At 65.7% G+C, this 52,657-nt stretch carries 58 protein-coding genes; 19 read left to right on the forward strand and 39 right to left on the reverse strand.

Going from position 1 to position 52,657, the window contains the following annotated elements:
- The 10 genes from VA599_RS21550 to VA599_RS21595 all read right to left on the reverse strand — a co-directional run.
- The coding region (locus VA599_RS21550; RefSeq protein WP_346790566.1) for a glucosaminidase domain-containing protein at nucleotides 1-1,687 on the reverse strand (1,687 nt) is incomplete at its 3' end.
- Between the two features lie 116 nt (nucleotides 1,688-1,803).
- The gene (locus tag VA599_RS21555) at nucleotides 1,804-2,178 is read right to left on the reverse strand and encodes a hypothetical protein (RefSeq protein ID WP_021475227.1); all 375 of its coding nucleotides are present in this window, start codon (nucleotides 2,176-2,178) and stop codon (nucleotides 1,804-1,806) included.
- 129 nt (nucleotides 2,179-2,307) lie between these two features.
- Nucleotides 2,308-3,732, reverse strand: a complete 1,425-nt coding sequence (locus tag VA599_RS21560; protein ID WP_346790568.1) for a phage tail sheath subtilisin-like domain-containing protein — start codon at nucleotides 3,730-3,732, stop codon at nucleotides 2,308-2,310.
- A 68-nt stretch (nucleotides 3,733-3,800) separates the two neighbouring features.
- Nucleotides 3,801-4,499, reverse strand: a complete 699-nt coding sequence (locus tag VA599_RS21565) for a DUF1834 family protein (protein WP_021475229.1) — start codon at nucleotides 4,497-4,499, stop codon at nucleotides 3,801-3,803.
- 74 nt (nucleotides 4,500-4,573) lie between these two features.
- Nucleotides 4,574-4,789 carry a hypothetical protein gene (locus VA599_RS21570; protein ID WP_021475230.1) on the reverse strand — a complete coding sequence of 72 codons (216 nt, stop codon included), beginning with the start codon at nucleotides 4,787-4,789 and terminating at the stop codon, nucleotides 4,574-4,576.
- A gap of 10 nt (nucleotides 4,790-4,799) precedes the next feature.
- Nucleotides 4,800-4,997: a TraR/DksA family transcriptional regulator gene (locus VA599_RS21575; protein ID WP_021475231.1), complete on the reverse strand. Its 198-nt coding sequence runs from the start codon at nucleotides 4,995-4,997 to the stop codon at nucleotides 4,800-4,802.
- Nucleotides 4,994-5,557, reverse strand: a complete 564-nt coding sequence (locus VA599_RS21580; protein ID WP_346790571.1) for a hypothetical protein — start codon at nucleotides 5,555-5,557, stop codon at nucleotides 4,994-4,996. Before VA599_RS21580 ends, VA599_RS21575 begins: the two co-directional genes overlap by 4 nt.
- Nucleotides 5,554-5,775 carry a hypothetical protein gene (locus tag VA599_RS21585; RefSeq protein WP_031295420.1) on the reverse strand — a complete coding sequence of 74 codons (222 nt, stop codon included), beginning with the start codon at nucleotides 5,773-5,775 and terminating at the stop codon, nucleotides 5,554-5,556. Before VA599_RS21585 ends, VA599_RS21580 begins: the two co-directional genes overlap by 4 nt.
- Before the next feature lie 2 nt (nucleotides 5,776-5,777).
- A complete protein-coding gene (locus tag VA599_RS21590) occupies nucleotides 5,778-6,182 on the reverse strand; it encodes a M15 family metallopeptidase (RefSeq protein ID WP_021475234.1) in 405 nt (134 codons plus the stop codon).
- 79 nt (nucleotides 6,183-6,261) lie between these two features.
- Nucleotides 6,262-6,681, reverse strand: a complete 420-nt coding sequence (locus tag VA599_RS21595; protein ID WP_021475235.1) for a Mor transcription activator family protein — start codon at nucleotides 6,679-6,681, stop codon at nucleotides 6,262-6,264.
- Nucleotides 6,682-7,020: 339 nt separating this feature from the next.
- Between VA599_RS21595 and VA599_RS21600 the strand changes: the two genes are divergently transcribed.
- Together VA599_RS21600 and gmhA are read left to right on the forward strand one after the other, a co-directional pair.
- On the forward strand, nucleotides 7,021-7,767 hold the full coding sequence (locus tag VA599_RS21600; RefSeq protein ID WP_021475236.1) for a S24 family peptidase: 747 nt from the start codon (nucleotides 7,021-7,023) through the stop codon (nucleotides 7,765-7,767).
- Nucleotides 7,768-7,921: 154 nt separating this feature from the next.
- The gene (gmhA, locus tag VA599_RS21605) at nucleotides 7,922-8,506 is read left to right on the forward strand and encodes a D-sedoheptulose 7-phosphate isomerase (RefSeq protein ID WP_081665778.1); all 585 of its coding nucleotides are present in this window, start codon (nucleotides 7,922-7,924) and stop codon (nucleotides 8,504-8,506) included.
- Between the two features lie 75 nt (nucleotides 8,507-8,581).
- On the opposite strand, the gene VA599_RS21610 is transcribed toward gmhA, so the two are convergent.
- The gene (locus VA599_RS21610; RefSeq protein ID WP_021475238.1) at nucleotides 8,582-9,514 is read right to left on the reverse strand and encodes an alpha/beta hydrolase; all 933 of its coding nucleotides are present in this window, start codon (nucleotides 9,512-9,514) and stop codon (nucleotides 8,582-8,584) included.
- 86 nt (nucleotides 9,515-9,600) lie between these two features.
- Entirely contained in the window at nucleotides 9,601-10,476 is an 876-nt protein-coding gene (locus VA599_RS21615) for an HD-GYP domain-containing protein (RefSeq protein WP_104945683.1), read from the reverse strand.
- 235 nt (nucleotides 10,477-10,711) lie between these two features.
- On the opposite strand from VA599_RS21615, the gene VA599_RS21620 reads away from it, so the two are divergent.
- The 3 genes from VA599_RS21620 to VA599_RS21630 all read left to right on the forward strand — a co-directional run bounded on the left by VA599_RS21620 (nucleotide 10,712) and on the right by VA599_RS21630 (nucleotide 14,746).
- Nucleotides 10,712-12,058, forward strand: a complete 1,347-nt coding sequence (locus tag VA599_RS21620) for an SGNH/GDSL hydrolase family protein (RefSeq protein ID WP_346790576.1) — start codon at nucleotides 10,712-10,714, stop codon at nucleotides 12,056-12,058.
- A 108-nt stretch (nucleotides 12,059-12,166) separates the two neighbouring features.
- Nucleotides 12,167-13,180: a class I SAM-dependent rRNA methyltransferase gene (locus VA599_RS21625; RefSeq protein WP_346790578.1), complete on the forward strand. Its 1,014-nt coding sequence runs from the start codon at nucleotides 12,167-12,169 to the stop codon at nucleotides 13,178-13,180.
- A 231-nt stretch (nucleotides 13,181-13,411) separates the two neighbouring features.
- Complete coding sequence (locus tag VA599_RS21630) at nucleotides 13,412-14,746, forward strand: SGNH/GDSL hydrolase family protein (protein ID WP_346790579.1); 1,335 nt, start codon at nucleotides 13,412-13,414, stop codon at nucleotides 14,744-14,746.
- Nucleotides 14,747-14,863: 117 nt separating this feature from the next.
- Here VA599_RS21630 and VA599_RS21635 read toward each other — a convergent pair whose 3' ends face one another.
- The gene (locus VA599_RS21635) at nucleotides 14,864-16,102 is read right to left on the reverse strand and encodes an anion transporter (protein ID WP_346790581.1); all 1,239 of its coding nucleotides are present in this window, start codon (nucleotides 16,100-16,102) and stop codon (nucleotides 14,864-14,866) included.
- Between the two features lie 123 nt (nucleotides 16,103-16,225).
- Nucleotides 16,226-17,017 carry an inositol monophosphatase family protein gene (locus VA599_RS21640; RefSeq protein WP_104945681.1) on the reverse strand — a complete coding sequence of 264 codons (792 nt, stop codon included), beginning with the start codon at nucleotides 17,015-17,017 and terminating at the stop codon, nucleotides 16,226-16,228.
- Nucleotides 17,018-17,111: 94 nt separating this feature from the next.
- Between VA599_RS21640 and VA599_RS21645 the strand changes: the two genes are divergently transcribed.
- Complete coding sequence (locus VA599_RS21645) at nucleotides 17,112-17,837, forward strand: 16S rRNA (uracil(1498)-N(3))-methyltransferase (protein ID WP_346790583.1); 726 nt, start codon at nucleotides 17,112-17,114, stop codon at nucleotides 17,835-17,837.
- A 100-nt stretch (nucleotides 17,838-17,937) separates the two neighbouring features.
- Here VA599_RS21645 and VA599_RS21650 read toward each other — a convergent pair whose 3' ends face one another.
- The gene (locus tag VA599_RS21650; RefSeq protein WP_104945679.1) at nucleotides 17,938-19,152 is read right to left on the reverse strand and encodes an HD-GYP domain-containing protein; all 1,215 of its coding nucleotides are present in this window, start codon (nucleotides 19,150-19,152) and stop codon (nucleotides 17,938-17,940) included.
- The gene (locus VA599_RS21655) at nucleotides 19,136-19,348 is read right to left on the reverse strand and encodes a hypothetical protein (RefSeq protein ID WP_346790586.1); all 213 of its coding nucleotides are present in this window, start codon (nucleotides 19,346-19,348) and stop codon (nucleotides 19,136-19,138) included. Before VA599_RS21655 ends, VA599_RS21650 begins: the two co-directional genes overlap by 17 nt.
- Before the next feature lie 207 nt (nucleotides 19,349-19,555).
- Between VA599_RS21655 and pyrB the strand changes: the two genes are divergently transcribed.
- The 3 genes from pyrB (at nucleotide 19,556) to VA599_RS21670 (ending at nucleotide 22,435) form a co-directional block, all read left to right on the forward strand.
- A complete protein-coding gene (pyrB, locus tag VA599_RS21660) occupies nucleotides 19,556-20,476 on the forward strand; it encodes an aspartate carbamoyltransferase (RefSeq protein WP_021477473.1) in 921 nt (306 codons plus the stop codon).
- Between the two features lie 24 nt (nucleotides 20,477-20,500).
- On the forward strand, nucleotides 20,501-20,959 hold the full coding sequence (gene pyrI / locus VA599_RS21665; protein ID WP_021477474.1) for an aspartate carbamoyltransferase regulatory subunit: 459 nt from the start codon (nucleotides 20,501-20,503) through the stop codon (nucleotides 20,957-20,959).
- Nucleotides 20,960-21,205: 246 nt separating this feature from the next.
- Nucleotides 21,206-22,435 carry a chloride channel protein gene (locus tag VA599_RS21670; RefSeq protein WP_346790588.1) on the forward strand — a complete coding sequence of 410 codons (1,230 nt, stop codon included), beginning with the start codon at nucleotides 21,206-21,208 and terminating at the stop codon, nucleotides 22,433-22,435.
- Here VA599_RS21670 and VA599_RS21675 read toward each other — a convergent pair.
- The 8 genes from VA599_RS21675 to VA599_RS21710 all read right to left on the reverse strand — a co-directional run bounded on the left by VA599_RS21675 (nucleotide 22,395) and on the right by VA599_RS21710 (nucleotide 28,330).
- Nucleotides 22,395-22,919: a GNAT family N-acetyltransferase gene (locus VA599_RS21675; protein WP_104945675.1), complete on the reverse strand. Its 525-nt coding sequence runs from the start codon at nucleotides 22,917-22,919 to the stop codon at nucleotides 22,395-22,397. The two genes, VA599_RS21670 and VA599_RS21675, sit on opposite strands and share 41 nt — an antisense overlap.
- Nucleotides 22,920-22,984: 65 nt before the next feature.
- Nucleotides 22,985-23,872 carry an NYN domain-containing protein gene (locus tag VA599_RS21680; protein WP_346790590.1) on the reverse strand — a complete coding sequence of 296 codons (888 nt, stop codon included), beginning with the start codon at nucleotides 23,870-23,872 and terminating at the stop codon, nucleotides 22,985-22,987.
- Between the two features lie 53 nt (nucleotides 23,873-23,925).
- Nucleotides 23,926-24,753 (reverse strand): substrate-binding periplasmic protein, encoded by an 828-nt coding sequence (locus VA599_RS21685; RefSeq protein WP_346790592.1) that lies wholly within the window; start codon nucleotides 24,751-24,753, stop codon nucleotides 23,926-23,928.
- Nucleotides 24,754-24,957: 204 nt separating this feature from the next.
- Nucleotides 24,958-25,500, reverse strand: coding sequence for a DUF2059 domain-containing protein (locus VA599_RS21690; RefSeq protein ID WP_021475677.1), 543 nt, complete (start codon nucleotides 25,498-25,500; stop codon nucleotides 24,958-24,960).
- Between the two features lie 78 nt (nucleotides 25,501-25,578).
- Nucleotides 25,579-26,520, reverse strand: coding sequence for a substrate-binding domain-containing protein (locus VA599_RS21695; RefSeq protein WP_104945672.1), 942 nt, complete (start codon nucleotides 26,518-26,520; stop codon nucleotides 25,579-25,581).
- A 40-nt stretch (nucleotides 26,521-26,560) separates the two neighbouring features.
- Nucleotides 26,561-27,151 (reverse strand): alpha/beta hydrolase, encoded by a 591-nt coding sequence (locus VA599_RS21700; RefSeq protein ID WP_021475675.1) that lies wholly within the window; start codon nucleotides 27,149-27,151, stop codon nucleotides 26,561-26,563.
- 107 nt (nucleotides 27,152-27,258) lie between these two features.
- On the reverse strand, nucleotides 27,259-27,756 hold the full coding sequence (locus tag VA599_RS21705) for a M48 metallopeptidase family protein (protein WP_346790594.1): 498 nt from the start codon (nucleotides 27,754-27,756) through the stop codon (nucleotides 27,259-27,261).
- Nucleotides 27,757-27,799: 43 nt separating this feature from the next.
- Entirely contained in the window at nucleotides 27,800-28,330 is a 531-nt protein-coding gene (locus VA599_RS21710) for a GNAT family N-acetyltransferase (protein WP_346790596.1), read from the reverse strand.
- 150 nt (nucleotides 28,331-28,480) lie between these two features.
- Between VA599_RS21710 and VA599_RS21715 the strand changes: the two genes are divergently transcribed.
- Nucleotides 28,481-28,717, forward strand: a complete 237-nt coding sequence (locus VA599_RS21715) for a hypothetical protein (RefSeq protein WP_152526822.1) — start codon at nucleotides 28,481-28,483, stop codon at nucleotides 28,715-28,717.
- Here VA599_RS21715 and VA599_RS21720 read toward each other — a convergent pair.
- Both VA599_RS21720 and VA599_RS21725 read right to left on the reverse strand, forming a co-directional pair.
- Nucleotides 28,681-29,217 carry a YaeQ family protein gene (locus VA599_RS21720; protein WP_021475672.1) on the reverse strand — a complete coding sequence of 179 codons (537 nt, stop codon included), beginning with the start codon at nucleotides 29,215-29,217 and terminating at the stop codon, nucleotides 28,681-28,683. The genes VA599_RS21715 and VA599_RS21720 overlap by 37 nt on opposite strands.
- 74 nt (nucleotides 29,218-29,291) lie before the next feature.
- Nucleotides 29,292-29,963 carry an MliC family protein gene (locus tag VA599_RS21725; protein WP_346790599.1) on the reverse strand — a complete coding sequence of 224 codons (672 nt, stop codon included), beginning with the start codon at nucleotides 29,961-29,963 and terminating at the stop codon, nucleotides 29,292-29,294.
- A gap of 236 nt (nucleotides 29,964-30,199) precedes the next feature.
- Between VA599_RS21725 and VA599_RS21730 the strand changes: the two genes are divergently transcribed.
- Together VA599_RS21730 and VA599_RS21735 are read left to right on the forward strand one after the other, a co-directional pair.
- On the forward strand, nucleotides 30,200-31,633 hold the full coding sequence (locus VA599_RS21730) for a DEAD/DEAH box helicase (protein ID WP_346790601.1): 1,434 nt from the start codon (nucleotides 30,200-30,202) through the stop codon (nucleotides 31,631-31,633).
- A gap of 134 nt (nucleotides 31,634-31,767) precedes the next feature.
- Complete coding sequence (locus tag VA599_RS21735) at nucleotides 31,768-32,559, forward strand: substrate-binding periplasmic protein (protein WP_021475669.1); 792 nt, start codon at nucleotides 31,768-31,770, stop codon at nucleotides 32,557-32,559.
- On the opposite strand, the gene VA599_RS21740 is transcribed toward VA599_RS21735, so the two are convergent.
- Nucleotides 32,547-33,116, reverse strand: coding sequence for a TetR/AcrR family transcriptional regulator (locus VA599_RS21740; RefSeq protein ID WP_346790603.1), 570 nt, complete (start codon nucleotides 33,114-33,116; stop codon nucleotides 32,547-32,549). The genes VA599_RS21735 and VA599_RS21740 overlap by 13 nt on opposite strands.
- A 114-nt stretch (nucleotides 33,117-33,230) precedes the next feature.
- Between VA599_RS21740 and VA599_RS21745 the strand changes: the two genes are divergently transcribed.
- A complete protein-coding gene (locus VA599_RS21745) occupies nucleotides 33,231-34,121 on the forward strand; it encodes a sensor domain-containing diguanylate cyclase (RefSeq protein WP_021475667.1) in 891 nt (296 codons plus the stop codon).
- 25 nt (nucleotides 34,122-34,146) lie between these two features.
- Here the strand turns inward: VA599_RS21745 and VA599_RS21750 are convergent, their stop codons facing one another.
- Entirely contained in the window at nucleotides 34,147-35,130 is a 984-nt protein-coding gene (locus VA599_RS21750) for an FUSC family protein (protein WP_346790604.1), read from the reverse strand.
- 99 nt (nucleotides 35,131-35,229) lie between these two features.
- On the opposite strand from VA599_RS21750, the gene VA599_RS21755 reads away from it, so the two are divergent.
- Entirely contained in the window at nucleotides 35,230-35,934 is a 705-nt protein-coding gene (locus VA599_RS21755) for a pseudouridine synthase (RefSeq protein WP_346790606.1), read from the forward strand.
- Between the two features lie 49 nt (nucleotides 35,935-35,983).
- Here VA599_RS21755 and VA599_RS21760 read toward each other — a convergent pair whose 3' ends face one another.
- A complete protein-coding gene (locus VA599_RS21760; protein ID WP_346790608.1) occupies nucleotides 35,984-36,805 on the reverse strand; it encodes an NAD(P)H-dependent oxidoreductase in 822 nt (273 codons plus the stop codon).
- 95 nt (nucleotides 36,806-36,900) lie between these two features.
- Between VA599_RS21760 and VA599_RS21765 the strand changes: the two genes are divergently transcribed.
- The gene (locus tag VA599_RS21765; protein WP_346790610.1) at nucleotides 36,901-37,806 is read left to right on the forward strand and encodes a LysR family transcriptional regulator; all 906 of its coding nucleotides are present in this window, start codon (nucleotides 36,901-36,903) and stop codon (nucleotides 37,804-37,806) included.
- Nucleotides 37,807-37,870: 64 nt separating this feature from the next.
- Here the strand turns inward: VA599_RS21765 and VA599_RS21770 are convergent, their stop codons facing one another.
- Nucleotides 37,871-39,712 carry a sigma-54-dependent Fis family transcriptional regulator gene (locus tag VA599_RS21770; RefSeq protein WP_346790612.1) on the reverse strand — a complete coding sequence of 614 codons (1,842 nt, stop codon included), beginning with the start codon at nucleotides 39,710-39,712 and terminating at the stop codon, nucleotides 37,871-37,873.
- Nucleotides 39,713-39,978: 266 nt separating this feature from the next.
- On the opposite strand from VA599_RS21770, the gene adh reads away from it, so the two are divergent.
- Complete coding sequence (gene adh / locus VA599_RS21775) at nucleotides 39,979-41,481, forward strand: aldehyde dehydrogenase (RefSeq protein WP_021475407.1); 1,503 nt, start codon at nucleotides 39,979-39,981, stop codon at nucleotides 41,479-41,481.
- 284 nt (nucleotides 41,482-41,765) lie between these two features.
- The gene (locus VA599_RS21780; RefSeq protein WP_346790614.1) at nucleotides 41,766-42,419 is read left to right on the forward strand and encodes a class I SAM-dependent methyltransferase; all 654 of its coding nucleotides are present in this window, start codon (nucleotides 41,766-41,768) and stop codon (nucleotides 42,417-42,419) included.
- A 72-nt stretch (nucleotides 42,420-42,491) separates the two neighbouring features.
- Here VA599_RS21780 and VA599_RS21785 read toward each other — a convergent pair whose 3' ends face one another.
- The 7 genes from VA599_RS21785 to VA599_RS21815 form a co-directional block, all read right to left on the reverse strand.
- Nucleotides 42,492-43,910 (reverse strand): methyl-accepting chemotaxis protein, encoded by a 1,419-nt coding sequence (locus VA599_RS21785; RefSeq protein WP_346790615.1) that lies wholly within the window; start codon nucleotides 43,908-43,910, stop codon nucleotides 42,492-42,494.
- Complete coding sequence (locus VA599_RS21790) at nucleotides 43,907-44,467, reverse strand: PAS domain-containing protein (RefSeq protein ID WP_021475410.1); 561 nt, start codon at nucleotides 44,465-44,467, stop codon at nucleotides 43,907-43,909. Before VA599_RS21790 ends, VA599_RS21785 begins: the two co-directional genes overlap by 4 nt.
- Before the next feature lie 191 nt (nucleotides 44,468-44,658).
- Nucleotides 44,659-46,587 (reverse strand): DUF3857 domain-containing transglutaminase family protein, encoded by a 1,929-nt coding sequence (locus VA599_RS21795; protein WP_346790616.1) that lies wholly within the window; start codon nucleotides 46,585-46,587, stop codon nucleotides 44,659-44,661.
- A gap of 113 nt (nucleotides 46,588-46,700) precedes the next feature.
- On the reverse strand, nucleotides 46,701-47,111 hold the full coding sequence (locus tag VA599_RS21800; protein ID WP_021475413.1) for an ExbD/TolR family protein: 411 nt from the start codon (nucleotides 47,109-47,111) through the stop codon (nucleotides 46,701-46,703).
- The gene (locus tag VA599_RS21805; RefSeq protein WP_346790617.1) at nucleotides 47,098-47,775 is read right to left on the reverse strand and encodes a MotA/TolQ/ExbB proton channel family protein; all 678 of its coding nucleotides are present in this window, start codon (nucleotides 47,773-47,775) and stop codon (nucleotides 47,098-47,100) included. Before VA599_RS21805 ends, VA599_RS21800 begins: the two co-directional genes overlap by 14 nt.
- On the reverse strand, nucleotides 47,772-48,170 hold the full coding sequence (locus VA599_RS21810; protein ID WP_346790618.1) for an energy transducer TonB: 399 nt from the start codon (nucleotides 48,168-48,170) through the stop codon (nucleotides 47,772-47,774). The genes VA599_RS21805 and VA599_RS21810 overlap by 4 nt, the downstream gene beginning before the upstream one ends.
- Nucleotides 48,167-48,871: an energy transducer TonB gene (locus tag VA599_RS21815; RefSeq protein WP_346790620.1), complete on the reverse strand. Its 705-nt coding sequence runs from the start codon at nucleotides 48,869-48,871 to the stop codon at nucleotides 48,167-48,169. Before VA599_RS21815 ends, VA599_RS21810 begins: the two co-directional genes overlap by 4 nt.
- Before the next feature lie 143 nt (nucleotides 48,872-49,014).
- On the opposite strand from VA599_RS21815, the gene hslV reads away from it, so the two are divergent.
- Together hslV and hslU are read left to right on the forward strand one after the other, a co-directional pair.
- Nucleotides 49,015-49,566: an ATP-dependent protease subunit HslV gene (gene hslV, locus VA599_RS21820; RefSeq protein WP_021475417.1), complete on the forward strand. Its 552-nt coding sequence runs from the start codon at nucleotides 49,015-49,017 to the stop codon at nucleotides 49,564-49,566.
- A gap of 44 nt (nucleotides 49,567-49,610) precedes the next feature.
- Entirely contained in the window at nucleotides 49,611-50,957 is a 1,347-nt protein-coding gene (gene hslU, locus VA599_RS21825) for an ATP-dependent protease ATPase subunit HslU (protein WP_104945656.1), read from the forward strand.
- 61 nt (nucleotides 50,958-51,018) lie between these two features.
- On the opposite strand, the gene VA599_RS21830 is transcribed toward hslU, so the two are convergent.
- Both VA599_RS21830 and VA599_RS21835 read right to left on the reverse strand, forming a co-directional pair.
- Nucleotides 51,019-52,335, reverse strand: coding sequence for an MFS transporter (locus VA599_RS21830; RefSeq protein WP_346790622.1), 1,317 nt, complete (start codon nucleotides 52,333-52,335; stop codon nucleotides 51,019-51,021).
- Between the two features lie 132 nt (nucleotides 52,336-52,467).
- Nucleotides 52,468-52,657 (reverse strand): hypothetical protein (locus VA599_RS21835; protein ID WP_346790624.1); only part of this gene is annotated, 190 nt, incomplete at its 5' end.

Consider the following 52,657-nt stretch of genomic DNA (forward strand, 5'->3'; position numbering starts at 1 on the left):
CCTGTTCGGCCGCTTTCTGTTTTACAGCCTCGGCGTCGGCGCGCTGCTTGGCTTTCGCCTGTTCGGCCGCTTTCTGTTTCACAGCTTCCGCGTCGGCGTGCTGCTTGGCTTTCGCCTGTTCGGCCGCTTTCTGTTTTACAGCCTCGGCGTCGGCGCGCTGCTTGGCTTTCGCCTGTTCGGCCGCTTTCTGTTTTGCAGCTTCGGCGTCGGCGCGCTGCTTGGCTTTCGCCTGTTCGGCCGCTTTCTGTTTCGCAGCTTCGGCGTCGGCGCGCTGCTTGGCTTTCGCCTGTTCGGCCGCTTTCTGCTTCGCAGCTTCGGCGTCGGCGTGTTGTTTGGCTTTCGCCTTTTCAGCCATAGCATTGGCATCTGCTTGTTTTTGGGAACTGGTTTGGCTCGTTTTTTTATTATGGGGAGTAGTCGGGGCTGCCTTGTTGGGTATGACCGTATTGGCTGCTTCCGATGCTTTCCCCTCAATTGCATTGACTTTCTCTTGATTGCCATTGTTTTTTAATCGTAAGGCACCTTTGAATCTTTTTTTCCATTCCCAGCTCTGCAAATAGGTCGAAGCAGGCCCTGTGCTAGTTTGAGAGCCAAAGAATTTCGCTTTTCCATCTTTGTCATAGCCTTCAAAAATAGCTACGTGCTGCCCACTCTTACCGCTGAACATCATTAGGTCACCAGGCTTCATTGCGCCTGGCTCAAGAGCTTTGTCTTTCGAAATAGGAGTAAAATTCTTTTTTGCGAGTTCGGTGACTGCGCTTCCGTTAAATAAGCTGCTAGTTGTGAATCCAGCCTGTGAAGGGAGTCCGGTAAGGGGGACTCCGCTTTCTTTCAATGCACGCCAAACAAGTGCAGAGCAGTCTACGCCTTTCAGCCCATCACCATCGGCATCTTCTTCCAATCGGGTTGTGTCGGTTTTACCATTGCTTGATTTGTTTTTGCTTCTGCTATCTGATCGGCCATACTCATATTTACCAGGCTTGAAGTGTGATTTTGCTGCTAAGATTATTTTCTCTCCAGGGGATGTTTTTTCTGCAGCAATCTCACTCTCTTTATTATTTGATTGCGTTTTTTCTTTTGGCCATATTTTATTAGTTATTTGGCTTGTTTCAGACTGAGCTATATTTGAAATTTCATCCAAAATACTTTTAGAGTTAATGGTTTTTTTTTCTTCAATTTTCCCTATTGATGTGGCCTCTAATTTTTTACCAGCTTCAATGCCTGCGCGCATTGTTGATCCAGAGTTCACACTATGAAGTAGGCTCTGATACTTCGGATCTGTTGCGTAGCCAGCTTTTGCTATTTCCTCAACTTCTTTTGAAAAATCACCTTTAACTCCTTCCTTAAATATCCCTTTGTACCTTTTATTTCCTTTAAGAAATTTTATTCTGTCATTTATTGAGTCTTCTATAGTGTCATAAACTCTGAATTTTTCATGCTTTATTACGGTTTTCCCATTTATTACTTCAGGAACATCATAATATCTTGTTTTGCCTTTCCACCCGTCAGCACCGCTTGCCTTTATGTTGAAGGCATTGTTTGATCCATCGAGAAATTTTTGTCCCCACCCTGTTTCAAGAGCTGCTTGAGTTAAAATCAATTCAAGAGACATTCCACTTTCTTCAGAAGCCTTTTTTGCCGGGCCATATATTTTTCTAATAAATTCCACTTTTTTAGGATCCGGCATAATCATTCTCCAATCTCAATATATTTTAGGTAATAAGGCTGAGAGGTGGTTAAACTCCCAGCCCTTTTAATTACCAAGCGTGGATGAGCACATTAAGTGCTAGTTACTACATAGTTTTATTCCACCACTTTCCGCAGCGACATCAGCTTGATATCGCGGCGCGCTTCGCTTTCCACGCCGTATTTCTCGCCGACTTCCAGCGTGAAGCAGTCCAGGTAGCTGGTGCGTTTGCCGCCCGGCGCCAGCGGGAATTCGGTCAGCTTGGCGCCTTCGATCGCTTCCCAGTCCAGGTCGCCGGTCAGCGGGATGGACACGGTGACCGCCAGGTCGTATTCGGAGATGCCGCGGGCGAAGCCCTTGGCGCGGCCGGTGGCGTTCATCGTCTTCACGATCTTGCGGCCGGTGCGGCTGCTGACGTTGAGGTCGATGACGTCGATTTCCTGGCCATTCACTTCCAGGACGATGGAGCCTGCGTATTCTTTCAAAGCCATGAGACTTTCCTTTTCGATTCGGGATGGGGCGGCCGGGCGGCGGCCCGGCCGGCTGGGGTGTTGAAGGAAGGGGGAGAGGCGAGGCGAGGCGGCCGAGCGCTGCGGGATCAGCCGCCTCGCCGCGCGCGCTTACAGCAGCAGGTCGATGCGGCCGGCGAACACGTGCAGGCCGTTGACTACGTCCACCGGGATCTTGGCGTCCAGGCGGTTGACGTCCTGCAGGTCGCGCTCGACGATCAGGCCGGCCTTGTTGGCTTCCACCTGCTCGATGATTTCCAGCTCTTCCAGCTTGTACAGCACGTCCAGCAGCTCGGAACGGACCTTGGACGGCGTGCGGTCGGACAGCTTCTCGCGCGGGAAGCGCAGCGCGATGCGCTCGCGGCAAGCCTTGCGCACGTAATCCAGGGTGCGGATGGTGGTGATATCCAGCAGCGACACGTCGTCCACGCCTTGCGCGTCCTTGGTGTAGGTGCTGATGGCGCGCACGATCTGCACGCGGTCGCCGGCGGCCACTTCCAGCGGGGTCACGCCGTTGTACAGCGCGTTTTCCTGCTCGGTGCGGCTGGTGCGGGAAGCCAGGTCCACCACGTCCAGGCCCTTCAGCTCCAGAGTGTTCAGCGGACGGGCCGGATCTTCCTCGCTGGCGATCACGGCGGCGTAGGCGGCGGCGATGTCGGCCGACAGCTTGGCCGAGCCGCGATACCAGGCGGTGGTGATGCGGCCGCTGTCCAGCTTGGCGGACAAGGCGGAGGCGTCGGCCAGCGCGCCGGTGGTGGCGATCACGCCGATGGCGCCGCGTTGCTCCAGCGGACCGGACACGAAGTCCAGATGGTTGCGCAGCGCGGTCAGCGCGGCGTCGCCGGTGAACGGGCTGGCGATGATCTGGTGGCCGCCGCTCACCACTGCGGACAGGACCGGAGCGAGGTCCGGATCGCCGGCGCCCCCTTTCATTGCAGCGATGACGACGCCGAGGCCGGCGATCTGCTCCTGCGCCTTCAGCGCGATGCCGTTGCCGATGCTGCCCTTGTGGCGGGCGGTGAGGGTCAGCACTTCCTTGGCGGCGGATGCGGTGACCGGCAGGTCGGTCAGCTTGGCGATGGCGGCTTGCGCATTGGCGGCGATCTTGGTCGGATCGTCGGTGGCGGCCACGGCCACGTCGACGCGGACCGCGCCGATGAACAGGCTCAGCACGCCGGCGGCGGCGGCCGGGCCGCTGAAGGTGAAGGAGCCGGAAGCGGCGGTGCCGGCGGCCGCGTCGTCAACGCCGATCACGGTCAACTGCAGGTAGGGGTTGGCGTTGATCGCGGCGCGCGCCATCAGGTGGGCGTTGGAGCCGCGGCCGAAGGCCTGGGCGGCCTGATCGTCGCTGAACACGTCCAGCGCGGCCAGCGCCGGCTGGGCGGCGGTGTCGGCCAGGCGTTGGCCGATCACCAGCACGCGCTGCGGATTGCCCGGCAGCGTGCGCACCGCCAGTTTGGTGTTGAACTCGAAGTATTTGCCCGGCTTGCGGATCGAGGCCGGAATCTGGTCGAAACTGATGTTGGCGCTAGCCATAAGGAAAGGCTCCTGGTGTGGCGGTTGGGGAGGTGCCGCGCCGGTTGGCGCGGCGAGGGGAAAGCGGTTTAGTTCTGAGACGGCGCGGGATTGGCGACCACATCCTGGGCCTTGACGCCTGCGGAGCCGGCCAGGTTGTAGTTGAGCTGGGTGCTCTGCCAGGTTTTGGCCGGGTCTTCCAAGCGGCCGCCGAAGGCGCGGAACAGCGCGTCCGGGTCGGCGTCGGTTTGCGGCGACGGCCAGTGGCCGTTGTCCAGCGCCTCGTCCAGCCAATAGGTGCTGAAGTCGCAGGCCACCAGGCTCCATGGCTGGCCGTCGCGCGGGGCCTGGCCCAGCGGGCGGACTTTTTCCGGCAGCAGCGGATTCACCGCCAGGCCGAAATCCTGCGAGGCCAGCAGGCGCCGCGCTGCGTAGACCAATTGCCAGACGCCGGCGCCGGCGTAGTTGGCGTCGGCTTGCAAGCGGTCGCCGACGATGACGGTGAACAGCGCGTTGGCTTTGTAGCGCAGGCGCTGGCTGGCCTGCGGCTGGCTGGAGGTGATGCCGCCGGCGACGGTCCACAGCGCCGGCAGCCTGGCCAGCGCCTGCGGATTGATGGTGGGGCTGGACTGGCCGGGGGTGAGTCGGCTGGCGTAATCGCCGTGGGCCAGCTGCAGGCCGCACAGGGCGGTTTCGTCCAGGTCCGCCGCCACTTCGCGCACCATCCGGCCCATGCCTTGGCGCAGGCGGTCGGCGATGGCGGTTTGCACGGAAATCAGCATGGACATGGTCATTCCTTGGAACGATGGTGAGGATGGGGAGAGTGTGACGCCGGGCGGCGTCGGGGCTTAGCTGAGGGGTGTCAGTGCACTAGGCGCTTGAGCAGTTCGCCGGCCAGGGTGACCAGCAGCGCGGACAGGGCGCCGGATACCGCGCCGCTCTTGGCGGCCTGGATTTCGACGTCGCGCAGACGGCCGTCCAGCTCTTCCAGTTTCTTGTCCTGTTTGGCGAGGTGGGCGACGATCATGTCAAGCTTGCCTTCTATGCGGCCCAGGGCCAGCAGGTTGTCGTGTTCCACGTGAAACCTCTCACTTCTCGGCCAGTTGCTGGCATAGCACGCAGCGGGTGCAGCTGGGGATGGCCGCGCGGCGGGCGCCGGGAATCGGATCGCCGCAGTCCTCGCAGTGGCTGAGGCCGCTTTGGCGCCATTGCTCGAAGTGGCGGGCGAGCGCCTGCTCGCGGAATTCGGTTTCCAGCTCGCTGGCCCGGTCGAAGAAGTCGGTCATGGTGTGGGTTCCTGTTGAGAGTAGAGTTGTTTCAGGGCGACAAGGCGTTGCTCCAGTTGCTGGCACCAGGCGCCGTAGTCGGCGGCGTGGGCGAGGAGATCGGGCGCCGGTAGCCCGGCATCGGCGCCGGCGGTTTGGGCGGCAGCTCCAGCAGGTAAGGGCTGGGAGCCGGGCAGCTCGTCGGGATAGCCGAGGAGCTGGCGGTAGAGGCGCAGGCTGTCAGGGCCAAGGCCAGTAAAGCGGGGACCATCGTTGCGGGTGGCATCGTCTATCCTTTGCGCGTGTCGCCGTTGCTGCGCTTGCAGCGCCTGCTGTTGTTCCAGCAGCCGGCTTTCCAGTTGATCGATGCGTTGGCGCCATTGCCGCTGCAATTCCATGGCCGCGGCCTGGCGTTGTTGTTGCGTGCGGCTGTCCGCCGATTGCATCTCGGCGACGGTGGCCTGCAGCTTGGTTTGCCAGTACTGGCGGCTCTGGCTGTGGCCCAGCGCGTAACCGCCGGCGGCGGCGAGCAGCGGCAGCAGCAGGCCGGAGCCCAGGCGCAGGAAGGAGGCGGGGATCATGTCCGGCTCCGGTCGCGATAGGCGGCGATCAGCCGCAGCGTGGCCGAGTAGCCGCCGACTACGCCCATATAGATCAGCCAGATGTCGGCGGTCAGCGAACCGCGCCAGCCATTGACCAGAAACATGATGGTGGCCGCGGCGCAGGCGATATTGGCCCACAGCCGGCTGTGGCTGAGGCGGCGGCTGCGCGGATGGCGGAGCAGGTCGGCTAGGCGCATGCTCATTTCTCCAGTGACAGTTGGAAATGGGGTATCTCATGCAGCGGCGCTTCCAGCGTGCCGTGCCAGTACAAGCCCAAGGACTGGGCGATCCGCCCCATCACCTGCCAGTGAGGGTGGTCGATGTCGCAGATGGGCTTGCCGGCGTGCAGCGGAACCACGTCGAAGGCGCGGGCGGCGGGATTGCCGTGCAGCATCGCGTTGTGGGCCGATTCGCCGGGACGCGCGTAGGTGACGATGACGCCGGGCAGTTCCCGGCCCCGGCGGTACAACTGTTCTTGCTCGGCGGCCGAGCGCCAGGTGCAGATCAGCAGCGGGTCCACGCCCTGGTCCCGGCACAGACGCAGAAAGGTTTCAGCCAGCGGCTGCAGTTGCGGGTGCAGATCGGAAATGGCTCGGCTTGCCATGAGGTCTCCTTTGCCTGATGAATGCGTTGCTCGGCCTGGGAGGCGGGTAGGCGGCCCTCGGCGGCGCCGTGCCGGGGGATCAGTGCACTTCGCAGTCGGCCGGCGGGGTTTTCAGCACGCGCCAGACCATGCGGTCGCTGAGGCGATAGCGCATCGCCAGCACGCCCACCGCTTCGTTGGCGCCGAGGCCTTCCACCAGCATCGCGTCGAAGTCGCGGATCATCTGCTGATTGCGCGCCTGGCGCAGTGCGGTGCTGCAGCGCGGGATATAGAGGATGTCGCCGCCGAAATGGCCGGTCAGCCGCTCGGCCGCCTCCTGGCCGATCACCTCCACCAGCGCGGCGAAGCGCAGCTGGCCGGCGCGGCTCTGGTTCTTGGAGAAGGGCAGGGTGGTGCCGCCCAGCGCCTGCACTAACTGCAAAGTGCGCGGCATGCCAATCAGCTGAGCGACCAGTTGCATGGTGGAGGGCAGAGCGGGATATTGCGCGGCGGTATTCATCACGTGAGCTCCTGAAAGCCCCTCGAAGGGCCTTGGCAGACAAATAGTTCTAAATGAGTTATAGTTTGAGCAAGGCTAAACCAGGGAGAGCCTGGGTTTTATGTAGGCAGTTATTAGAACTGCAGTGGTAGTTGGGTGCATATATTTTAGCACTTTTATAAGTATCATTGCTAATTAGTAGAACTACTTATGAAGTATGATTGCTATTGTATGCCTTGCTTTTGAACTAAACAAGCAACGGGATGTCACTACTTATGTCAGTTACATTCGACAAAATGACAATGCAATGGTAATCTGGGGCGCCGCTCCAACCGTGCATGACTTCCGATGGAGTTCCAAATGGAAAATTCGCAGCAACAGACCGATTTCCGGCAGCGCCTGGAACTATTGATCGGCAGCGAGAAGCCCTACGCTTGGGCGGCGCGCCACGGTCTCAACAAGGGGTCGTTCACCAATATGTGGTACAAGGGCGGCGTTCCGCGGGTCGGAACCGCGCAAAAGATCGCGGCCGGCAGCGGCTGCCGGGTCGAGTGGCTGTTGTACGGCGATGGCCCGATGCAGGATGAGCGCGCGCAGGCGCACGAGGCAGCCACGCCTGCCGGATTGCCGGCCTTGCCCGCGCGCGGCGACGCCGATGAGCATGAAATTCCTGCCGGAGTGCAAGAGGAGTTCTGTTTCATTCCGCGTTATAACCTGAAGGCGTCGGCAGGCTTTGGAACCAGCGCCGCCGGCGAGCAGCCGATGTTCTATATGGCCTTCCGCCGCTACTGGGTGAAGAACTATCTGAACGCCTCGCCGCGCGATCTGGTGGTGATCAGCGTCAAGGGCGACAGCATGAGCGGCGTGCTGGAGGACCGGGACACCATCCTGGTCAACACCGCCGAGCGCAATCCCGGCGAAGGCTTGTTCGTGATCCGCATCGGCGATGACATCTTCGTCAAGCAGCTGCAGCGCTTGCCCGGAGGCGCGGTGCAAGTGAAGAGCGCCAATCCCTTGTATGAAACTTTCACCGTCGACTTGTCCCGCTCCGCCGGCGAATTCGAGGTGATCGGACGGGTGGTGTGGTTCGGCCGGCAGATCGCCTGAGCGCGTCGGCGGGCATTCTGGCGCGCGTGGTGTTTCCTGGCGGTGTCCGTCGCGCGATCGATGCCGCCTTGCCGGGCCGGGCCAGACGCCGGCCGCTCCGTGGCGCGGGATCATCAGGTGTACACTAGAGCCTGACCAAGCAATGGAATTCATCATGCAAGACCATATCCGCGCCAGCCTGGGCGAGGCCAAGACCGCGCTCGACAATCTGTTGGCCAATCCGCAGGCGCTCGCCTCGGTGGAGGCGGCCGCGCAGGCGATCATCGGCGCGCTCGAATCCGGCGGCCGCGTGTTTTCCTGCGGCAACGGCGGCTCGATGTGCGACGCGATGCATTTCGCCGAAGAACTCACCGGCCGTTACCGCGATAACCGCCGTGGCATGGCGGCGATCGCCATCAGCGATCCCAGCCACATCAGCTGCGTCGGCAACGATTACGGTTATGACGAGATTTTCGCCCGCTACCTGGAAAGCCATGCCCGCGCCGGCGACGTGCTGATCGGCCTGAGCACCAGCGGCAACAGCCGCAACGTGATCCGCGCCGCCGAAGTGGCGCGCGAGCTGGGCGTCAAAGTGGTGATCCTGACCGGCCGCGCCGGTGCCAAGCTGGAGCCGCTGGCCGACGTCTATGTCAACACCCCGGGCGGCAGCTATGCCGACCGCGTGCAGGAACTGCACATCAAGGTGCTGCATATCCTGATCGAGCTGACCGAGCGGCACTTCTTCCCGGAAAACTACTGAGACGCAGCATGCGCCGGGAGGCGCGCGTTTCCGAAGTTGAAGGATTTCAGCGCGCAGGCCGCAGGGGCGAGGCGTTCAGCCGGCGTTGAGGAAGGCGCCGATGCGGCGGTAAGCCAGTTCGCATACTTCCGGCACCAGCGCCTCCATGTTGAGGAAGGCGTGCACCTGGTCCTCCAGATGCAGCCGTTCCACTTCGGCGCCGGCCGCCTGCAACTTCTCCGCGTATAACTGGCCCTGGTCGCGCAGGATGTCGCGGCCGGCGGTGATCACCAGCGTCGCGGGCGGCGGGGCATCCAGCGCCCAGTGCAGCGGCGATGCCCGGCCGCGGTCTTCGCCGTGCTGGAAGTAATTGTCGAAATACCAGTCGGTGCGGGCCCGGGTCAGGAAGAGGCCTTCACCGTTTTCCGCCACCGAGGGCTGCGCCAGCGTGTAGTCGACGCAGGGATAGATCAGCGCCTGGCGTGAAATCTCAAGCGATGGGTCGGCAAGGCCGCAGAGGCTGGCGCACAGCGCGCCGCCGGCGGAGTCGCCGGCCAGCGACAGGCGCCGCCGGTAGGCCAGCCCGCGTTCGTCCAACGCGCGCCACACATGCCTGGCCACGCTCAGCGCGTCATCGAGGCCGGCTGGGTAGGGATTTTCCGGCGACAGCCGGTATTCGGCGGCGACGACGATGTGCCGGCTGGCGGCGGCGAGGCGGCGGTTGATGCCGTCGTAGACGCTGACGCTTCCCGCCATGTGGCCGCCGCCGTGCAGGAAGACCAGCACCGGCAACGTTTCTTTGGGCGCGGGATGGTAGATGCGCACCGGTACGGCGTAAGCGCCGCCCGGCACCAGGTCATCGTTCACCCAGGCGATGTCCGGCCCGGGCGCGACCATCTGCGCGGTCAACTGCGCCAATGCTTCCCGCGCGCCTATCGCCGTCGGTTTGTAGCCTTCGGCCAAACGTTGCGCAGTCTGCTGGTTGAGCTCGGCCAGCCAGGGTCGCAGATTGGGATGCAGTCGGTGCATGGTCTGTCCCGTCTATACAAGGTATTGATTCATCAGGCTATACCATTCGCATTTTAACGGCAAGCGCAATGACCTGATCGGCTGGCTCAGCCAAATAGCAGGTCCAGCAGCCCGGGCTTGCCGCGCGCGCGCAGGCGGCCGCTGTCGGCCAGCAGCCGATCGATCAGCGCGCTGTCGGCGCGCGGCCGGCGGGCGCGGACCGGATCGTTCGCGTCGGTGGGCGTGAGCGCCAGCGCGTCGTCCCGGCGGCTGAGGCGGTAGCCGCCGGCACAGGCAGGGCAGAATAATTCGTCGCCATCGGCCGCCGCCGCCGGCACCGCGATGATGGGGCCGCAGGCCGCGCAGCGCTGCATCGGCACGCCGGGTTCGCTATGGCCCAGCACGTGGTCCAGCCGGCCCGCCTCGCCCAGCAGGATGAAGCGCTCCCCCAGTTCGGCGTCGAACTGGCGACCCAGATTGTCGCGCAGGATGGCCAGCGCCTGCGGCGCCGGCATGCCCTGGCGGTAGGGCCGGGTGCTGGTCATCGCATCGAAGGCGTCGGCGATGCCGACGATGCGCGCCGCCAGCGGGATGGCCTTGCCGGACAGCCGGTCTGGGTAGCCGTTGCCGTCCGGGGTTTCGTGATGGCGCAGCACCGCGTCGATCACCAGTTCGGCTAACGGGTGCTCTTTCAGCAGTTCCGCGCCGACTTGGGGATGGGTCTTGATCACCTCGTATTCCTCGTCGCTGAGTTTGCCGGGCTTGTTCAGCACCGCGTCCGGCACGCCCACCTTGCCCAGATCGTGCAGAAAACCCCCCAACGCGATCCTTTCCACCTCGGCCTGAGGCAGCTGCAAGTCGGAGGCCAGCAGATGGCTGTAGCGCGACACGCGCCACAGGTGGCCGCCGGTGTAGGCGTCGCGCGCCTCTACCAGCATGGCCATCGTGTACAGGGTTTTCAGCAGTTCGCGGCTGGCTTGCATGGCTTCCTCGCGGCATGAGTGGCGATCACTTCACTATGGCATACGCGCAGGCTGGCGGAGGCAGAGCCGGATGTCATGCTGCGCTGGCGATGATGAGACATCATTCGAGCGTTTGATCTAAATTTGTCGTAACTTAATGATTGCAATCATGCAATTTTCATTTTTCCTCCGTAGTGTGTAATGACGCGCCGCTGAACCGGCGCGATCCACACACGAAATCCAAGGAGGAGTGCGAATGAAGTCATGGTTGCTGCTGGGACTGACCCTTTCCTCGCTGGCCTGGGCCGGCAATGACGACGGCGCGCCGGATCCGCGCTATGCCCACGTGCTGTCGTCGTCCGGCCCGCTGAGCCGCGCCGAGCTGCTGAAGCGCGGCCTGCCCAAGCAGCAGGCCGCCGCGCGTATCTCCGCGATGTCTGTGCCGGGGCCCGCCACCTATACCTATGTGCGCTGTTTCTACCGCACCGGCAGCGCCAACACCCAGCCGGGCACCGATTACGAGTGGGCGCTCGACCCGTCCAGCGGCGACTACTACCGCCTGAACGGCAACTGGTGGTCCAGCAGCATCTTCGACTGGAAGAACATGTTCTACAGCGACGTGACGCAGGACGCGCTGCGCTCCGTCTGCCAGCAGACGCTGGCCAAGAAGGGCAGGCCGTCGCAGCCGGCGATGGTGTTCGCCGCCGACAACGCGATGTCGTTCAATTACACGGTGTGGACCAACGACAAGGCCGGGCAGGGCAGTGGCATCAACAAGATCATCGCCTTCGGCGACAGCCTGTCCGACAACCAGAACGTTTACAACGCCTCGCAGTGGACGCTGCCCAACCGCAACAGCTGGTATATCGGCCACTTCAGCAACGGCCCGGTGTGGGTGGAATACCTGGCCAGCCGGCTGAAGCTGCCGATGTACAACTGGGCGATCGGCGGCGCCGGCGTGTCGACGCAAAAGCTGGTGATCCCGGGCGTGGTGCAGCAGGTGCAGTCCTGGCAGGACTACATGAAGCAGGCGCCCAATTACAACCCGGCCACCACGCTGTTCACGATGTGGATAGGCGGCAACGACTTGGTCAACTACGGCAGCACGCCGGACAAGGTGATCGCCGGCCAGCAGCAGGCGCTGACCAATCTGATCAAGGCCGGCGGCCGCAACATTCTGCTGTTGAAGCTGCCTGATGTGTCGCGCGCGCCGGTGTTCCAGTACAAGGACGGCGCGGCCACCGTGGCGGCGCAGGTGAAGGATCTGAACCAGAAGCTGGATGCCTTGGCCGCCTCGCTGCGTCAGCAGTACGGCGTCAACATCCAGATGTTCGACAGCTACGCGATGTTCAATGACGTGTTGAACAATCCGGGCAAGTACCAGGTCAGCAACACCACCCAGTCCTGCCTGAACATCAACGCCGACTCGGCGCTGAACTACATGCAGACCCAGTCGCCGCGCGCCAATTGCGCCAATGCCGACAGCTTCGTGTTCTGGGACACGCTGCACCCGACCACCCACACCCATTTGCTGCTGGGCAACGCGGTGGCTGACTTCCTCGGCTCGTCCGGCGCGATGCCGATGCTGAGCAAGGCGCGCTGACGCGCGGACGGACGGCGTTTGGCGCGCCGTCCGCCAGGGCTTACAATTCGGTTTTGATCCGGCCGCGGGGTTTCCCGCGGCCCGGCCGAACTGTAATCGAAAGCCCCCATGTCCACCCTGACCGAACTCCTCCGCCGCGCCGACGCGGCGCGCGCCGCGCTGATCGAGCGCTTGGCCGCCGAAGACACCAACTGTTACCGCCTGTTCCACGGCAGCGTGGAGGGCATGCCTGGCCTCGCCATCGACCGTTACGGCGAGCAGATTCTGGCGCAGACCTTCCACAAACCGCTGACCGACGCCGAGCTGGAGGAAATCCGCGCCCATTACCGCGAGACGCTGCCGGAGCTGGCGCTGGTGTACAACGACCGCAGCGACGCCAACTCGCGCGTCAGCAACGCGCTGTCTCTGGCCGAGCAGGCGGTGGCCCAGCAGGACGTGGCGATCCGCGAGAACGGGGTCGCCTTCCATTACCAGGCGCGCCACAAGGGCCAGGACCCCTGGCTGTTCCTCGACCTGCGCGCCGCGCGCCGCCGCGTGATGCAGCTGGCCGAGGGCAAGAGCGTGCTCAACCTGTTCGCCTACACCTGCGGCGTGGGCGTGGCGGCGGCCAAGGCCGGCGCCAGCTTCGTGCTGAACGTGGATTTCGCCGAATCCAGCCTCAGCGTCGGCCGCGCCAACGCCAAGCTGAACCTGCTGGCCTCCCGGCCGCGCTGCCTGCACAGCGACGTCTTCGCCGCCGTGCGCCAGCTGTCCGGCATCGGCCAGCCGGACCGGGTGCGCGGCAAGAAGATGCCGCCCTTCCCCAAACTGGAGCCGCGCCAGTTCGATCTGGTGTTCCTGGACCCGCCGCGCTACTCCAAGAGCCCGTTCGGCGTGGTGGACCTGGTCAACGATTATCAGGCGCTGTTCAAGCCCGCTTTGCTGGCTACCGCGCCGGGCGGGATGCTGGTTTGTTGCAATAATGTTGCAGAAGTGGATGGCGACGCCTGGCTGGAAAGTTTGAAGCGCAGCGCCGCCAAAGCCGGCCGCGAAGTGCGCGCCGCCGAGTGGATCATCCCCGACGAGGACTTCCCCAGCATTGACGGCAAACCCCCGCTGAAGATCGTTTTGCTTAGCGTTTGAGACGCATTATCAAACAAAAAAGCCGCGACCCAGCCGCGGCTTTTTGCATAGTTTGAGCCAAGACAACTAAGCGTAAAGCCAGTTTAATTGTTTAAAATTAACACTTTATTTTAAATGTAAACGGCTGATATTCTGTTTGACAGGAAGCCCCGGCCGGCGCGGAGCCTTAGCCGCGACCGGATGAAAACGACGGGCATTCCACACATAACAAACAAGGTATCGGGTGAATACATGAAACAAACCATCGTTCTGTCCCTGCTGGCGGGCATGCTGGCCTGCGCTCAGGCGCAGGCCCAGTCCGAACAGCCCCCCAGCGACGAGCTGGACGGCGTGATCTCCGCCGGCAAGCCCCTGTCCGGCAGCGAGGCGCGCGCCGCCTCGAGCCAGGCCAAGCCGCAGCCTGGCAGCGCCACCTACACTTATCTGCGCTGCTATTACCGCAAGAGTCCGGCGGCCAACCAGCCGCAGACCGACTATGTGTGGGCCACCGATCCGTCCAGCGGCGACTACTACCGCGTCAACGGCTACTGGTGGTCGGGCAGCTTCGTCGCGCTGAAGAACATGTTCTACAGCGACACCAGCCAGGACACGCTGCGCTCGGTGTGCCAGCAGACGCTGGCCAAGCAGGGCGTCAACCGTCCGCTGGCGCTGTTCGCCGCCGCCAACAACGTGATGTCGTACAACCACACCATCTGGACGCTGGACAGCGCCAGCCAGGGCAATGCGATCAACCGCATGGTGGTGTTCGGCGACAGCCTGTCGGACACCCAGAACATGTACGGCGCCTCGCAATGGCGGCTGCCGGTAGCCAGCAGCTGGTATGTCGGCCGCTTCAGCAACGGCCGAGTCTGGGTCGAGCATCTGGCCGACCAATTGAAGCTGCCGTTCTACAACTGGGCGATAGGCGGTTCCGCCGCCGACAGCCACCTGGTGGTGCCGGGCCTGTTGCAGCAGGTGGATTCCTGGACCCAGTACATGCAGAAGGCGCCGGGCTATCGTCCGGAAAACACCCTGTTCACCATGCTGATCGGCGGCAACGACTTGCTCAACTACGGCCGCGCCGTGGATCAGGTGATCGCCGACCAGGGCAAGGCGCTGGACAAGATCATCGCCGCCGGCGGCCGCAACATCGTGGTGCTGACGCTGCCCGACCTGTCGCGCACGCCGTCCGGCTCGGCCGGCGGCAAGGCGGCCCAGCTGTCGCAGCAGGTGAAGGAGTACAACGCCAAGCTGGCGACGCTGGTGGCCAATCTGAAGCAGAAGCACGGCGCGGCGCTCAAGCTCAGCCTGTTCGACGCCTACGCCATGTTCAACGATCTGCTGACGAATCCGGCCAAGTACCAGGTGAGCAACACCACCCAGCCCTGCCTGAACGTGGCGGCCAACGCCAGCCTGCCCTACATCTCGTCGCAGACGCCGCGGCCGGAATGCACCAACGCCGACGCCTATGTGTTCTGGGACAATCTGCACCCGACCACGCACACCCATGTGCTGTTGGGCCAGATGGTGGCCGACTTCCTGCGCCAGCAGAACCTGAACCTGTCGGCGCAGGCGCGCAGACGCTGAGCCGCCGGAGTTGAGGCTATCCGCCAACCGCATGCCTCGCCGGCATGCGGTTTTTTGTCGCCGCCGTTTCACGGATGAGGGCGGGCTCCCGCCGCTTCGAATGCGGCGGGGCCGAACTCAGAAGCCGAGCTGGAACCGCAGCGCCAGGTACGCGCCGGAGACGGCCAGGGTCGCCAGGGTGATCGGCACGCCGACGCGGGCGTGGCGTTTCCAGTCGATGGCGACGCCGCGCCTGGCGGCGGCATCGACGACGATGATGTTGGCGATGCTGCCGACAATCAGCAGATTGCCCGACAGCGTGCTGACCAGCGCCAACAGCAGGCCGCTCGCCTCGTGATGGGCGACGGGCAACAACAGCATCACCGCCGGGACGTTGGAGACGATGTTGGACAGCAGGAAGGTGGCGGCGAACAAGGGGCCGGGCTGCTCCAGCCGCACGCCGAGCGCGGCCAGGCCGGCGACGGCGTCCGATGGGATCCCGGTGCGCTGCAGCGCATGGTTGACGACGAACAGGCTCATGAACAGAACCAGCAGCTCCCAGTCGACCAGCCCCAGCATCTTGCGGGAATGCAGCTGGCGGCTCATCAGCAAGATGCCCGCGCCGATGAGCGCCATGTGCTCCCTGGGCCACGGCGCCGCCAGGAACGCCGCCAGCAGCGCCGCGGCGATGGCGAGGCCTTTCGCGGTTTGCCAGCCATCGAAAGGCGCGCCCGCGCGCGGCGGCTCGGCGGCAGGCTCGGCGGGGCCGGCATCCAGCCAGCGGCCGCCGGTCTGCCTGACGATCAGCGCCCAGCATGCCAGCAGCCCGAAGACCACCGGGATGGCGGCGGCCAGGAAATAGCCGCCGAAGTTCAGGCGCAGCGTCTGGCCGATCAGCATGTTCTGGGGATTGCCGATCAGCGTCGCGGCCGAGCCGATGTTGGAGGCGCAGGCAAGCGCCAGCAGGAACGGGACCGGGTCTAGCCGGCGCTGTCTGCAGACGTCGATCAAGACCGGGGCGACGGCCAGACAGACGATGTCGTTGCTGAATACCGCCGACAACGCCGCGCTGACGACGGTCAGCGCCGCCAAGAGGCCGGCGGGGCCGAGCGACAGGGTCGCCAGCTTGCGGGTCACCCAGTCGTAGAAGCCGCCGAGGCGCATCTGCGCCGATATCACCATGAAGGCGAACAGCAATATCAGCGTGGGCAGGTGCATGGAGGCCACCGCTTGCTCGAGGCTCAGCGCGTTGACGCCGATCAGCGCGATCGCGCCGAGCAGCGCGACGCCGGTCCGGTCAAGCTGCAGGAACGGCAGTCCGCCGAGAATCATGCCGAGATAGACGATGAGGAAGATGGCGAGGATGGTCATGGTCATGTCGTAAGCGCCGGCGCGCATCGGCCTGCCCGGAGGCGGGCCGAGCTTGGGAGTGGGAGAGGCGTCTGTTCCATGGCGGCCGGGAGGCGGTTGCGCGCGCGCGGCATGCCCATGGCGAGGAGGCTACTGGTTGGCGCGCACCCAGCGGTGCCATTGCGAGAACAGTTCCGGCGTGATCGCGCCGATCACCGAGCGTTTCCACACCACGTCGCTCCAGTAGTCGTCGGTGTTGAGGCTGGCCAGGCGGGCGCCGGCTTCTTCGGCGATGACGGCGCCGGCGGCGTAGTCCCACAGCCGCTGGCCGCCGTGCAGGTAGAGGTCGTAGCGGCCGGCGGCCAGGAAGCACCAGTCCAGCGTGCTGGAGCCCATATTGCGCTGGCTGCCGCACGGCGCCACGCTGCCGATGCGGGCCGCCAGCTTGCCGGAACGCAGGTATTTGACCTCCACGCTGGCGATGGCGTCGCCCATGCAGTTATTGATGGTTTTCAGCGGCAGCCGATGGCCGTTCAGCCAGGCGCCCTGGCCGCGGCGGGCGTAGAACATCTCGTCCGACACCGGGTTGTAGATCACGCCCAGCTCGCTGCGGCCATCCACCATCAGGCCGACCGAGATCGCGAAATAGGGCAGGCCGTTGACGAAGTTGGTCGTGCCGTCTATCGGGTCCACCACCCACAGTCCGTCGCGGTTGGCCGCCCACAGCGCGTCCTGTTCGTCGCGCTCCATTTCCTCGCCCAGCACCGGGTGAGGCAGGATGGCCGGCAGGCGTCGCTGCAGTTCTTCCTGGCAGGCGAGATCGGCCTCGGTGAACAGGGTGCCGTCGTCCTTGCGGCTCTTGCCGACGCGCAAAAAGCGCGGCATCACCTCGCGGGCGGCCACGTCGCGTACCAGCTGCATCACCTGTTCTAGCACCTGCATCCTTTTCTCCCTGCGTGGTTTCCGCGCGAAAGCGGTTTGCCGAATGGAGCAAACCTAGCAAAATACCGGTATCAACAGCGACTTTCAATATCCGATGCCAAGGTTTTATCTCGATGCCGACCTCGCGGTCGGCCAGCAGCTGTCCCTGCCCGATGCTGTGGTGCGTCATATCCAAGTATTGCGGCTGAACGCCGGCGACGCCATCACGCTGTTCAACGGCCGCGGCGGCGAGTACCAGGCCGCGCTCTGTGCGGTGATGAAGCGCGACGCGCAATGCGTGGTCGAGCGCTTCGACGGCGTTTCACGTGAAACTCCGTTGTGGCTGGGCCTGGCCCAGGGCATTTCCGGCGGCGACAAGATGGAATTTACGCTGCAAAAGGGCGTGGAGATGGGGGTGTCGGTGTTCCAGCCCATCGCCGCCGGCCGCTCGGTGGTGAAGCTCAGCGGCGAGCGCGCCGACAAGCGCGTCGCGCGCTGGCAGGAGATCGTGATCTCCGCCTGCGAGCAGAGCGGCCGCAACACGGTGCCGCAAGTGCTGCCCATCCTGACGCTGAACGAATGGCTGGCGCGGCGGCAAGAGGCCGATATCCGGCTGATCCTGTCCCCGCGCGGCGACAAGAGCCTGGCCCAACTGGCCGATAGGCCGGCGCGCAGCTGGTTGATGGCGGGGCCGGAGGGCGGTTTTTCCGCGCAGGAGGAAGACGCGGCGCTGGCGGCCGGCTGGACGCCGCTGAAGCTGGGGCCGCGCATCCTGCGCACCGAGACCGCGGCGCTGGCGGCGGTGGCGGCGATGCAGGCGGTGTGGGGGGATTACCGCTAAGGTGCGTCAACCCGGAGGGGAGGCGCGCCGACTATGCCGCCGCGGACGCATGATGGATGCTCGATTGGAACTGCGGCGCGTCGCCTCGGGGCGATGCGCCCTACAGAAAGCGCAGCGGGTCGATGTGCCATTTCTCCGGCGACTCGTGCTTGACGATGCGGTCGCCGCCGCCGAAGCCCATCTTGCGCGATAGGTCGACGATTTCCGGCGCGATGTGGGTATTGCTCTTGGTGCTGAAAAACACTTTCACCTTGGGCGAGACCAGATTGTTGTCGTTCTGCTCGATCACCACGCCCAGCCGGCCGCTCTCCAGCCGCACCAGGGTGCCGATCGGATAGATGCCTATCACCCGCATGAAAGCTTGCACCAGTTCTGGGTTGAAGTGGAATTTCGACCATTCGTAGATCTTGCGCAGCGCGTCGGTCGGCGACATGCCCTGGTGGTAACAGCGTTCGGAGGTGAGGGCGTCGTAGACGTCGACGATGGCCGCCATCTGTCCCAGCTGCGAAATCTGCTCGCCCTTCAGTCCGGCCGGATAGCCGCTGCCGTCGTGGCGCTCGTGGTGCTGGCCGGCCACCAGCACCGCGGTTTCCGAGATGCCGCGGGTGGCGTGCAGAATCTTCTGGCTTTCCACCACGTGGCACTTCATCACCTGGAATTCCTGCTCGGTCAGCTTGCCCGGCTTGTTCAGGATTTCGTTGGGCACTCTCATCTTGCCGATGTCGTGCAGCATGCCGCCGATGCCGGCGTGGTGTATCACTTCCTTGCTCATGCCCAGGCCGTTGCAGAAGCTGACCATCAGCGCGCCGACGCTGACTGAATGCTGGAAAGTGTAGTTGTCCTTGTCCTTGATCCGGCACAGCGACAGCAGCGCGCCGCCGTTGCGCAGAATGGATTCGGTCAGCTTTTCCACCTGCGGCTCCACCTGCTCCAGCTCCACCTGCTTGCCCAGCCGCACGTCCTGCAGGATGTCGCGGACGATCTGGTTGGCCTCGTCGTGGATGACCCGGGCGCGGCCGAATTCCTCGGCCGCCTCCACGCGGCGGACCACCGTGCTCTCGCGGGAGGCGATTTCGCGCAGCTCGCTTTCCAGTTGCTTGCGCACTTCGCCTTCGCTGCGGGCGGAGGGCAGGTCCAGGCCCTTGCGGGTGTCGATGTAGACTTCGTGAATGCCGGCGTCGGCGATTTTCTGGATCTCGCTGTCGTCCTTCACCTTGAAGCGGTTGATCAGAAAGGGGTGGGACATCCAGTCGCAGTTCAGGTCGTGGATGTACATGCCTACTTTTAGCTCGCTGACATCAATGCACTTGATCATGGCGCTTGGCGGCCTGCTGCCGCGGAGTGGAATTCAGCAAATCGTCGCGGTGCGACGGATCGGGCCGGCGCCCTGGCGGACAAGGCGTCTTTTTTTCAGCATCAGCCGGAGCGGGCGGATTTGCAAGAATCCGGCCGCCGAAGGCGATTGCCGCCGCCTCATCCGGGGGCGAGGACTTGCCGAAGGCGGCGATCATGGGATATATTCCCGCAGTTTTGTTCGGAACGGATGTAATGAGACAAGCAGCATGGCAGCGAAGCGGCATCAGCGACACCCTTGCGGGCGGCGCGGCGGCGTTGCTGCGAGGCGCGGCCGTTCCCGACATTCCCGCATTCACGAAAAAAAGCCCCTGACGACAGGGGCTTTTTTTTCGCCCGCAACCGCCAACACGAGGAAAGCGACCATGGCCAATCCACTGTACCGGAAACACATCATCTCCATACCCGACTTCAGCCGCGAGGAACTGGAACTGGTGGTGGACACCGCCGCTCGCCTCAAGCAAAACCCGCGCGGCGACCTGTTGCAGGACAAGTTGGTGGCCAGCTGCTTCTTCGAACCGTCCACCCGCACCCGCTTGTCGTTCGAGACCGCGGTGCAGCGTCTGGGCGGCAACATCATCGGTTTCGCCGACGGCGGCAACACCAGCGCCAAGAAGGGCGAGACGCTGGCCGACTCGATCAAGATCATCAGCTCCTACACCGACGCGGTGGTGATGCGCCATCCGAAAGAGGGCGCGGCGCGCCTGGCCAGCGAGTTCTCGGCGGTGCCGGTGATCAACGGCGGCGATGGTTCCAACCAGCATCCGACCCAGACCTTGCTCGACCTGTTCTCCATCCGCGAGACCCAGGGCCGGCTGGACGGCCTGACCGTCGCCTTCGCCGGCGACCTGAAGTACGGCCGCACCGTGCACTCGCTGGCGCAGGCACTGTCGCTGTTCGGCGCGCGCTTCTACTTCGTGTCGCCGGAAGTGCTGGCGATGCCGGACTATATCTGCGAGGAGCTGGACGAGAAGGGCATTTCTTACACGGTGGCGGCCAGCCTGGAGGAAGTGATTCCCGAGGTGGACGTGCTGTACATGACCCGGGTGCAGCGCGAGCGTTTCGACGAGGCCGAGTTCCGGAAGATCCAGGGCCAGTACGCGCTGCGCGCCGACATGCTGAAGAACGCCCGCCCGGGCATGAAAGTGCTGCATCCGCTGCCGCGTGTCGACGAGATCGCGGTGGACGTGGACGCCACGCCGCACGCCTACTACTTCGAGCAGGCGAAGAACGGTGTCTACGCGCGCCAGGCGCTGTTGTCGCTGGTGTTGAACGAAACCGTGTAATCAGGCAAGCAAAGGACAAAGACCATGCAATACACCCGCACCGTGGAAGCGCTGAAGCAAGGCACCGTGATCGACCACATCCCGGCCGGCGAAGGCGTCAAGATCCTGCGCCTGTTCAAGCTGACCGAAACCGGCGAGCGCGTCACAGTCGGCCTCAATCTGGTCAGCCGCCACATGGGCAGCAAGGACCTGATCAAGGTGGAGAACGTAGCCTTGACCGAGGAGCAGGCCAATGAGCTGGCGCTATTCGCACCGAAAGCGACAGTAAACGTCATCGACAACTTCGAAGTTGTAAAAAAGCATAAATTGACTCTGCCTGACGCGGTGGAGGGCATTTTCTCCTGCCCTAATTCCAACTGCATTTCGCATAATGAGCCGGTGAAGAGTGTCTTCTACGTAAAAACACTGGGGCATGACACAAAAATGAAGTGCAAGTATTGCGAAAAGGTGTTCAGTAGGGATATTGTTGCAGAGGTGCGCTGAGTCGTACAAAGGATGAGATAGAGAAATATCAAGAAAACACTGCATTCGACAGTGGTAGTAAAAATAGGGGAAGCGCCGCGGGAGACCGCGGCGCTTTTCATTTATTGCGACTCGCGACTTGCGGCCGCGGGGAGCGGATACCCGGACGCGGCCGCTGGAGGCGGCCAAACGATGAAGCCATGGTGGCGGCGTCATGCTTTTGTCCTGAATTTGCCGTTGGCTGCCGCATGCGGCGCATTGGGGGCCATGCTGGTGCTAGGCTTTCAATTCGCATTGCATGCGATCGAGCAGGCGCTGAGCGGACGCAGCGGCAGCCTGGTCGAGATCGCGCGGCAACTGGCGCCTTGGCAGCGCGCGCTGGTGCCGGCGCTGGGCGGTCTGCTGGCCGGATTGGTGCTGGAACAGGGGCGGCATCTGTTGCGCGGCGCCGCCGAAGGCGATTACCTGGAGGCGGTGCGGGTCGGCGACGGCCGCCTCAGCCTGCGCCGCACCCTGGTCAACAGCCTCTCTTCCTTGTGCACGGTAGCGAGCGGCGGCTCTATCGGCCGCGAGGGCGCGATGGTGGCGCTGGCCGCGCTGGGCGGCTCGCTGCTGGCCCGGCTGGCATCCCTGGGCTTGCCGCGCCGCCGCCTGCTGGTGGCCTGCGGCATCGCCGCGGGCTGGGCCGCTGCCTATCATGCGCCGCTGGCGGCGGTCGTCTTCGTCTGCGAGGTGGTGTGGCGGCGGCTGGACTGGCGCGCGCTGCCGGCGCTGCTGCTGGCCGCCCTGACCGCCAGCCTCACCGTGGATGGGCTGTTCGGCCTTTCTCCCCTATACCAACCCGCTCCTCTGGCCGCTCCCGATCATCTGGCCCTGGCCGGCTACTGCCTGCTGGCCTTGCTGCTGGGCGCTGCTTCTCCGCTGTTCATGGGCGCGATGGAGCTGGGCCGCCGCGCGCTGGGCAGGCTGAAACTGCGCCTGCCGTGGCGGATGGCCCTGGGCGGGGCGGTGGTGGGCAGCCTGGCCTGGTTCTGGCCGCAGATGTGGGGCAATGGCTACAGCACGGTGTCGTGGCTGTTGGTCAGCGATCCCGGTTGGCAATTGGTGCTGACGCTGCTGGTGTGCAAATTGGTTGCCACCGCGGCCACCAGCGGCTCCGGCGCGGTGGGCGGGATTTTCACGCCGATGCTGTTTGCCGGCGCGGCCGGCGGCGCGCTGGCCGGCCAATTGTTGAACTTGCTGCTGCCGGGCTGGCTGCCGGCGGGCGGGGCGGCATTGGTGGGGATGGCCGCCTTTCTGGCGGCCACCGCGCGCGCGCCGGTGCTGGCGGCGCTGATGCTGATGGAGCTGACCGGCGCCTATGCGATGCTGCCGCCGGTGGCGCTGGCCGCATGGCTGGCGGCCAGGATAAGCCGCCGGGTGGGCGGCCGCGCGCTGTATCAGGACGAGGCGGAGATCAGGCGTCTGGCGCCGGGCCGCTGCTGGCTTCGTCGATGAAGCGCTGCAAGTAGACCAGATCCAGCCAGCGGCCGAACTTGAAGCCGACTTGCGGCAAGCGGCCTACCTGGACGAAGCCCAGTTTTTCGTGGAAGCGGATCGACCCCTCGTTATCGGCGTCGACAGCGCCCAGAATGGTGTGCTTGCCCAGGGCCTGGGCATAGGGGAGCAAGGCCTGCACCAGCGCGGTGCCTATGCCCTGGCCGCGGGCGTCGGCGGTCAGGTGCACGCTGTGTTCGACGGTAAAGCGGTAGCCGGGGCGGGCGCGGAAATCGCCGAAGCTGGAAAAGCCCAGCGCGCGGCCGTTCTCGTCCTCCGCCAGCAGCACCGGGTAGCCAGCGGCGGCGCGGTCCTGGAACCAGATGGCGAACTCCCCCGGCGTCAGCGGATCGTCGTTGTAGACGGCGGTGGTGGTGGCGATCACTTCGTTGTAGATGTCGAGTATCGCAGCCAGGTCTTCAAGAGTGGCTTCACGAATCTGCATGTTCTGTCCTTGCTTGAGGTCGTTCGGGGCCTTGAGCCAAGGCCTGAGCAATTAATGTTCCAGTATTAACCGGGGGTAGCGATTTTCTTGCGCGGGCTGCGCTTCTTGCGCGGCGGCGCGGCGCTTTCCTCGGGAGGGGGCGGCGTCTCGACGGGCGCCGCCGGCTCGATGACGGCGGGCTCGCCATCGTGGCGCAGCCGGATCTCGCTGTGCAGCTTGGAGCCGTTCCGGCTCTCCTGCACCGTCAGGAAGTCCAGTTTCTTCACCATCTGCGACAGGCGGCCATGGCCCCAGTTGCGCGGGTCGAACGAGGGGTCGTTCTTGGCGAGATAGGAGCCGACGGCCGACAGTTCGGCCCAGCCGCTGTCGCGCGCCACCGCCTCGATCGCCGAGGTGAACATGTCTTGCAGCGGGTGTTTTTCCCTGTGCGGCGGGGCCTTGGCGCGCGAGCGGCTGTTGCGGGCCTTGGGCTTGTCCGCCGCCGTCGCCGTCTCTGGTTTCGGCTTGGCCGGCGGCGCCGGGCGCAGGATTTCGGTGAACACGAATTTGTCGCAGGCGGCGATGAAGGGGCGCGGCGTCTTCGATTGCTCGCCCAGGCCGATCACGGTCAGGCCGCCTTCGCGCAGCCGGGTGGCCAAGCGGGTGAAGTCGCTGTCGGAGGATACCAGGCAGAAACCATCGAAATTGCCGGTGTAGAGCAGATCCATCGCGTCGATGATCAGCGCCGAGTCGGTGGAGTTCTTGCCCTTGGTGTAGGCGAACTGCTGCATCGGCGAGATCGCGTACTGGTGCAGCACTTCCTTCCAGCCCTTGAGCTGGGTGGTGGTCCAGTCGCCGTAGGCGCGCTTGACGATGGCGGTTCCGTACTTGGCCACCTCGGCCAGCAGCTCGGCGATCAACGAGGACTGGGCGTTGTCGGCGTCTATCAGCACCGCCAGTTTGCGGTTTTCCATTGAGTCTTTCGGGTAGGGCGACAGCACATGCTATGCCGGGGCTTTCCCGGCTGTCAAAAACTGGCCGACGCCGACTGGCCGCGCGCGGCGTCCAGCACGCGCCCGACGATGCGGTCGACGGTGCCGTCCCGCTTCATGCCCGCCAATGCCTGGTTCAATTCGCGAATGAAGTCCTGTTTGTACGGGAAGCGGCCGTCGTCGCGGTCGGTGAAGCCGACATAACCCTGCTCCTCCGATACCGTCGCCGCCTCGGCCAGCTGGCCGTCGCGGTACAGGCCCTGGCGCTGCAGTTTCGCCAGCTCCATGTCTATCGCCAGCTTGTCGTTCTGGTAGCAATCCAGGTGGCCGCGGATCAGCTTCAGCAGGTTGGTGCGCACGTCCGGCGCCTCTTCCAGTTCGATCCGGCCGAGGTCGACCAGCGCCCAGAAGGCGTTGCCGCCGGGGCGGAAGCCGGCGTTGTTGCCGAAACGGAGGCCCAGGTAATCATTCGGCCAGGCCGGGCGCGGTTGCTTCATCACCGGCACGCGGCAATAGACCACCACTTTTTCGCGCAGCATGGGCAGCGAATAGGGACGCATGAAGGGACGTTCGCCGGGCCGGTAGTAGGGCGGGGACAGCGCCAGCGCGCGGCCGGCCTCCAGTTCCGCCAATCCGCGTTTCCATGGCACCGGATGCAGTTCTATCCGGTAGCCGCGCAGGCGGCTGGAGGCGGCGCGCAGGATGTCGTTGTAGATGCCCCTCGCCTGGCCTGCCGCTTCGTACGAGTAAGGCGGATAGCCGTTGTCGGTCAGGATGGTCACGGTCTGCGGCGCCGCCGCGCAGCTGAAGGACCACAGCATCGGCAACAGTCGGCGGGCGATGGACTGGCGCATCGCGGTCATGCTCCGAGAGAGGAATACCATTGTTATAGCGCGTGGCCGGTGGCGTGGCTTTTGCGTTGGCGAAGGAGACGGCGGAGGCGGCGCGGGCGCGAAGCGGTCGGGCGATTCTGGAAGGTGGAACGCGCGATGAGTCTGGCGGGATGAGCAAAACCAAGCCGGCGCTGCGCGGGAGCGCGCGCGCCGGCTTGGCCTGAGGCGGACGGATTACTTTTTGGCGATGGTTTTGCCGTAGGCTTCGGCGGAGGCCTGCATCTTGGGCAGCAACGCCTTTTCGGCCGACTTCAGCGTTTCGCCGGCGATGCCGTTGATGATTTGCGGCTGCTGCTTCAGCATCTTCTGGCCGGCCGGCGTCTTGTAGAAGGCGTTGATCTGTTTCAGATCGTCGGCGGTGAACTGGGCGCTGAAGTTCTTCACCACGGTCTGTTCGAACTGGGTCTTGACCGCGGCGGAGCCGAAGTAGTCGGCGGCCAGTTTCTGGATGCCGTCGCCGTAGCCCTTCAGGCCGGCTTGCGCTTTCTTCTGCTGGGCTTCGGTCAGCTTGATCTTGTTCTTGACGAAGTATTCCTGCAGCAGCGGCAGCGCGCTGGCGGAGGTGCGCTGCGCCAGTTCCGGCAGCATATTGTCTAGATTCAGGGTGGCGGCCAGTTCCTTGGCTCCGGCTTCCTGGGCGGCGTCGGCGTGAGCCAGCAGCGGCATGGTCAGCAACAGGGCGGCGATGCCGGCCTTGATCGAGCGGGAAGCAAACATGGCAAATCCTTTGATCTGGTAATGGATGTCGAGCCGGCAGTGTGACACCGGCCGGTGCCCAGGTCAAAGCCCATGCGGTCAGGGCTGGGCGGCGGACGGCATCGCCGCCTGCCAGCCCTGGTAGCGGGAGAGGTTGTCGCGGGTGACCAGCCCCACCGGCACGGTCACCTGGCGGGTGGTGGCATCTCCGCTGCGCAGCCTGGCGCCCAGCTTCACCGCTTCGCGGCCTATCAAGTACGGCGACTGGCTGGCGGAGGCGACGATCTGGCCGGACAGCTTCAGCGCGCGTTCGATGTCGGGCGAGCCGTCCACCGAGCCGATCAGCGCCTGCTTGCGGCCGGCCGCGCGCAAGGCTTTCTCGGCGCCCAGAGCCTGGCGGTCGTTGATGGCGAACACTGCGGCCAGATCGGGCCAGCGCAGCAGCGCCTGTTGCATCGCGCGCTGGCCGCCCAGGCTGGAGCCCTGGGCGTTGATGCCGTCGTCGACCGCGTGGATGCGGGGGAAGGCGGCCAGCGCGGCGTGGCAGCCGGCGGCGCGGTCGCTGACCGAGGTGATGGGCGGTCCGCCCTGGACCACCAGCGTGCCGCGGCCGTTCAGGCGTTGGGCCAGATAGCGGCAGACGATCTCGCCGGCTTGGCGGTTGTCCGACTTCACGGTGCCGTCGACGTCGGCGGCGTCGACATCCACCGCCACCACGGTGATGCCGGCGGCGCGCGCCTGGCTCACCAGCGGCGCCACCGCGCGGCTGTCCACCGCGCCCAGCAGGATCAGGTCCACTTTCTGCGCGATCAGCCGGCGCAGCTGTTCCTGCTGCTGTTCCAGCGTGAAATTGGCCGACTGCGAGGTGACGCGCACCTCTGGATTGAGCCGGTGGGCGGCCTGCACCGCGCCGCGCGCCAGCGCCTGGTAGAAGGGGTTGTCCAGCGCGCCGACCGAAATGCCGATCCTGGACAGATTCGCGGCGGCGGCGGGAACGGAGCTGGCGAGCAGGGCGAGGCTGAAAAGCGGAATGCGGGGCATGGCGGGTTGGGCATGGGAGTCGGACTGGTATCAGTCTAGCTCATCCGGTCGCGGTTGCGACTGTCCTGGACTCGAGATGGCGCTGCGCGCGCCAGGCCAGCTGGCGCAGCAGCGGCCAGCCTTCTTCCCACTGCTGGTGCCCGGAGTCGACATTGATGTGGCCGGCATGCTGCAGCCAGGTGATCGGCGCCTGCCAGTAGCCGGCCAGCCGCGCGGCGCGGGCGGTCTTGCAGAAGGGGTCGTTGCTGCTGGCGACGATCTTGGCCGGGAATGGCAGCGCTTGGCGCGGCACCGGGGCGAAATTCATCAGCTCGGCGGGCACGAAGGCGCGCTCGACGTCGGCCGGCGCCACCAGCAGCGCGCCAGCGATGCGCTCCGGGCGCTGGCGCGCGTAGTGGGCGACCGCGATGCAGCCCAGGCTGTGGGCGATCACCAGCGCTGGCTTGACGCAGCGGTCCAGCGCCGCGTCCAGGCCGTCAAGCCAGTCGTCCAGCAGGGGATGGGTCCAGTCGGCGTTGTCGACGCGCCGGGCGCCCAGCCGGCGCTGCCAGTGGCTTTGCCAGTGGCGCGGCCCGGAATTGTTCCAGCCGGGCTGGATGATCAGGTCGAACGGTTGCAGGGTGGCGAACATGGCGGACTCGCGGGAGACGATGGTCTGACTGTAGCGCGGCCGGAATAGCTTGAAAAATAATAAGGAATTGTTTTGTTATTCTCTTGCGCCATAAATGGCACGGCCGCTCAATCCCGCCGCTGCTCGCGCCAGTTCAGCCACAGCCGCAGATCGAACTCCAGCTGGTGGTAGTCGGGCTGCATGTGGCAGCACAGTTGGTAGAAGGCCTTGTCGTGATCGCGCACTTTCAGGTGGGCGAGCTCGTGCACGACGATCATCTGCAGGAAGGGCAGCGGCAGCTCGCGGAACAGCGACGCGATGCGGATCTCGCTCTTGCTCTTCAGCCGGCCTCCCTGCACCCGGGAGATGGTGGTATTGGTGCCCAGCGTGCCCTTCAGCGGATGCTGCTGGTTGTCGTACAGCACCTTGGCCGGCAGCGGCGCGTTTTTCAGGTGGCGCTGCTTCAGCGCGGAGACGAACTGATACAGCGCCTTGTCGGTCTGCACGCCGTGGTCGTCCGGGTACTTGCTGCGCAGCAGGGCGCCGAGCTCGCCGGAATCGAACAGCGCCTGCGCCTGTTGCACCAGGGCGGGCGGGTAATGCGGCAGGTATTTGAGAGTGGGCATGGGGATATTGTAAGGCCGCGGCGGCGATGGGTGTTGCCGCCGCTCAAGCCTTGCCGGCGATCAGGCGCGCGGGATCGGCCCAGCTGTAGCGCAGCGCGGCGGCGCGGGTGCCGGCCGGGGTGTCCACCTCGCGGCGCTCCATCACTTCACCGCCCAGCTTGCCGTAGACGGCGCAGGCGTCGGCATTGCGCTCGTACACCCATAGATAGAGCGGCCGGCCGGGCGCGATCCGCGAAGCCTCGGCCGCGGCGGCGGCCATCAGCGCGCGGCCGATGCCGCGCCCTTGCTGGCCGGGCAGCACGTGCAGATTGTCCAGGTAGACGCCCAGCTCGGGGGCCTCCTCCGGCAGCAGGCAGACGAAGCCGACCGGCTCGCCATCCCAGCAGGCCAGCTGCGCCCAGGGCGGAGAGGCGGCTTCGAAGCGGCCGCGCCACAAGGCCAGCCTTTCGTCAGCGGCGCGCTGGTCCAGATAGTCGTCCGGCAGGATGCCGCGGTAGCTCGCGCGCCAGCTGGCGGCGTGCAGGGCGGCGATGGCGGGGGCGTCTTCGGCATCGGCCGGGCGGAGGGCGAGCATCGTCTGTTCCTTGGCGGGTTTCACGTGGAACAGCATATCGCAGGATGGAAATTTAGGTCTTGTTTATGCGGAGGCGGGCGATTTTTGCCGGAAATTGAGCCGCGGCCGCCTAGCATGGACGGGTGATTCCGTCGCATGGAGAAACATTGGATGGCCATACCCGTCAGAACCGCATTGCGCCGCAGCTGCCGCGAGGCATCCGGCGTGGCGATCCTCAGCCGCCTGCCCGCGAGAAAAGACAGCGGACAGACGCTGCGCCAGCGCCGGCTGCTGGCGGGCATGAGAGCCGTCCGCCATTGCCAGCCTGCCCGCCCCAGTTTGCTGCGACGGCTGGGCGTTTGGCTGGCGCGTCACTTCAGCCGCATCGGCTCCAGCAGGATGGTCTGATCGCCGCAGCTCAGCCACAGCTGGCCGTCCTGGATGGTGGCGGTCAGCTGCATGCTGCGCGTGGCGAGCGCGGCCAGCGACTGCAGCGCGTCGAAGTCGATACGGAACACTTCCAGCTTGTCCAGGCGGGCGAGCTTGCCCTCGTTCTGTCCCCACCACACTTCGCTGGCGCGGCCGCCGTAGCTGTACAGCACCACGCGCTCGGAGCGGGAGCAGGCTTTCTTCAGCCGCTTCTCGTCCGGTTCGCCCAGGTCCACCCACAGCTCGATCTCGTCGGCGTAATTCTTCTGCCACAGCTCCGGCTCGTCGTCTGCGCACAAGCCGCGGGTGAAGGCCAGCGTTTCGCTGGCGTTGAGCGCGAAGGCGGCGATGCGCAGCATCATCCGTTCCAGCGTTTCCGACGGATGCTGGGCCAGCGTCAGCGGATGGGTGGCGTAATAGCCGCGGTCCATGTCGGACAGCGTCAGGGTGGCTTTGTATATGGTGGCGGTCAGGGCCATGGGAATCTTCGCTGAATCGGGTTCGCCCGGCGCGACATTGCGGCAGGGCGTCCGATTCTAACCGCCGGCCGGCGTCAAGGCGAGGGCTGGCTGGTGCATTCCAGCGACTCGCCGCGCCAGTTTACGCTGGCGTCGCGGCCCTTGATCCAGAACTCTACGCCCTGGCCCTGATAGCGCGAGCCGCTGCCGCTCAGTCCCTGGTGGACGATCACCAGCGCGTTGCCGCGCTCCAGCTTGGCGGTGGCGGGGTGGGTGCGGTAGAAGGTGGCGAGGATGGTGGCGCCGGGCTGGCCTCGGCACAGGTAGCGCAGCGGCGTCAGCGATTGGGCCAGGTTCCAGGTGGCTTGCAGCTGGGTGATGCGCAGGATGTAGGTGTCGCCCAGGCACATGTGGGGATCTTCATCCTTCATGCAGTCCTTCAGGCTTTTCACCCAGCGCTTCTGTTCGGCGATCAGCTTGGCCTGCGCGCCGCTGCGGCTTTGCTCGGCCTGGCTCAGGGCTTGGGCGTAAACTTTCTCCAGCCGGTTGTCCAGCCGGGTCAGGCCATCGTCCTGGCACACCATGCTTTCCACCATATTGGCGGGTTGGTCGCAGTGGAAGTCGGTGGCCACCGGCGGCAGCACGGCGGCGGGCGGCGCCGGCGGGACGCCTTCGCCGCCCGCTCGCGCTTGGCCGCTCTTGGCGGCCAGGGCCAGCGTGGGCAGCAGCAAAAACAAGCCTATCAGCCGAGATGGGGCTACGGGCATAATCTATCCTTGAGTACGGCGTATTATAGCGAGCCGGTTTGCCGTCCGCGCGGCGTCATCGGCTTCCTGCGGCCATTCGCTGCGGCGAGTTCCCAATGCCGGCGATTGGCTGTAAACTGCGACGCTTCGCGCGAGTACCAGTCCCGCGCGCCTTTCTCATCATCGAGTTAACCTTCTTTTTCCCGTCAGCCTGGATTGGTCGCAGTTCCTGCGATGGGCCGTCGCAGGAGCATATTATGTCCGATCTTACCTTCGCCGACCTAGGCCTGGCCGACCCTTTGCTGCGCGCTGTCGCCGATACCGGTTATACCACGCCCACTCCGATTCAGGCCCAGGCCATCCCGCAGGTGCTGCAAGGCGGCGACCTGCTGGCCGCGGCCCAGACCGGCACCGGCAAGACCGCGGGCTTCACGCTGCCGTTGCTGCAGTTGCTGATGCGTTCGCCCAGCCACCATGCCGGCCGTCCGCGCGCGCTGGTGCTGACCCCCACCCGCGAGCTGGCCGCCCAGGTGGAAGAGTCGGTGCGCACTTACAGCAAATACCTGCCGTTGAAGTCGCTGGTGATGTTCGGCGGCGTCAACATCAATCCGCAGATCAAGGCGCTGCGCTCGCCGGTAGACATTCTGGTGGCGACGCCGGGCCGCCTGCTGGACCACGTCGGCCAGAAGACCGTCGACTTGTCCGGCGTCGAGATCCTGGTGCTGGACGAAGCCGACCGCATGCTGGACATGGGCTTCATCCACGACATCAAGAAGGTGCTGGCCAAGCTGCCGGCCAAGCGTCAGAACCTGCTGTTCTCGGCCACCTTCTCCGACGAGATCAAGACGCTGGCCGACAAGCTGCTGGACAACCCCAAGCTGGTGGAAGTGGCGCGCCGCAACACCACCAACGAACTGGTGACCCAGAAGGTACACCTGGTTGACCGGGATAAGAAGACCGATCTGTTGATCCACCTCATCCGCGAGCAGAATTGGTTCCAGGTGCTGGTGTTCACCCGCACCAAGCACGGCGCCAACCGCCTGGCTGAGAAGCTGGACAAGATCGGCATCCCGGCCGCCGCCATCCACGGCAACAAGAGCCAGAACGCGCGCACCCGCGCGCTGGCCGACTTCAAGAGCGGCGAGCTGCAAGTGCTGGTCGCCACCGACATCGCCGCGCGCGGTCTGGACATCGATCAGCTGCCGCACGTGGTCAACTTCGAGCTGCCCAACGTGTCGGAAGACTACGTGCACCGCATCGGCCGCACCGGCCGCGCCGGCACGCCGGGCGAAGCGCTGTCGCTGGTTTGCGTCGACGAGTTCAGCTTCCTGCGCGACATCGAAAAGCTGATCAAGATGTCGATCGAGCGCTTCACCGTGCCGGGCTTCGAGGCCGATCTCAACGTCAAGCCGGAGCCGATTCCGATGGGCGGCGGCGCGCGCGGCCGCGGACAAGGCCAGGGTGGACGGGGCGGCCAGGGGCAAGGCCAACACCGCGGCCAGGGGCAGGGCCAGTCGCGCAACGCGCCGGCCAAACCGCGCCACCAGACCGAAAGCAAGCCGGCGGGCCATGGCCGCAACGGCGGCCCGCGCCAGGGGCAGGGCGCCGGCCAGGGCGCCGGCCAGGGCGGTCGCGCCGCCAAGCCGTCCGCGCCGAAGTCCGCGCTGTTCAGCCCGCCGAAAGGCCGTTAAACCGGCCTCGGTGTGAATTGCACCGAAAAGGTTCGCATTGATGCATATCGCATTGACGGTTATGCTCGCCTGGAGACTGTCCGCAGCATATAAAACAAGGACGGCTCCGGGCATTTTGCAAGATCGGGAATACGATGCGATACCACGGCTTGGCGCTGGGTATCCTGAGCTGGGCCGCGCTGCTGGCGGCTCCGGTTGAGGCTGCCCAACGCCTCAAAATCACTCTCTCCAATCAGGAATGGCCGCCGTACATGGGCCAGGAGCTGCCTTACGACGGCATTCTGTCGCGGCTGGTGAAGGAAGCCTTCGCCCGCGGCGGCGTCGATGTCGCCTTCCGCTATTACCCCAACAACCGCACGCTGCAGTCGGCCCGCAACGGCCAGGTGGACGGCAGCTTCGGCTGGGCGCCGACCGCGGAGCGCAAGCGCGACTTGCTGTACACCTCGCCGGTGTTGTCGGCGCGCATGGTGTTTTACCAACGCAAGAGCCACAAGCTGGACTGGAGCCGCTGGGCCGAGCTCAAGGGCGCCCGCGTCGGCGTCACCGTCGGCAACTACTATTCCGACGATTTCGACGCCCAGGCCAAGAACGGGATCTTGGCGGTGGACAGCGCGCCGGATGACCTGGTCAACCTGCGCAAGCTGTTGGCCGGCCGCATCGATCTGTTTCCCATCGATCTGGAAGTGGGCCGTTACCTGATCGCCCATCATTTCCCGCCGGCCCAGGGCGCGCAGCTGGAGGCGCAGAGCCGCTCGTTCTGGTCGGCGCCGCTGCATGTGGTGATCTGGCGCAAGCACGCGCAGGGCAAGGAGCTGGTGGAGCGCTTCAACCGCGGCCTGAAGGTCTTGCAGGACAGCGGCGACTTCGACCGCTTGCTGCAGGAAACCCGCGAAGCCTGTTTGCAGCCGCGCGCCTACTCGCCCTGAGCGCGCAGCGCGGCGCGCGCCTCGTCCAGAAACCGCTGCGACAGTTCGGCGTCGGGCACCGCCCTGGCCAGCAGCAGCGCCCCCACCATCATCGCCAGGCTGGCTTCGGGCGCAGGCCCCGCGCCGTCCCGGCGCTTGGCGTCTTCCAGTTGCGCCAGCAGCGGGCCGAGGCCGGCGGCGAACGCCCGGCGCACGCCGGCGTCCTGGCGCGCTATCTCGCCCGCCAGCGCCGCCGCCGCGCAGCCCGAGTCGGGAAAGTCGCGGTGGGCGGGGCTCAGGTAGTGGTCGGCCAGCGCGGCCAGGCATCCGCCGTCCGCGCTGTTTTCCAGCAGCGGCCGCCATTGTTCCGCCATCTGCCTCTGCGCTTCTCTGCAGGCGGCGGCCACCAGTTCGTCCTTGCCGGAAAAGTGGGCGTAGAAGCCGCCGTGGGTCAGGCCCAGGTCGGCCATCAGGTTGGCGATGCCGACGCCGGCCAGTCCTTCGGCGCGAAAGCGCAGCGCGGCCATCGCCACGATGCGCCGGCGGGTCTGGGCCTTGTGCGAATCCGGATAGCGCATGCCGTCTCCCGGCAGTTCAGATGATTCTCATAATATAAACAAGCCGGCGCGATGCCGGAGCCGGCCGGCGCTGCTATCAATAAAGCATGACGCCAATCGACGCGGGCCGCCGCCATGCCATTCCAACTCAATCTGTTCCGCCAGATAGTCGACCACGCCCATGACGCGGTGATGGTGACCGAGGTGGCGCCGTTGCAGCCGCCGGGGCCCATCATCGTCTACGTCAATCCGGCGATGTGCCGGATGAGCGGTTACGACGCCAGCGAGCTGCTGGGCCGCTCGCCGCGCGTGCTGCAGGGGCCGCTGACCGATCCCGCCGCGCTGCTGCAGCTAAGCGCCGCGCTGCGCGACGGCAGGCAGACCACGGTGGAGCTGCTCAACTACCACCGCTCAGGCACGCCGTACTGGGCTCGGCTGCATCTGCTGCCGCTATTCGACGAAAACGGCGAGCTCAGCCATTTCGCCGCGCTGCAGCAGGACACCACCGCGCGCCATATCCGCAGCGAGGCCCTGTACCGCATCGTGGTGTCGGACGAGGCCTCCAGCCTGTTCAACCGCCAGATGTTCTTCGATGTCGGCGCCAAGTGCATGCGGCTGGCTTTGCGCCAGGGCAAGCCGCTGGCAGCGGTGCTGCTGGAGGCGGACGATCTGTGCCGGCTGAACAAATCCTACGGCCAGCTGGTGGGCCAGATGCTGATGCGCATCGTCGCCCAGTCCATCGCCGCCGCGATCCGGGAAAGCGACGTCGCCGGCCGATTGTCGCCGCAGGAGTTCGGCCTGTTGCTGCCCGAAACCGGCGAGGCCGAGGCGCAGGTGGTGCTGGCGCGGATCCGCGAGATGCTGAGCGCCGGGCTGGTCGAGGCCGGTTTGCCCGGCGGCGCCTATGTCGAGTTGCGGGCCGGCCTGTGCCTGGCCGGGGCGGGCGACCGGACGCCGGAGCAGGCGCTGGAGCGCGCGCGCGGGAATTTGCGGGGCGAGGATCAGCGCTCGGACGCGGGGGGCTAGCCGAGCGCGGCGGCGGAAGCCGGCTTCAACTCTTGCCGTCCGGGACGGCCGGGGCGCGCTGCCGCAGGAACCACGCCAGCGCGGCGAACAGCAGCGCGGCGACCAGGGTGTCCTCCACCCGTTCCAGCGCGCCGCTGGCCAGCTGGCCGGGCGGCAGCAGCGACAGCACCAGCGCGGTCAGCAACGCGACGAAGACGCGGAAGCTGTGCCGCATCGCGATCAGCATCGCCATCTGCAGCAGCGCCAGCGTCAGCACATGCCACAAGGGCGGCGCGTCCAGCGCCCGCAGCGACCAGTACATGAGGCCGCTGAGCAGCGCGCCGGCCAGCGTGCCTATCGTGCGCTCGCGCGCCAGCCACAGCATCTGGTCCGGGGACGGGTCGGGGATGGCGACGGCGGCGATCGGCAGCCACCACGCGTGCGCGCCCCGCATCCAGCCGCCGGCCAGCCAGGCGAGGATGCCCCAGGGCAGCAGATGCCAGGCGTAGCGGCGGCAGTCGGCGGCACAGGCCGCCGGCAGCACGCGGAACCAGTCCCGCAGCCCCAGCCGGGCCAACGCGCCGCCGTAGCCGGCGCCGGCCAGCATCCAGGCGGCCTCCTGCCAGGGGGGAATCGTTGCCGCCGGCGTCATGTTTCCCAACAGCAGCGCGAACAGCCAGAATTGCACGCCCTTATGCAGGCCGCGGCGCGCGCTCAGCGCCTGCAGCGCCAGCCCCGCCGCCAGCAGGGCCAGCATGATCGCCGGCTGGCCGGCGCACAGCCGGCCGGCCAGGTAAAGCCCGGGAATCGCCAGCAGCGACAGCGGCTGCAGCCGGCGCGCCAGCATCATGCACAGCGCGCTGTAGTTGGCGGCCAGCGCGAACAGGAACACGCCGGCGCCGTGTCCGGACAGGGTTAGCGCCGCGGCCGGCGCGAACAGCAATGCGCTGAACAGCGCCGCGCGCAGGATGCGCCGCCGCTGGTAGCGCATCCAGCCCAGGCTGTGCAGCGCGTATTTCGGGTAGGGCATGCCGGGGTCTTTCGTTCTGTCCGCTCCCGATGACTATGGCGTCATGCGCCGCCGCAGGCAAGCCGGGCAGGCGCGCGGCGCGCGTGCTACCATCCGGCCATGGAACTCTATCGACTGTTGCAACAACAAGGCTTCGGCGGCCGCAAGGAATGCCGCCAGCTGATCGAATACGGGCTGGTGGAAGTGAACGGCGAGGTGGTGGACAACTACCGGGCCCAGTTCGAATTGGCCGACATCGCCAGCCTGACGGTGGACGACGAGCCGTGGCCGGTGGTGCGCGGACCGCTGTATCTCTTGCTGCACAAGCCGGCCAATTACGAAACCTCGCACAAGCCGAACTGCCACCCCAGCATCTACCGGCTGCTGCCGGACCAGTTTTCCAATCTGGACATCAGCGCGGTGGGACGCCTGGACGTTGACACCACCGGCCTGATCCTGCTGTCCAACGATGGCCAGTTCATCCATGCGCTCTCCTCGCCGAAGAAGCTGGTGCCCAAGGTCTACCGCGCCACGCTGAAGCACGAGGCGACGCCGGAGCTGATCGCCAAGCTGCAGAGCGGCGTGTATCTGAACGACGAGGCGCGCGAGTTCGCCGCCGACAGCGTAGCCCAGATCGACGCCCACACCATTGTGCTGACCATCACCGAAGGCAAGTACCACCAGGTGAAGCGCATGGTGGCGGCGGCCAGCAACCGCGTCGAGGCGCTGCACCGCGAAAGCCTGGGGGCTATTGTCTTGGGCGAGCTGCCGGCGGGCGAGTGGCGGCACCTGACCGCAGAGGAATTGGCGGCCTTCGGCTTCTGATTGAATCGGCAAGCCAAAAACGGCGGGGAGCATGTCTCCCCGCCATTTTTTATTGTCCGACGCGCTCCGCGACTGGCGGTTGCGGCGCATGGCAGCCCGGCGCGGCCACATGCGCCCAGATGCCCTCGACGTCCGGCGCGACGTTTGCCGCCAACTGATGGCCATTCGGATAATCGCCGCCGTTCTGGCTGCGGAACGGAATCGGCGCTTCGTCGAACAGGCCGGCCAAGCGCTGCCGCCAGCCATCCAGCTGCCACGCGATCTCTTCGCGGCTGAGGCGGTTGACACCATAGACCGCGTGGGGGGGCAGCACGTCCATGCCGGGGTAGAACAGGCAGCCGTGGGTGACCGGGAACAGCAGCTCCTTCAACGGCCCGTTGATGCCGCGCGGGCCGTAATCCTCTTCGCCGCCGCCGACCATCGCGGCCAGCAGCGCCCGCTTGCCCTTCAGCGCGCCGTCTCCGTAGCGCAGCCGGTTGCCCTGGCCCTGATGGCCATAGCCGAAGCCATAGGCGTACACCCGTTCGAACCAGCCTTTCAGAATGGCCGGCACGCCGTACCACCACAGCGGGAACACAAAGATCACCGCGTCGGCGGCCAGCAGCTTGCGCTGCTCCTCGGCTATGTCCGGCGGCTGCGCGCCGTTGGCGTAGGCGTGGCCGGATTCGGCGATGAAGGACAGCCGTTCCGGGTTGGCGCGGTCCGGGAAGTCGTCGGCGTCCAGCACTGCTTTCCAGCGCATGCCGTAGAGGTCGGATTGCAGCACCTGATGGCCTTGGCGAGATAGGGCGTCGACGGCGGCGTCGACGAAGCTGCGGGTCAGCGAGGTGGGTTCGGGCTGGGCGTAGACCAGCAGGACGGTGCGGCTCATGGATGGCTCCGGTGTCATCGGTTTGAGATGGCCACAGTCTGTCCGGGTATGATAAATAAGTGAAATCGATAGATTTCTCGCTAGCCATTGAAAATATGGATACCAGACGCCTGGATTTGAACCTGTTGCAAACGCTGGAAGCGCTGTTGGAGGAACGCAATGTCACCCGCGCCGCGGAACGGCTGCATCTGAGCCAGCCCGCGGTTAGCGCCCAGTTGGCGCGGCTGCGCGATCTGTTCGGCGATCCGCTGTTGCTGCCGGCGCAGCGCGGCATGCGGCCGACCGCCAAGGCGGAGCAGTTGCTGGCGCCATTGCAGGCCTCGCTGCGGCAGGTGCGCGAAACCATGATGACGCACCAGGACTTCGATCCGGCGGCGGCCGGCATGACCTTGCAACTGGCGTGCACCGATTATGCCCAGGCGGTGGCGGCGATCCCGCTGGTCAAGCGGCTGCGCGAGACGGCGCCGGGCATTCGGGTAGCGGTGCGCAATCTGGAGACGGCGCGTCTGCAGCGGCAGATGGAGAGCGGCGAGGTCGACCTGGCCTTGATCAGCCAGGAGAACGCGCCGCCAGGCCTGCTTACCCAGGCGATGTTCGAGGACCGCTATGCGTTGATCAGCCGTCCGGATCATCCTGCCTGGCGGCAAGGCGTCACGCAGGAGCGCTATCTGGAGCAGGAGCATGTGGTGGTGTCGCTGGGCAGCGGCGATTTCGGCACGGCGGTGGACGTGGCCCTGGCCGAGCGGGGACTGGCGCGCCGGGTGGCGCTGTCGGTGGCGTCTTTCCTGCTGGTGCCGGAAATCGTATCCCAGACCGATTTCATCGCGTTGATGCCGGAGCGGCTGGTGTCCGCGGCGCGCGTGCCGCTGGACGTGCATCCCTGCCCGTTTCCGGTGCGCGGCTTCGATGTGGCGATGGCGTGGCATCCGCGCAATCATGGCCATCCCGGCCAGCGCTGGATACGCGAAGTGTTCGCCGCGCTGATGGCGGAAACCGGCTGAGCGGTTGGCGATTCCGCGCGCTCCCGCTGCTTTCTGTCAAACCGCAGGGGCGGGCGGCGATGCCTTACCGCGGCGTCTTGCCCAGCCGCCGGTACAAGGTGGAGCGGCTGATGCCCAGCGCCCGCGCCGCCGCGCTGGCGTTGCCGCCGCAACGGCGCAGCAGGTCGGCGATGGCGCTGTCCTCCACCGCATGGCCCTGCGCCGCCATGTCTTCGCGCAGCGCGGCCGGCAGATGCTCGACGCCCAGCGCGGCGCCGTCGTCGGCCAGCGCCAGCAGCGTGGCCAGCAGATTGGACAGCTCGCGCAGATTGCCCGGCCAGCGGTAGCCGCGGATGGCCCGCGCCAGCTCCGGCGCCAGCGAGACGCCGCGCCGGGCGGCGCCCATGCCGTCCAGCATCGTTTGGGCGATGGCGGCGATGTCGCCGCGTTCGCGCAGCGGCGGCAGGCTGAGCGGGTAATGGCACAGCCGGTAGTAGAGGTCGGCGCGGAAGCCGCCGTCGTCCACCCGCGCGCGCAGATCGCGGTGGGTGGCGCAGATCAGCCGGATGTCCAGCCGCCGCGCCGGCCCGCCGCCCAGCGGCGTCACTTCCCGCTCCTGCAACACCCTGAGCAGCCGCGCCTGCAGGCTGAGCGGCATGTCGCCGATCTCGTCCAGGAACAGCACGCCGCCATCGGCCTCGCGCAGCCGGCCCTTGCTGCCCTGACGGCTGGCGCCGGTGTAGGCGCCGGGCTGGTAGCCGAACAGCTCGGCTTCGATCAGCCCTTCCGGTATCGCCGCGCAATTGATCGCGGCGAAGGGCGCGCCGCGCCGGCTGCCGGCGGCGTGCAGCGCGCGCGCCAGCCTGTCCTTGCCGGTGCCGGTTTCGCCCAGAATCAGCACCGGAATGTCCGCTTCCAGCAATTTCAGCGCGGTGGAGAACAAACCGTCCGGCAAACCATCCAGCGCCAGCGGGGCGGGCGCGCGCGGCGTGCCGGTGGCAGGCGCGCTTGGCTTGGGGAGCGGGAGCGGCGGCGGGCGCAGCCGGGCCGACAGCCGGTGGTGGCCTAAGGCCAGCAGGCCGGCGGCCGGGCCATGGCGGTCCAGCCAGTGTTCCAGGCTCTGGCCGAACAGCGCGGCGAAATGGCGCGGCTGCCAGGCGTCCGGCTCCAGCCCGCACAGCGCGAGGCCGGCGCGGTTGGCCGCCAGCAGGCGGCCGTCGCCGTCGAATACCAGCTGGCTGGCCGCTAGGCTGTCCAGCCAGCGCGGATCGGCGTGCAGCGTGAGCCGCCAGCCGTGGCGCGCGGCCTCTTCCAATTGGCGCGCTTCGATTTGCGCGCGCGCGGCTTGCAGCGCCAGCCGCTGCGCGTCGCCCAGCTTGCGGCCGGGGCCGCTGATGTCGAGCACGCCCAGCAATTGGCCCTGGGGGCCGAACAGCGGGCTGGCGGCGCAACTGAGCGTCCGGTTGCGCTCCAGATAGTGCTCGGCCCCGCGCACCAGCACGCTATCGGCCGCGGCCAGCGCGGTGCCGATGGCGTTGGTGCCGCGCGCGGCCTCGCTCCAGTCCATGCCCGGCGTCAGCGCCAGCCGCTCGGCCTTGTCGAGAAAACCGATGTCCCCGGCCTGGTCCAGCACTAGTCCCCGCCGGTCGGCCACCACCAGCGCCAGGCCGCCGGCCGCCGCCTGTTCGTACAGGCCGGCCAGCGCCGGCCGCGCCGGCTCCAGCCAGTCTGCGCTGGCGTCGCGCCGGTCGCGCAGCTCGCCGTCGGTCAAGCGGTCGCCGCCGCGGCCGCCGGCGGACAGGCCCAGGCCCTGGCAGCGTTGCCAGGAGTGCAGGATGGACAGCGGCAACGCCTGGCCGGGCAGCGGCTGGCCGGCGAAAAAGCGGCGGCGGATCTCGTCCAGCGGCAAGCGGGCGGTGGGTTTCATGCGCGGCTCCGGCAGGGTGTCGCGCGGCGGCGGGACAGTTGTGCCGATGCGCGACAGTTTCGGTGGGGAATGCAGCCGATTATGGCCGTTTTGGCCAAGCAGGCAAGCGGCTGATTTTCCAGTTGTTTGTTGCGGCGCGGCATGCGGAGGCCGAACACTCGGACTGGTCTGGCTTGGCGCGATGCTGCCATGCAATGCGGATAATGGCTGGCATGGGACTTGCGCAGCAAGCGGTTCGCAGAAGCCACCACACCGAGGAGACCGCCATGCAACTCAAGCCAGGATTCGAACTGAAATCGCGTTACGCCAACTACATCGGTGGGCGCTGGGTGCCGCCGGTCAATGGCCGCTACTTCGAGAACGTGACGCCGATCACCGGCCAGCCGTTGTGCGAGATTCCGCGTTCGGACGAGCAGGACGTGGAGCTGGCGCTGGATGCCGCCCATGCCGCCCGCTACGCCTGGGGCCACACGCCGGTGACCGAGCGCGCCATCGTGCTGAACAGGATCGCCGACCGGATGGAGGCCAATCTGGCCCTGCTGGCCGAGGTGGAAACCTGGGACAACGGCAAGCCCATCCGCGAGACCCGCGCCGCCGACATTCCGCTGGCGATCGACCACTTCCGCTATTTCGCCTCCTGCGTGCGCGCGCAGGAAGGCAGCCTGGGCGAGATCGACGCCAACACCGTGTCCTACCATTTCCACGAGCCGCTGGGCGTGGTCGGCCAGATCATCCCGTGGAACTTCCCCATCCTGATGGCGGCGTGGAAGCTGGCGCCGGCGCTGGCCGCGGGCAACTGCGTGGTGCTGAAGCCGGCCGAGCAGACGCCGCTGTCCATCCTGGTGCTGATGGAGCTGATCGGCGATTTGCTGCCGCCAGGGGTGCTCAATGTGGTCAACGGCTTCGGCGTCGAGGCCGGCAAGCCGCTGGCCAGCTCCAAGCGCATCGCCAAGATCGCCTTCACCGGCGAAACCGGCACCGGCCGGCTGATCATGCAGTACGCCAGCCAGAACCTGATCCCGGTGACGCTGGAGCTGGGCGGCAAATCGCCGAACATCTTCTTCGGCGACGTCGCGGCGAAAGACGACGCCTTCCTCGACAAGGCGATCGAGGGCTTCGTGATGTTCGCGCTGAACCAGGGCGAGGTGTGCACCTGCCCCAGCCGCGCGCTGATCCACGAATCCATTTACGACCGCTTCATGGAGAAGGCGCTGGCCCGCGTCGCCGCGATCAAGCAGGGCAATCCGCTGGATCCGGCGACGATGATAGGCGCGCAGGCGTCGCAGGAGCAGATGGACAAAATCCAGAGCTATCTGGCCATCGGCCGCGACGAGGGCGCCAAGCTGCTGGCCGGCGGAGGACGCGCTCAACTGGACGGCGACCTGGCTGGCGGCTTCTATATCCAGCCCACCGTGTTCCACGGCCACAACAAGATGCGCATCTTCCAGGAGGAGATCTTCGGCCCGGTGGTGTCGGTCACCACTTTCAAGGATCGCGACGAGGCGCTGGCGATCGCCAATGACACGCTGTACGGCCTTGGCGCCGGCGTGTGGACGCGCGACATGAACACCGCCTTCTTCATGGGCCGCCACATCGAGGCCGGCCGGGTGTGGACCAACTGTTATCACGCCTACCCGGCGCATGCCGCATTCGGCGGCTACAAACAGTCGGGCATCGGCCGCGAGACGCACAAGATGATGCTGGAGCATTACCAGCAGACCAAGAACCTGCTGGTCAGCTATGGCGAGGACAAGCTGGGCTTCTTCTGAGCGAGGCGTCCGCCGCGAGATTGAAAATTGGTTTTTACGCCCCGCCGGTTTTTGCCGGCGGGGCGTTTTTTTGGGAACAGCCCGGCAGGGGATCGAAGAGACAGGTTTGACGACCTGATTTTGATACGGCATTTGGCGGGATGAATTATCGATTACGGCTAGAGTCTGTATTCAAATATTATTTATATAATGAAATACATTTATTATTTACGTAATGATGTTGATGAAATAGCATTTTCCTGGCGTGTTATGCTGATTGAGTGTTTGATGGCGAGGACGCGGGAATGAATCGGGATGACGATGGCTACGCGGAGCGCGTGGCGTTCTACGATACGGTTTACGAGCAGCCGGAGCGGGCGTTGGATCTGGCCTGGCTGCGACGCTGGCTGCCGCAGCAGTATTTCGGCCGCAGGGTGCTGGAGCTGGCTTGCGGCAGCGGCTACTGGACGCAGTATCTGGCGCCGGCGGCGCGCGCCTATCTGGCGTTGGACGTGTCGCCCGGCGCGCTGGCGCTGGCCGGGCAGCGGCCCGGCGTGGGCGGGGTGGCGTTCGCGGCGGCCGAGATCGAAGCGCTGCCCAAACCGGCGGAGCCGTTCGACGCGGCCTTCGCCGGCCTGTGGTTTTCCCATCTGCCGCGCCAGCGGCGCGAGGCGGCGCTGGCGGCGCTGCACGGCTGTCTGGCACCCGGCGCGACGGTGATCCTGCTGGACAACAGCGAGATTCAGGGCGGGCAGTTTCCGGTGATGGAGTACGACGAGGCCGGCAACGGCTACCAGCGCCGGCCGCGGCACGACGGCGGGGAGAGCCGGGTGCTGAAGAATTTCCCGACCGAGGCGGAGTTCCGCATCCTGCTGGCGCCGTACGGCGCGGCCGAGATGGCGCTGTTGCGGCGCGAGCATTTCTGGCTGCTGTGCTACTGCTTGCCCAGCCGGCACTGACCGCTGGCCTGGCGGCGCGCGGGCATGAAAAAAGCCGGGCGTCGCCCGGCTGTCGCTATCGATGGAGGCGGCTCATCGCCCGCCCAGTTCCTCCAGGCCCGATTGCAGCTTCTGGCTGGCTTGTTCCACTGCCCGCATGCTGGCGACGATGGCGGCCTCGTCCAGCTGGCCGTCCTGGCTGGCGGCGCGCAGCGCGGCGTCCACCTGTTGCCGCAGTTGCAGCAGCGGTGGGCGCAGGGAGTGGGCGGTGCTGCCGAACAGCGCCGAGCCGTCGCCCTCCAGCCAGGTTTCCAGCTCCAGCGCAGGCGGCGCTTCCTGCGCTTCCTCGATCGCGTGATAGGCGCTCTGCTTGTAGATCACATGGCCCACTTTCTGCAGCGAGGTTTGCGATTTCTGCTGCACCGCGCTGACCTGCTGCAGCACCAGGTCGGATTGCTCGGCCAGGCTGGAGAAACGCTGGCGGAACGAGTCCACCGAGGACTGCACCTCGCCGGCCACGCCGCCGGCGGCGCTGGCCTGGGCCTGCATGTCGCCGATGCGGCTGGACAGCGACTCCAGCACGCCCTGCACCTGGTTGGCGGTGCTCTTGCTGCGTTCGGCCAGCTTGCGCACTTCGTCGGCCACCACGGCGAAGCCGCGGCCGGTTTCGCCGGCGCGGGCGGCCTCGATCGCCGCGTTCAGCGCCAGCAGGTTGGTCTGGTCGGCGATGGCGGAGATGTCGGCCAGCGAGGTCTCGATGCCCTGCCATTCCTGGGCCAGCATCTGGCTGGCGGTGTCCATGCTGCTGACGCTGCCGGCGATGGTGTCCAGGTGGCCGGACAGCTCGTTGGCGCTGTCCAGGCTGACGCGGGCGCCGGCGGCGTTGTCGCGGGTGATGCCGGCGACCTGGTCCATCGCCTGGCTGATGGCGGCGAGATCGCGCTGGCTGCCGGCCAGATCCTGACGCAGATGGGGATTGTTCAACGCGGCCAGTTGGGAAGACAGCCGGTTGCGGCGCACGAAGCCGTCGTTGTCGGCCATCGACTGGATGGCGGCGTTGACGCTTTCCAGCGAGCTGGCCAGGATGCCGGGCAGGCCCTGGCTCAGCGGCCGGCGGCTGAAGTTGCCCTGGCTGATTTCCTGGAAGCAGGTGTTGATTTCCTTGAAGTAGGTTTCCACCAGATCGAGGAAGTCGTTCAACTGCCAGGCCACCTGGCCGACCTCGCCCATCTGCCGGGTTTGGGTGCTGCGGTGGTGCAGTTCGCCGCTGCAGGCCAGGCCCAGCTGGCGGGTCAGGGTGTTGAGCAGCAGGAAGATGCGGCTGCCTTGCCGCCATAGCCACCAGGACAGGGCCAGGGTGGCGGCCATCAGCAGCACGCTGATCAGGGCCCGCGCCATCGGCGGCAGCAGGTATTCGTCCAGGATGGACAGCAGCGCCAGCAGATTGAAGGCGCCCAGCGCCCAGGCCAGGTGCGAGCGCAGGAAGGGGGTGGGTTTGCGCGGCGAACTCATCCTGCGACTCCTTTGGCTTTCAGCACGTCGGCGTTCAGCCCCAGGATGAAGTCCTGGTAGCTGCAGCCTTTTTCTTCCAGCAGCGCCAGCAGCCAGTCGCGCGAAGCGTCCGGCGCGGCGGCCTTGCCGTGCGCGGCTTCGATCTTGCGCATCTCGGCGTAGATCGGTTCGATGGCGGCGATGGCGGCGCGGCTGGGCGGACGGCGCACCGAGTAATAGCCTTGCAGCTTGCCTTTGAGGTCGTAGTCCGGGGTGACGTTGGCCAGCACCCAGTAGTAATCGCCGTCCAGGGTGGCGTTCTTCACCAGCGCGAAGAATTCGTGGCCGGCCTGCAGCGTCTGCCACATCAGCCGGTAGGCGCCGCGCGGCATGTCCGGGTGGCGGATCAGATTGTGCGGCTTGCCCAGCAGCTGATGCTCGGCGTAGCCGGCGATGCGCATGAACACGCGGTTGGCGTAAGTGATGTGGCCGGTGGGGTCGGTCTTGGTGACGATCAGTTCGTGCGGCGCCAGCTGCACTTCGCGGCCGCCGCCATGGCCTGTTGAGGTCTGTTTCATGGTTTGCTTCTCTATGACCTTGCTATCTTAGTATGGCTGCCAATCCGTCATTGTCATGCTATGCGCATCATGCAGCAAGGCTTGCATGTGATCGCTATTGAATTTTCGTGGCAGTTTTTAAAGGAATTGCTTGTTAAAACGGCATGAAAAAGGACGGCCGGGGCCGTCCTTTGTGCGGATTGCGTTTTTTCTCAGAGCTTGATGATCTGCCGCGCCTGAATCGCGCAGGCGCGCGCCGCTTCGTTGAAGCGGATGAACTCGGGGCTGGCGATCTCGTCATGGCTCAGCCAGCGCACCTTGCGGGTCTGCCGGTACTGATAGCGGATGCCGTCCGGCGTTTTCCGCTGCTCCAGCGACAGGTCGTACCAGCGCGAGCTGGCCTGGCAGCTGAACGGCGGCTGGATGGCGCGGGCGCCGCGCAGCGTGACCGCGCGTTCGGTGGTTTCGGCGTCGCCCAGGTAGACGTCGGCCTGGTTGCCGTTGGCCAGATAGCTGGCGAAACCGTCCCAGTCATGTTCCAGGCCGGGGTCGTACAGATAAAGCCCGGAAATCTTCTCCACCGCGCGCTGGTCGACGCTGTCTATCCGCGCCGCGTAGCGCGCCGGCTGCAGAAAGCCGGTGGCGGGACGGTCCACCTTGCATTCCCGCGGCTGCTTGTTGACTGCGCGGCACAGGCTCTGGTCGGAGCTGGCCGGTCCCTGGAAGCGGTCCTGCATCGCCAGCTGCACCAGCGGCCAGCCGGAGACTTCGCCGCGGATGGCGATGGCGGCGCTGCCGTCGCGGCGCAGGGTTTCCACGCGTTCGCTGCGGCTGGTCAGCGTCGCCGCCTGCATCGGGATCGCTTCCTCGCGCACCTGGCCGTCGCTGCCGATGCGGTAGCTGGCCCGGTCTTGCAGGTCAGGCATGATGCGGTTGGGGACGAAAAAGGGGTTGGTCGGGTCCAGCCACTCGGTTTTGCCGTTCACCACGGCGCGGACGATCATGTGGTTGACGGTGCCCAGGCCGGGCAGCAGCGGACGCTGCGCGTCGTTGCCGCGGAAGATCAGCGTGGGCTCGGCGGCGATGCCGGACGCGCGCAGCATCGCGGTCAGCAGCGTGGCCAGGTCCTTGCAGTCGCCGTAGCCGTGCTGTTCGATCTCGGCCAGCGTGAACGGCACCAGGCCGCGCTCGGCCAGCCGCTGGTCGTTCAGATAGCGGTAATGGCCGTTGATGTGCTGCATGAAGGCGGCCACCTGCTCGGCGGCGGGCTTGCCGCGCTGCGCTTCAACCTCGGCGGCGGCGGCCGGCGGCAGCGGCGCGGACAGGATCTGGTTGTAGCGCCCGGCATAGACGCCGAAATGGCTTTGCGGCGAGTCGCTGGTGGCGATGCTCAGCCGCGGCCAGCTGCGCAGCGCGCTGTTGTCCCATTCATTGGTGAAGTTCAAATAGCGGGGCGCTTTTTGCTCGATGACGATGCGTTTGCCGTCGGCGCTGGCGTCGATCTTGAAGTCGTCCATCTTCTCGCCGCGCCACAGCAGCGGGCGCGGCGAGTCCAGCTCGAAGCGGAAGCTGTCGTTGCGGGTGGGCTCGGCGTCGAAGTCCAGCCGGTACAGCAACTCGCGGCTCAGGGGCGGCGAGGCCATGTGGCGCTTGACGCGGTAGCTGACCACGCTGCCCACCGCCAGCTCGGGGAAGGCGATCCAGGTCTGTTTGTCGCGGCTGACGCCGGCGTAGGGATTGGGCGCGGCGCGGGTTTCCACCTGCGACTTGTCCAGCTTGACCACGCGCCCGTTCGGCTGGCGCACTTCGCCGTCCAGCACTTCCAGGCTGTCGGTGTCGGAATAGGTGAAGTCGATGCGCGACAGCAGGTCCTTGCCGGCGGGCTTCAGGATCGTGAACTGGTTTTCCGTGGTGCAGTCCAGGCTGTTGTCGGCGAGGTGATGGCAGACAGAGTTGGAGCGGCGCGCCAGCGGCGCGTCGGCTGCGGGTTGCAGGGCGGCGTGGGCTGCCTGGCCGGCGCAGGCAAGCGCGGCGGCCAGGGCGAGTCGGGGAAAGCGGAGTGACATCGTGATGGAGACCGTTGCTGTCGCCGCGCCGGGCGCGGCGGGATGGATGAATGGCTGCGCGGAAGATAGTGCCATGCAGTCGGGGCAGGGGCCAGAGGCCGGGAGCGCGGCCGGGCGGAAGATCCGGCGCGCCGGGGATGAAAAAGCCCCGCTTTCCGATAGGGAGCGGGGCTTGCCTGGGGGCGGGTTTACTGCGCGGCGGTGACGAAGCCTATCTTGCCGACGCCGTTTTTCTGGGCGGCGGCCAGCGCCTTGGCCACGGTCTCGTAGCGCACCGCCTTGTCGGCCGACAGGTGCAGCTCGACTTCGGGGTTGGCGGCGGAGGCGGCGGCGAAACGGGCGGGGAGATCGGCCTCGGCCACCGGCTTATCGTCCCAGAACAGCTTGCCGGCGGCGTCCACCACCAGACGGATCTGCTCGGGCTTGTCCTGGTGCTCGGCGGCCTGGGCGCGCGGCAGATCTACCTTGACCGCGTTGGTCAGCAGCGGCGTGGTGATGATGAACACCACCAGCAGCACCAGCATCACGTCGACCAGCGGCGTGGTGTTGGGTTCGGCCATCGGCGCGGCCGGGCCCTGGTTGAAACTACCGAACGCCATGGCTTTCTCCGGATTGGGTCAGCAACTGGGCGTGCAGGTCATGGGCGAAGTAGTCCAGTTCCTGCGACATCACGCGCTGGGCGCGGGTAAGGGCGTTGTAGGCCAGTACCGCCGGGATGGCGGCGGCCAGGCCGGCGGCGGTGGCCACCAGCGCCTCGCCGATCGGGCCGGCGACCGCGCCTATGCTCATCTGGCCCGCCTGGCCGATGTTGACCAGCGCGTGGTAGATGCCCCACACGGTGCCGAACAGGCCGACGAAGGGGGCGGTGGAGCCGATGGAGGCCAGCACGGTCAGGCCGGCTTCCTGGCGGGCCATCTCCTGCGACAGCACTTTGCGGATGGCGCGGGTGAGGAACTCGTCGATGCCGCAGGCCTGGCCCAGCGCGCGGCCGGCCTGGCTTTGATACTGCTTCAGCGCGGCGAGGCCGGCGCGCGCCAGGTTGGCGAACTGGCCCTGGCTATGCTGCAGGCTGGTTTCGGCCTGGCGCCAGTCGGCCGCGCCCCACAGCGCGTTTTCCGCCTCGCGGTTGGCGCGGCGCAGGCGCAAGGTCTGCACGCCGCGGACGATGATCAGGTACCAGGTGAGCACCGACATCAGGATCAGGATCATGAACACCGCGATCAGCACGGCGTCCCCTTGTTGGAATACGGTCATCAGATTCATGATTTGGCAGGCTTCAAAGAAAATTGAATGGGGATGATAAAGATGTAAGGGATGGCTTTGCCGCCGCGCTTGGCGGGAATGAAGCGCCAGGTCCTGGCTGCAGTCATCGCGGCCTGATCCAGCCGCGGGTAGCCGCTGCTGCTATCCAGCGCGACGGCTTGAACGGTGCCTTCCGCGCTAATGTGCATCTTCAGCCGTACGGTGCCGGCTTCGCCTTCCTCTATCGAACGCGTCGGGTAGGGAGGGGAGGGATTGTTCCATGCGTTTCGTGGCGTAGGCCGGGCGGCGGCGGGAGCGCTGGCGATTGCGGGCGCGGCTGCCGTGGCGCTTGTTTGGGGCGGCGAGGCCGCCGCTACTGTGGCGACGCCCTGGAGCAATAGGGTTGCGAGGATCATGACCTGCCGGATTTCAAAGAAAATTCAACCGGAACGATATAGGTGTAGGCAATGGCTTCCCCGCCGCGCTTGGCCGGGGTGAAGCGCCAGCGCTTGACCGAGGCCAGCGCGGCGCGGTCCAGCCGCGGAAAGCCGCTGCTGTCATGCACCGACACTTCTTGCGCCGCGCCCTGGGCGCTGACCAGTACCCGCAGCCGCACCGTGCCTTCCTCGCCTTCCTCGCGGGACACCGTCGGGTAGACCGGGGCCGGGTTGTTCAAATAGCCGCCGCGGGACTGCGGTTCGGTGACGGGCAGGTCGCGGTTGTCGGTCTTGCCTCCGCCGGCGTTCTTCGGCGCTTCCGCGGCGGGGGCCGCCGCCGCCGGAGCCGCGGCGACGCTGATCGCCTTGGCCGGAGCGGGCGCGTCGGCCTGGGTCTTCACCGGCTGCAGGTCCGGCTTGGGCTGGACGGCAGGCTTGCTCGGCGCGGGCTTGGATTGAGGCTTGAGCTGCGGCTTGACCGGCTCGGGCGCGGGGGCGGCCTTGGGCGCTGCCGAGGGCTTGTCGGCCGGCGCCAGCGAAATCATCTCCATCCGCAGCGCCTGGGGCGGAGTGACGGTCTGCGCGCGCGCGGACATGTCGTTCAGCAGCGTCAATGCCAGCGCATGCGCGGCCAGCACGCCGCCGAGGGCGGAATATTGCAGGATAGCGGAGGATTTCATGCTGGAAATGATAATACAAACAATTCTCATTTTCTAGGGCGAGGGCGCCCGCTGTTGCGCGCGTGCTTGCAATCGCGGTGATCGTCTGCATATATCGGTCAAAGGCCGGCACATCGCCGGCCGCCATTGATTGGAATACCAATATGCAGCAGTTCGACGGCACCACCATCGTGTCCGTCCGTCGCGGCGAGCGCGTGGCGCTGGGCGGCGACGGGCAAGTGACCCTGGGCAATATCGTGATCAAGGCCACCGCGCGCAAGATACGCAAGCTGCATGGCGGCAAGGTTTTGGCGGGTTTCGCCGGCGGCACCGCCGACGCTTTCACCCTGATCGAGCGCTTCGAGGCCAAATTGCAAAAGCACCAGGGCAATCTCTTGGTGTCGGCGGTGGAGTTGGCCAAGGACTGGCGCACCGACCGCATGCTGCGCCGGCTTGAGGCGATGCTGATTGTGGCCGACAAGGACCACACGCTGATCATCACCGGCAACGGCGATGTGCTGGAGCCGGAGCAGGGTATCGCCGCCATTGGTTCCGGCGGCGCTTTCGCCCAGTCGGCAGCGCGCGCGCTGTTCGAGAACACCGAGCTCGCGCCGGAAGTGGTGGTGAAGAAATCGCTGGAGATCGCCGGCGACATCTGCATCTACACCAACCACAACCACCTGATCGAAACCCTGGGCCCGGACGACGCGGCCTGATCCCGAATGCATGGCCCGGCGAGGCTCGCCGGGCGGAGAACGTCATGACGCAAATGACCCCGCAGGAAATCGTCCACGAACTGGACCAGCACATCATCGGCCAGCACAAGGCCAAGCGCGCCGTCGCCATCGCGCTGCGCAACCGCTGGCGCCGCCAGCAGGTGGCCGAGCCGCTGCGCAGCGAGATCACCCCCAAGAACATCCTGATGATCGGCCCCACCGGCGTCGGCAAGACCGAGATCGCCCGCCGCCTGGCCAAGCTGTCCGGCGCGCCGTTCATCAAGGTGGAAGCCACCAAGTTCACCGAGGTCGGCTATGTCGGCCGCGACGTCGACACCATCATCCGCGACCTGGTGGACGTGGCGATCAAGGACACCCGCGAAGCGGCGATCAAGCGCAACCGCGCGCGCGCCGAAGACGCCGCCGAGGAGCGCATCCTGGACGTGCTGCTGCCGCAGCCGCGCAAGCAGCCGTCCGGTTTCTTCGCCGAAGAGCCGGCGACCGAAGAGAAGCACGAGGATGGCGCCACCCGGCAGAAATTCCGCAAGATGCTGCGCGAGGGCAAGTTCGACGACAAGGAAATCGAGCTGGAGGTCGCTGCGCCGGCCGCTCAGATGAACGTGATGGCGCCGCCTGGCATGGAGGATTTCGCCAGCCAGCTGCAGGGCATGTTCCAGGGCCTGGGCGCCGGCAAGAAGCAGGCCGCCAAGATGAAGGTGGCCGACGCCTTCAAGCTGCTGATCGACGAGGAAGCCGCCAAGCTGGTCAATGAGGAAGAGCTGAAGGCCGAGGCCTTGAAGAACGTCGAGCAGAACGGCATCGTGTTCCTCGACGAGATCGACAAGGTCACCAGCCGCGGCGAAGGCCACAGCGGCGCCGACGTGTCTCGCGCCGGCGTGCAACGCGACCTGCTGCCGCTGGTGGAGGGCACCACCGTGTCCACCAAGTACGGCATGGTGAAGACCGACCACATCCTGTTCATCGCCTCTGGCGCCTTCCAGCTGTCCAAGCCATCGGACCTGATCCCGGAATTGCAAGGCCGCCTGCCTATCCGCGTCGAGCTGTCGTCGCTGTCGGTCGACGACTTCAAGGCCATCCTGACCAGCACCAACGCCTGCCTGACGCGCCAGTACCAGGCGTTGCTGGCTACCGAGGGCGTGGAGCTGGCGTTCGAGGAGTCCGGCATTCAGCGTCTGGCCGAGATCGCCTGGCAGGTCAACGAGAAAACCGAGAACATCGGCGCGCGTCGCTTGTACACGGTGATGGAGAAGCTGCTGGAGGAAGTGGCCTTCGACGCCAAGTCCGGCGCATGCCAGATCGACGGCGCTTACGTCGACGGCAAGCTGGGCGAAGTGGCCGAGCGCGAGGATCTGGCGCGCTACGTACTCTGAGCCAGTTTCATACCTTATATATGTATGTGAAAACGGCGACCATTCCGGTCGCCGTTTTGCTTTATATAGGCTGCTTCAATTTGCCGGCGGCCGGGGCGATCGGTTCGAAGGCTTCGGGGTGCTGGCGCAGATACCAGTCCTTCACTTCCTCGTGGCTCAGGCCGAGGAAGCGATTGACACCGGGCAGCAAGAGCATCGGCGGCACCGTCAGCAGGTGGAATAGCGCGAAGAACAGGTAGACGCCGTCCAGCGACCAGCTGGCCAGCAGGATGCCCGCCAGCGCCGGGCCCAGCATGCCGCCCAGTTTGGCCACCAGCACATTGATCGCGGATACCCGGGCGCGGTAAGCCTCCGGCACCGCCAGCGTACGATGGGTCTGGCCGATCAGCATGGTGATGGACAGTAGCATGCCTTCTATGCCGAACATCGCCAGCATCAGATAGGGGCTGTCGGTCAGCGCCACCACCAGGAACACCGCCGCCAGCGCCCACATGGCGAATGCGCGCGCGCGCGGCCGGCTACAGTGTTGCAGCAGGCGGTGGGTCAGCCACAGCGAGCCGATCAACAGGCCGCCGCTGGCGGCCGCTTCGCAGGTGCCCAGCCAGATTGCGGGCAGGCCTAGTTGGTGCAGCTTGATCGGCAGCAGCGTGACTACCATGGGAAGGTAGGCGGTCATCACCAGCAAGCCCCAGAACGCCCAGCTGCGCTCCAGCGGGATGCGCCAGCGCACGCGCAGGCCGCTGCGCACCTGGTCGACGAAGCTTTCATCGCGCAAGTTGGCCAGGTCGCGTGGCGGAACCTGGATGCGCAGCGCGCCGACCGCCGCGAGGGCCAGCAGAATGGCGTAAGCGCCCAGCGCCAGCCAGGCGGGCATGAAGGCCATCAGGCTGCCGCCCACCACCGGTCCTATCAGATTGCCCACCGACTGCGAGCTCTTTTGCAGCGACAGCGCGTCGGTCAGGCGCGCCGCCGGCACCAGTTCGGAAGCGATGCTCAGCATCGAGGGAAATACGATGGCCCAGGCGAACATCGCCATCGATTCGCTGGCGACGACCCAAGCCAGCTTATAGAAGCCGAACCAGGCCATCGCGGCCAAGGCCAGGCCGGACAGCATCGCCAGCAGGATGCCGCCGGCGATCACCCGGTTCTTGGGAAAGCGGTCGCCCAGCGGCGCGGTCAGCGGCAGCGCGATCAGCATCACCAGCGCGGTCAGCGTGCTGAACCAAGCCATGTCGCGCGCGCCGCCGGTCGATACCACCCACCAGCTGATGCTGACGTAGCCGGCGCCCATCGCCAGACCGCTCAGCGCATCGCTCAACATCAGCAGGTGGAAGCCGGAGGGCAGGCCCCGTATTCGTTGCCGCAGGGAAATGTTCATGGCGCGCATCCTGATGATGTAGGCATTTCATCCTAACATGAAATGACAATGTCACGCCAAGGCGGCGGAAAAGTTTCCTCTTTTCGATGATTTTTGAAAAAACAGACTGGTTTTCCGGCTTTCAGGAAATTTTCATGGTGTTGAAAATGGCGGGAAAGGCTTGTGGATGCAGGTGATGTGATCTTTTTTTGAAAAAGATAAAATGGAAAAACATTGTAAAACAGATGGTTGGCTATTTCCCTGTAAAAACCTCTCCTTTTTCTCAAAAAACCTGTTGACCGAGGGTGAGGGCGCAGGTATAGTTCGTCTCCTCAGCTGACGC

Origin of the sequence: Chromobacterium indicum (assembly GCF_039708975.1) — a bacterium.
Lineage (GTDB): Bacteria > Pseudomonadota > Gammaproteobacteria > Burkholderiales > Chromobacteriaceae > Chromobacterium > Chromobacterium piscinae.

Excerpts from the sequence above, each read along its gene's own strand:
- VA599_RS21710 (WP_346790596.1), bottom strand. The coding sequence starts at position 28,330 with ATGCTCGCCCTCCGCCCGGCCGATGCCGAAGACGCCCCCGCCATCGCC.
- VA599_RS21730 (WP_346790601.1), top strand. The coding sequence starts at position 30,200 with ATGTCCGATCTTACCTTCGCCGACCTAGGCCTGGCCGACCCTTTGCTG.
- VA599_RS21560 (WP_346790568.1), bottom strand. The coding sequence starts at position 3,732 with ATGGCTAGCGCCAACATCAGTTTCGACCAGATTCCGGCCTCGATCCGC.
- VA599_RS21810 (WP_346790618.1), bottom strand. The coding sequence starts at position 48,170 with ATGATCCTCGCAACCCTATTGCTCCAGGGCGTCGCCACAGTAGCGGCG.
- VA599_RS21670 (WP_346790588.1), top strand. The coding sequence starts at position 21,206 with ATGCTGGTGCTAGGCTTTCAATTCGCATTGCATGCGATCGAGCAGGCG.
- VA599_RS21805 (WP_346790617.1), bottom strand. The coding sequence starts at position 47,775 with ATGAATCTGATGACCGTATTCCAACAAGGGGACGCCGTGCTGATCGCG.
- VA599_RS21585 (WP_031295420.1), bottom strand. The coding sequence starts at position 5,775 with ATGCGCCTAGCCGACCTGCTCCGCCATCCGCGCAGCCGCCGCCTCAGC.
- VA599_RS21655 (WP_346790586.1), bottom strand. The coding sequence starts at position 19,348 with ATGATCGCCGCCTTCGGCAAGTCCTCGCCCCCGGATGAGGCGGCGGCA.
- VA599_RS21580 (WP_346790571.1), bottom strand. The coding sequence starts at position 5,557 with ATGATCCCCGCCTCCTTCCTGCGCCTGGGCTCCGGCCTGCTGCTGCCG.
- VA599_RS21795 (WP_346790616.1), bottom strand. The coding sequence starts at position 46,587 with ATGGCACTATCTTCCGCGCAGCCATTCATCCATCCCGCCGCGCCCGGC.
- pyrB (WP_021477473.1), top strand. The coding sequence starts at position 19,556 with ATGGCCAATCCACTGTACCGGAAACACATCATCTCCATACCCGACTTC.
- hslV (WP_021475417.1), top strand. The coding sequence starts at position 49,015 with ATGCAGCAGTTCGACGGCACCACCATCGTGTCCGTCCGTCGCGGCGAG.
- VA599_RS21725 (WP_346790599.1), bottom strand. The coding sequence starts at position 29,963 with ATGCCCGTAGCCCCATCTCGGCTGATAGGCTTGTTTTTGCTGCTGCCC.
- VA599_RS21765 (WP_346790610.1), top strand. The coding sequence starts at position 36,901 with ATGGATACCAGACGCCTGGATTTGAACCTGTTGCAAACGCTGGAAGCG.
- gmhA (WP_081665778.1), top strand. The coding sequence starts at position 7,922 with ATGCAAGACCATATCCGCGCCAGCCTGGGCGAGGCCAAGACCGCGCTC.
- VA599_RS21630 (WP_346790579.1), top strand. The coding sequence starts at position 13,412 with ATGAAACAAACCATCGTTCTGTCCCTGCTGGCGGGCATGCTGGCCTGC.
- VA599_RS21720 (WP_021475672.1), bottom strand. The coding sequence starts at position 29,217 with ATGGCCCTGACCGCCACCATATACAAAGCCACCCTGACGCTGTCCGAC.
- VA599_RS21815 (WP_346790620.1), bottom strand. The coding sequence starts at position 48,871 with ATGAAATCCTCCGCTATCCTGCAATATTCCGCCCTCGGCGGCGTGCTG.
- VA599_RS21800 (WP_021475413.1), bottom strand. The coding sequence starts at position 47,111 with ATGGCGTTCGGTAGTTTCAACCAGGGCCCGGCCGCGCCGATGGCCGAA.
- VA599_RS21750 (WP_346790604.1), bottom strand. The coding sequence starts at position 35,130 with ATGCCCTACCCGAAATACGCGCTGCACAGCCTGGGCTGGATGCGCTAC.
- VA599_RS21760 (WP_346790608.1), bottom strand. The coding sequence starts at position 36,805 with ATGAGCCGCACCGTCCTGCTGGTCTACGCCCAGCCCGAACCCACCTCG.
- VA599_RS21830 (WP_346790622.1), bottom strand. The coding sequence starts at position 52,335 with ATGAACATTTCCCTGCGGCAACGAATACGGGGCCTGCCCTCCGGCTTC.
- VA599_RS21645 (WP_346790583.1), top strand. The coding sequence starts at position 17,112 with ATGCCAAGGTTTTATCTCGATGCCGACCTCGCGGTCGGCCAGCAGCTG.
- VA599_RS21770 (WP_346790612.1), bottom strand. The coding sequence starts at position 39,712 with ATGAAACCCACCGCCCGCTTGCCGCTGGACGAGATCCGCCGCCGCTTT.
- VA599_RS21575 (WP_021475231.1), bottom strand. The coding sequence starts at position 4,997 with ATGACCGACTTCTTCGACCGGGCCAGCGAGCTGGAAACCGAATTCCGC.
- VA599_RS21715 (WP_152526822.1), top strand. The coding sequence starts at position 28,481 with ATGGCCATACCCGTCAGAACCGCATTGCGCCGCAGCTGCCGCGAGGCA.
- VA599_RS21790 (WP_021475410.1), bottom strand. The coding sequence starts at position 44,467 with ATGAAACAGACCTCAACAGGCCATGGCGGCGGCCGCGAAGTGCAGCTG.
- VA599_RS21555 (WP_021475227.1), bottom strand. The coding sequence starts at position 2,178 with ATGGCTTTGAAAGAATACGCAGGCTCCATCGTCCTGGAAGTGAATGGC.
- VA599_RS21625 (WP_346790578.1), top strand. The coding sequence starts at position 12,167 with ATGTCCACCCTGACCGAACTCCTCCGCCGCGCCGACGCGGCGCGCGCC.
- VA599_RS21690 (WP_021475677.1), bottom strand. The coding sequence starts at position 25,500 with ATGTTTGCTTCCCGCTCGATCAAGGCCGGCATCGCCGCCCTGTTGCTG.
- VA599_RS21650 (WP_104945679.1), bottom strand. The coding sequence starts at position 19,152 with ATGATCAAGTGCATTGATGTCAGCGAGCTAAAAGTAGGCATGTACATC.
- VA599_RS21615 (WP_104945683.1), bottom strand. The coding sequence starts at position 10,476 with ATGCAAGCCAGCCGCGAACTGCTGAAAACCCTGTACACGATGGCCATG.
- VA599_RS21635 (WP_346790581.1), bottom strand. The coding sequence starts at position 16,102 with ATGACCATGACCATCCTCGCCATCTTCCTCATCGTCTATCTCGGCATG.
- VA599_RS21700 (WP_021475675.1), bottom strand. The coding sequence starts at position 27,151 with ATGTTCGCCACCCTGCAACCGTTCGACCTGATCATCCAGCCCGGCTGG.
- VA599_RS21595 (WP_021475235.1), bottom strand. The coding sequence starts at position 6,681 with ATGAATACCGCCGCGCAATATCCCGCTCTGCCCTCCACCATGCAACTG.
- VA599_RS21680 (WP_346790590.1), bottom strand. The coding sequence starts at position 23,872 with ATGGAAAACCGCAAACTGGCGGTGCTGATAGACGCCGACAACGCCCAG.
- VA599_RS21735 (WP_021475669.1), top strand. The coding sequence starts at position 31,768 with ATGCGATACCACGGCTTGGCGCTGGGTATCCTGAGCTGGGCCGCGCTG.
- VA599_RS21685 (WP_346790592.1), bottom strand. The coding sequence starts at position 24,753 with ATGACCGCGATGCGCCAGTCCATCGCCCGCCGACTGTTGCCGATGCTG.
- VA599_RS21610 (WP_021475238.1), bottom strand. The coding sequence starts at position 9,514 with ATGCACCGACTGCATCCCAATCTGCGACCCTGGCTGGCCGAGCTCAAC.
- VA599_RS21590 (WP_021475234.1), bottom strand. The coding sequence starts at position 6,182 with ATGGCAAGCCGAGCCATTTCCGATCTGCACCCGCAACTGCAGCCGCTG.
- VA599_RS21785 (WP_346790615.1), bottom strand. The coding sequence starts at position 43,910 with ATGAGTTCGCCGCGCAAACCCACCCCCTTCCTGCGCTCGCACCTGGCC.
- VA599_RS21740 (WP_346790603.1), bottom strand. The coding sequence starts at position 33,116 with ATGCGCTATCCGGATTCGCACAAGGCCCAGACCCGCCGGCGCATCGTG.
- VA599_RS21565 (WP_021475229.1), bottom strand. The coding sequence starts at position 4,499 with ATGTCCATGCTGATTTCCGTGCAAACCGCCATCGCCGACCGCCTGCGC.
- VA599_RS21705 (WP_346790594.1), bottom strand. The coding sequence starts at position 27,756 with ATGCCCACTCTCAAATACCTGCCGCATTACCCGCCCGCCCTGGTGCAA.
- VA599_RS21755 (WP_346790606.1), top strand. The coding sequence starts at position 35,230 with ATGGAACTCTATCGACTGTTGCAACAACAAGGCTTCGGCGGCCGCAAG.
- VA599_RS21675 (WP_104945675.1), bottom strand. The coding sequence starts at position 22,919 with ATGCAGATTCGTGAAGCCACTCTTGAAGACCTGGCTGCGATACTCGAC.
- pyrI (WP_021477474.1), top strand. The coding sequence starts at position 20,501 with ATGCAATACACCCGCACCGTGGAAGCGCTGAAGCAAGGCACCGTGATC.
- VA599_RS21620 (WP_346790576.1), top strand. The coding sequence starts at position 10,712 with ATGAAGTCATGGTTGCTGCTGGGACTGACCCTTTCCTCGCTGGCCTGG.
- VA599_RS21745 (WP_021475667.1), top strand. The coding sequence starts at position 33,231 with ATGCCATTCCAACTCAATCTGTTCCGCCAGATAGTCGACCACGCCCAT.
- VA599_RS21780 (WP_346790614.1), top strand. The coding sequence starts at position 41,766 with ATGAATCGGGATGACGATGGCTACGCGGAGCGCGTGGCGTTCTACGAT.
- VA599_RS21695 (WP_104945672.1), bottom strand. The coding sequence starts at position 26,520 with ATGCCCCGCATTCCGCTTTTCAGCCTCGCCCTGCTCGCCAGCTCCGTT.
- adh (WP_021475407.1), top strand. The coding sequence starts at position 39,979 with ATGCAACTCAAGCCAGGATTCGAACTGAAATCGCGTTACGCCAACTAC.
- VA599_RS21640 (WP_104945681.1), bottom strand. The coding sequence starts at position 17,017 with ATGCAGGTGCTAGAACAGGTGATGCAGCTGGTACGCGACGTGGCCGCC.
- VA599_RS21600 (WP_021475236.1), top strand. The coding sequence starts at position 7,021 with ATGGAAAATTCGCAGCAACAGACCGATTTCCGGCAGCGCCTGGAACTA.
- hslU (WP_104945656.1), top strand. The coding sequence starts at position 49,611 with ATGACGCAAATGACCCCGCAGGAAATCGTCCACGAACTGGACCAGCAC.